55 protein-coding genes (1 of these 55 running past the window's edge) are annotated in these 56,537 nt (G+C 66.6%); 37 read left to right on the forward strand and 18 right to left on the reverse strand.

Annotated elements, in window-relative coordinates; genetic code table 11:
* A partial coding sequence (locus tag VFG17_RS08805; RefSeq protein WP_325029099.1) for an acyl-CoA dehydrogenase family protein occupies positions 1–214 on the forward strand: 214 nt, incomplete at its 5' end.
* 133 nt (positions 215–347) lie between these two features.
* Here the strand turns inward: VFG17_RS08805 and VFG17_RS08810 are convergent.
* Together VFG17_RS08810 and VFG17_RS08815 are read right to left on the reverse strand one after the other, a co-directional pair.
* Positions 348–659: an alkylphosphonate utilization protein gene (locus VFG17_RS08810; RefSeq protein WP_325029100.1), complete on the reverse strand. Its 312-nt coding sequence runs from the start codon at positions 657–659 to the stop codon at positions 348–350.
* Between the two features lie 4 nt (positions 660–663).
* Positions 664–1,413, reverse strand: coding sequence for a methyltransferase (locus VFG17_RS08815; RefSeq protein ID WP_325029101.1), 750 nt, complete (start codon positions 1,411–1,413; stop codon positions 664–666).
* A 123-nt stretch (positions 1,414–1,536) separates the two neighbouring features.
* Here VFG17_RS08815 and VFG17_RS08820 point away from each other — a divergent pair, with 123 nt between their 5' ends.
* A complete protein-coding gene (locus VFG17_RS08820; protein WP_325029102.1) occupies positions 1,537–3,276 on the forward strand; it encodes a D-aminoacylase in 1,740 nt (579 codons plus the stop codon).
* 16 nt (positions 3,277–3,292) lie between these two features.
* On the opposite strand, the gene VFG17_RS08825 is transcribed toward VFG17_RS08820, so the two are convergent.
* Both VFG17_RS08825 and nhaA read right to left on the reverse strand, forming a co-directional pair.
* Positions 3,293–4,645 carry a hypothetical protein gene (locus tag VFG17_RS08825; RefSeq protein WP_325029103.1) on the reverse strand — a complete coding sequence of 451 codons (1,353 nt, stop codon included), beginning with the start codon at positions 4,643–4,645 and terminating at the stop codon, positions 3,293–3,295.
* A 10-nt stretch (positions 4,646–4,655) separates the two neighbouring features.
* The gene (gene nhaA / locus VFG17_RS08830; protein ID WP_325029104.1) at positions 4,656–5,930 is read right to left on the reverse strand and encodes a Na+/H+ antiporter NhaA; all 1,275 of its coding nucleotides are present in this window, start codon (positions 5,928–5,930) and stop codon (positions 4,656–4,658) included.
* Positions 5,931–6,067: 137 nt separating this feature from the next.
* Here nhaA and VFG17_RS08835 point away from each other — a divergent pair, with 137 nt between their 5' ends.
* From VFG17_RS08835 to VFG17_RS08855, 5 genes are all read left to right on the forward strand, one after another.
* Positions 6,068–7,492, forward strand: coding sequence for a glycosyl transferase family protein (locus VFG17_RS08835; RefSeq protein ID WP_325029105.1), 1,425 nt, complete (start codon positions 6,068–6,070; stop codon positions 7,490–7,492).
* Positions 7,489–8,628, forward strand: a complete 1,140-nt coding sequence (locus VFG17_RS08840; protein WP_325029106.1) for a hypothetical protein — start codon at positions 7,489–7,491, stop codon at positions 8,626–8,628. The genes VFG17_RS08835 and VFG17_RS08840 overlap by 4 nt, the downstream gene beginning before the upstream one ends.
* A gap of 106 nt (positions 8,629–8,734) precedes the next feature.
* Positions 8,735–9,643, forward strand: a complete 909-nt coding sequence (locus VFG17_RS08845; RefSeq protein ID WP_325029107.1) for a sulfite exporter TauE/SafE family protein — start codon at positions 8,735–8,737, stop codon at positions 9,641–9,643.
* A complete protein-coding gene (locus VFG17_RS08850; protein WP_325029108.1) occupies positions 9,640–10,413 on the forward strand; it encodes a TIGR02186 family protein in 774 nt (257 codons plus the stop codon). Before VFG17_RS08845 ends, VFG17_RS08850 begins: the two co-directional genes overlap by 4 nt.
* 220 nt (positions 10,414–10,633) lie before the next feature.
* Positions 10,634–12,223, forward strand: a complete 1,590-nt coding sequence (locus VFG17_RS08855) for an ATP-binding protein (RefSeq protein WP_325029531.1) — start codon at positions 10,634–10,636, stop codon at positions 12,221–12,223.
* 57 nt (positions 12,224–12,280) lie between these two features.
* Here VFG17_RS08855 and VFG17_RS08860 read toward each other — a convergent pair whose 3' ends face one another.
* Positions 12,281–13,420 (reverse strand): cell wall hydrolase, encoded by a 1,140-nt coding sequence (locus tag VFG17_RS08860; protein ID WP_325029109.1) that lies wholly within the window; start codon positions 13,418–13,420, stop codon positions 12,281–12,283.
* A gap of 122 nt (positions 13,421–13,542) precedes the next feature.
* On the reverse strand, positions 13,543–14,304 hold the full coding sequence (locus VFG17_RS08865; protein ID WP_325029110.1) for a CPBP family intramembrane glutamic endopeptidase: 762 nt from the start codon (positions 14,302–14,304) through the stop codon (positions 13,543–13,545).
* Between the two features lie 195 nt (positions 14,305–14,499).
* Between VFG17_RS08865 and rimP the strand changes: the two genes are divergently transcribed.
* From rimP to rbfA, 6 genes are read left to right on the forward strand one after another with little or no spacing between them, the layout of a single operon-like run.
* Positions 14,500–15,045: a ribosome maturation protein RimP gene (gene rimP, locus VFG17_RS08870; protein WP_325029111.1), complete on the forward strand. Its 546-nt coding sequence runs from the start codon at positions 14,500–14,502 to the stop codon at positions 15,043–15,045.
* The gene (gene nusA, locus VFG17_RS08875) at positions 15,045–16,667 is read left to right on the forward strand and encodes a transcription termination factor NusA (RefSeq protein ID WP_325029112.1); all 1,623 of its coding nucleotides are present in this window, start codon (positions 15,045–15,047) and stop codon (positions 16,665–16,667) included. Before rimP ends, nusA begins: the two co-directional genes overlap by 1 nt.
* Positions 16,648–17,406 carry a DUF448 domain-containing protein gene (locus VFG17_RS08880; RefSeq protein WP_325029113.1) on the forward strand — a complete coding sequence of 253 codons (759 nt, stop codon included), beginning with the start codon at positions 16,648–16,650 and terminating at the stop codon, positions 17,404–17,406. The genes nusA and VFG17_RS08880 overlap by 20 nt, the downstream gene beginning before the upstream one ends.
* A 17-nt stretch (positions 17,407–17,423) precedes the next feature.
* Positions 17,424–19,976 (forward strand): translation initiation factor IF-2, encoded by a 2,553-nt coding sequence (gene infB / locus VFG17_RS08885; RefSeq protein ID WP_325029114.1) that lies wholly within the window; start codon positions 17,424–17,426, stop codon positions 19,974–19,976.
* A gap of 36 nt (positions 19,977–20,012) precedes the next feature.
* Positions 20,013–20,570 carry a DUF1697 domain-containing protein gene (locus VFG17_RS08890; RefSeq protein ID WP_325029115.1) on the forward strand — a complete coding sequence of 186 codons (558 nt, stop codon included), beginning with the start codon at positions 20,013–20,015 and terminating at the stop codon, positions 20,568–20,570.
* Positions 20,567–20,983 (forward strand): 30S ribosome-binding factor RbfA, encoded by a 417-nt coding sequence (gene rbfA, locus VFG17_RS08895; protein ID WP_325029116.1) that lies wholly within the window; start codon positions 20,567–20,569, stop codon positions 20,981–20,983. The genes VFG17_RS08890 and rbfA overlap by 4 nt, the downstream gene beginning before the upstream one ends.
* Before the next feature lie 107 nt (positions 20,984–21,090).
* Here the strand turns inward: rbfA and VFG17_RS08900 are convergent, their stop codons facing one another.
* Entirely contained in the window at positions 21,091–22,518 is a 1,428-nt protein-coding gene (locus tag VFG17_RS08900) for a wax ester/triacylglycerol synthase family O-acyltransferase (protein WP_325029117.1), read from the reverse strand.
* Positions 22,519–22,763: 245 nt separating this feature from the next.
* Here VFG17_RS08900 and VFG17_RS08905 point away from each other — a divergent pair, with 245 nt between their 5' ends.
* The 6 genes from VFG17_RS08905 to pnp all read left to right on the forward strand — a co-directional run bounded on the left by VFG17_RS08905 (position 22,764) and on the right by pnp (position 28,133).
* Positions 22,764–23,366, forward strand: a complete 603-nt coding sequence (locus tag VFG17_RS08905; protein ID WP_325029118.1) for a thymidine kinase — start codon at positions 22,764–22,766, stop codon at positions 23,364–23,366.
* Positions 23,359–23,895, forward strand: a complete 537-nt coding sequence (locus VFG17_RS08910) for a GNAT family protein (protein WP_325029119.1) — start codon at positions 23,359–23,361, stop codon at positions 23,893–23,895. The genes VFG17_RS08905 and VFG17_RS08910 overlap by 8 nt, the downstream gene beginning before the upstream one ends.
* Positions 23,896–23,955: 60 nt before the next feature.
* Positions 23,956–24,363: a DUF6491 family protein gene (locus VFG17_RS08915; RefSeq protein ID WP_325029120.1), complete on the forward strand. Its 408-nt coding sequence runs from the start codon at positions 23,956–23,958 to the stop codon at positions 24,361–24,363.
* Between the two features lie 33 nt (positions 24,364–24,396).
* Positions 24,397–25,350 carry a tRNA pseudouridine(55) synthase TruB gene (truB, locus tag VFG17_RS08920; RefSeq protein WP_325029121.1) on the forward strand — a complete coding sequence of 318 codons (954 nt, stop codon included), beginning with the start codon at positions 24,397–24,399 and terminating at the stop codon, positions 25,348–25,350.
* Positions 25,351–25,376: 26 nt separating this feature from the next.
* Positions 25,377–25,646: a 30S ribosomal protein S15 gene (gene rpsO, locus VFG17_RS08925; RefSeq protein ID WP_037554459.1), complete on the forward strand. Its 270-nt coding sequence runs from the start codon at positions 25,377–25,379 to the stop codon at positions 25,644–25,646.
* Between the two features lie 192 nt (positions 25,647–25,838).
* Positions 25,839–28,133 (forward strand): polyribonucleotide nucleotidyltransferase, encoded by a 2,295-nt coding sequence (pnp, locus tag VFG17_RS08930; RefSeq protein ID WP_325029122.1) that lies wholly within the window; start codon positions 25,839–25,841, stop codon positions 28,131–28,133.
* A gap of 218 nt (positions 28,134–28,351) precedes the next feature.
* Here pnp and VFG17_RS08935 read toward each other — a convergent pair whose 3' ends face one another.
* From VFG17_RS08935 to VFG17_RS08950, 4 genes are all read right to left on the reverse strand, one after another.
* Positions 28,352–28,816, reverse strand: coding sequence for a nucleoside deaminase (locus VFG17_RS08935; protein ID WP_325029123.1), 465 nt, complete (start codon positions 28,814–28,816; stop codon positions 28,352–28,354).
* Positions 28,817–28,905: 89 nt separating this feature from the next.
* Entirely contained in the window at positions 28,906–29,439 is a 534-nt protein-coding gene (locus VFG17_RS08940) for an SRPBCC family protein (protein WP_325029124.1), read from the reverse strand.
* On the reverse strand, positions 29,423–29,818 hold the full coding sequence (locus tag VFG17_RS08945; protein ID WP_325029125.1) for a metalloregulator ArsR/SmtB family transcription factor: 396 nt from the start codon (positions 29,816–29,818) through the stop codon (positions 29,423–29,425). Before VFG17_RS08945 ends, VFG17_RS08940 begins: the two co-directional genes overlap by 17 nt.
* A 49-nt stretch (positions 29,819–29,867) precedes the next feature.
* Positions 29,868–30,554: a hypothetical protein gene (locus VFG17_RS08950; protein ID WP_325029126.1), complete on the reverse strand. Its 687-nt coding sequence runs from the start codon at positions 30,552–30,554 to the stop codon at positions 29,868–29,870.
* Between the two features lie 131 nt (positions 30,555–30,685).
* Between VFG17_RS08950 and VFG17_RS08955 the strand changes: the two genes are divergently transcribed.
* From VFG17_RS08955 to VFG17_RS09010, 12 genes are all read left to right on the forward strand, one after another.
* Entirely contained in the window at positions 30,686–32,740 is a 2,055-nt protein-coding gene (locus VFG17_RS08955) for a TonB-dependent receptor domain-containing protein (RefSeq protein WP_325029127.1), read from the forward strand.
* The gene (locus VFG17_RS08960; protein ID WP_325029128.1) at positions 32,740–33,867 is read left to right on the forward strand and encodes a PepSY-associated TM helix domain-containing protein; all 1,128 of its coding nucleotides are present in this window, start codon (positions 32,740–32,742) and stop codon (positions 33,865–33,867) included. The genes VFG17_RS08955 and VFG17_RS08960 overlap by 1 nt, the downstream gene beginning before the upstream one ends.
* A gap of 31 nt (positions 33,868–33,898) precedes the next feature.
* Positions 33,899–34,603, forward strand: coding sequence for a peptidylprolyl isomerase (locus VFG17_RS08965; RefSeq protein WP_325029129.1), 705 nt, complete (start codon positions 33,899–33,901; stop codon positions 34,601–34,603).
* A 61-nt stretch (positions 34,604–34,664) separates the two neighbouring features.
* Positions 34,665–35,459: an outer membrane protein assembly factor BamD gene (locus tag VFG17_RS08970; RefSeq protein WP_325029130.1), complete on the forward strand. Its 795-nt coding sequence runs from the start codon at positions 34,665–34,667 to the stop codon at positions 35,457–35,459.
* 47 nt (positions 35,460–35,506) lie between these two features.
* Positions 35,507–37,177, forward strand: coding sequence for a DNA repair protein RecN (recN, locus tag VFG17_RS08975; RefSeq protein WP_325029131.1), 1,671 nt, complete (start codon positions 35,507–35,509; stop codon positions 37,175–37,177).
* Positions 37,174–37,857, forward strand: coding sequence for a GNAT family N-acetyltransferase (locus VFG17_RS08980; RefSeq protein WP_325029132.1), 684 nt, complete (start codon positions 37,174–37,176; stop codon positions 37,855–37,857). The genes recN and VFG17_RS08980 overlap by 4 nt, the downstream gene beginning before the upstream one ends.
* Complete coding sequence (locus VFG17_RS08985) at positions 37,854–38,249, forward strand: putative quinol monooxygenase (RefSeq protein WP_325029133.1); 396 nt, start codon at positions 37,854–37,856, stop codon at positions 38,247–38,249. The genes VFG17_RS08980 and VFG17_RS08985 overlap by 4 nt, the downstream gene beginning before the upstream one ends.
* Entirely contained in the window at positions 38,246–40,390 is a 2,145-nt protein-coding gene (gene ligA / locus VFG17_RS08990; RefSeq protein ID WP_325029134.1) for an NAD-dependent DNA ligase LigA, read from the forward strand. Before VFG17_RS08985 ends, ligA begins: the two co-directional genes overlap by 4 nt.
* A 62-nt stretch (positions 40,391–40,452) precedes the next feature.
* Complete coding sequence (locus tag VFG17_RS08995) at positions 40,453–41,622, forward strand: sterol desaturase family protein (protein WP_325029135.1); 1,170 nt, start codon at positions 40,453–40,455, stop codon at positions 41,620–41,622.
* Between the two features lie 65 nt (positions 41,623–41,687).
* A complete protein-coding gene (locus VFG17_RS09000; RefSeq protein ID WP_325029136.1) occupies positions 41,688–42,080 on the forward strand; it encodes a DUF2946 family protein in 393 nt (130 codons plus the stop codon).
* Between the two features lie 67 nt (positions 42,081–42,147).
* Positions 42,148–44,148 carry a TonB-dependent receptor family protein gene (locus tag VFG17_RS09005; protein ID WP_325029137.1) on the forward strand — a complete coding sequence of 667 codons (2,001 nt, stop codon included), beginning with the start codon at positions 42,148–42,150 and terminating at the stop codon, positions 44,146–44,148.
* Between the two features lie 10 nt (positions 44,149–44,158).
* Entirely contained in the window at positions 44,159–45,505 is a 1,347-nt protein-coding gene (locus VFG17_RS09010; protein WP_325029138.1) for a PepSY domain-containing protein, read from the forward strand.
* Here VFG17_RS09010 and VFG17_RS09015 read toward each other — a convergent pair.
* A complete protein-coding gene (locus VFG17_RS09015; RefSeq protein WP_325029139.1) occupies positions 45,502–46,374 on the reverse strand; it encodes a sterol desaturase family protein in 873 nt (290 codons plus the stop codon). The genes VFG17_RS09010 and VFG17_RS09015 overlap by 4 nt on opposite strands.
* A gap of 101 nt (positions 46,375–46,475) precedes the next feature.
* On the opposite strand from VFG17_RS09015, the gene VFG17_RS09020 reads away from it, so the two are divergent.
* Genes VFG17_RS09020 through phhA form a run of 5 tightly spaced genes read left to right on the forward strand, consistent with a single transcriptional unit; the run spans position 46,476 to position 50,106 of the window.
* Positions 46,476–47,102, forward strand: a complete 627-nt coding sequence (locus VFG17_RS09020; RefSeq protein ID WP_325029140.1) for a Crp/Fnr family transcriptional regulator — start codon at positions 46,476–46,478, stop codon at positions 47,100–47,102.
* A 19-nt stretch (positions 47,103–47,121) separates the two neighbouring features.
* Positions 47,122–47,889, forward strand: coding sequence for a molybdate ABC transporter substrate-binding protein (gene modA / locus VFG17_RS09025; protein WP_325029141.1), 768 nt, complete (start codon positions 47,122–47,124; stop codon positions 47,887–47,889).
* On the forward strand, positions 47,889–48,584 hold the full coding sequence (gene modB, locus VFG17_RS09030; protein ID WP_325029142.1) for a molybdate ABC transporter permease subunit: 696 nt from the start codon (positions 47,889–47,891) through the stop codon (positions 48,582–48,584). The genes modA and modB overlap by 1 nt, the downstream gene beginning before the upstream one ends.
* Positions 48,574–49,194 carry a molybdenum ABC transporter ATP-binding protein gene (locus VFG17_RS09035; protein ID WP_325029143.1) on the forward strand — a complete coding sequence of 207 codons (621 nt, stop codon included), beginning with the start codon at positions 48,574–48,576 and terminating at the stop codon, positions 49,192–49,194. Before modB ends, VFG17_RS09035 begins: the two co-directional genes overlap by 11 nt.
* A 39-nt stretch (positions 49,195–49,233) precedes the next feature.
* Positions 49,234–50,106, forward strand: a complete 873-nt coding sequence (gene phhA / locus VFG17_RS09040; RefSeq protein WP_325029144.1) for a phenylalanine 4-monooxygenase — start codon at positions 49,234–49,236, stop codon at positions 50,104–50,106.
* 3 nt (positions 50,107–50,109) lie between these two features.
* Here phhA and VFG17_RS09045 read toward each other — a convergent pair whose 3' ends face one another.
* From VFG17_RS09045 to VFG17_RS09070, 6 genes are all read right to left on the reverse strand, one after another.
* The gene (locus VFG17_RS09045; protein WP_325029145.1) at positions 50,110–50,922 is read right to left on the reverse strand and encodes a hypothetical protein; all 813 of its coding nucleotides are present in this window, start codon (positions 50,920–50,922) and stop codon (positions 50,110–50,112) included.
* Between the two features lie 7 nt (positions 50,923–50,929).
* On the reverse strand, positions 50,930–51,814 hold the full coding sequence (locus tag VFG17_RS09050; RefSeq protein WP_325029146.1) for a hypothetical protein: 885 nt from the start codon (positions 51,812–51,814) through the stop codon (positions 50,930–50,932).
* Between the two features lie 62 nt (positions 51,815–51,876).
* Positions 51,877–52,848, reverse strand: a complete 972-nt coding sequence (locus tag VFG17_RS09055) for a 50S ribosomal protein L11 methyltransferase (RefSeq protein ID WP_325029147.1) — start codon at positions 52,846–52,848, stop codon at positions 51,877–51,879.
* Complete coding sequence (locus VFG17_RS09060) at positions 52,849–53,541, reverse strand: SDR family NAD(P)-dependent oxidoreductase (protein ID WP_325029148.1); 693 nt, start codon at positions 53,539–53,541, stop codon at positions 52,849–52,851.
* Positions 53,542–53,593: 52 nt separating this feature from the next.
* Positions 53,594–54,946, reverse strand: coding sequence for a methyl-accepting chemotaxis protein (locus VFG17_RS09065; protein WP_325029149.1), 1,353 nt, complete (start codon positions 54,944–54,946; stop codon positions 53,594–53,596).
* A 103-nt stretch (positions 54,947–55,049) separates the two neighbouring features.
* The gene (locus VFG17_RS09070) at positions 55,050–55,517 is read right to left on the reverse strand and encodes an Lrp/AsnC family transcriptional regulator (protein ID WP_325029150.1); all 468 of its coding nucleotides are present in this window, start codon (positions 55,515–55,517) and stop codon (positions 55,050–55,052) included.
* Positions 55,518–55,675: 158 nt separating this feature from the next.
* Here VFG17_RS09070 and ald point away from each other — a divergent pair, with 158 nt between their 5' ends.
* Positions 55,676–56,537, forward strand: the 5' portion of a protein-coding gene (gene ald / locus VFG17_RS09075; RefSeq protein ID WP_325029151.1) for an alanine dehydrogenase. Its footprint extends 254 nt past the window's final position; only the first 862 of its 1,116 coding nucleotides appear in the window; the start codon lies at positions 55,676–55,678; its stop codon lies off the right edge, out of view.

Consider the following 56,537-nt stretch of genomic DNA (forward strand, 5'->3'; position numbering starts at 1 on the left):
CAACTACTGGGCGAACCGCCTCGTCTGCGAAGCCGCCGACCGCGCGATGCAGGTCCATGGCGGCATCGGCTACTCGCGCCATAAACCCTTCGAACATATCTACCGACACCACCGCCGCTATCGCATCACCGAAGGCGCCGAAGAAATACAAATGCGCAAAGTCGCAGCCTTCCTCTTCGGATATATCGGGCCAAGGAAGGGAACATTGGGATAGGTTCAAATCCTCCCTGGGGCGTAGCCGTGGAGAGAGGGGTCGCCCGAAGGGTAGTGGGGCGCAACTCGCGTTATCGCCACTTCGTCAGCGGTTACGCCGCTGCCGCCTCCCCATCGCTCCGCAACAGGGAGGATTACCGTTTCCGCACGAACTCGGCGCGCAGCACCAGCCCCCTGATCCCCTCGTGCCGGCAGTCGATTTCCTGATCGTCACCGGTCAGGCGGATCGACTTGATGACGGTGCCGACCTTCAGCGTCTGCCCCGCGCCCTTCACCATCAGGTCCTTGACCAGCACGACCGAGTCGCCGTCGGCCAGCCGGTTTCCGACCGCATCGCGCACTTCAGGGCCCGCCGCCGCGGCGGCGGCGCGGTCGCGCGCATCGCTCGCGGACAGCCATTCTCCGCTCGCTTCGTCATAGACATAATCTTCATCGTCACTGGTCATTCTTTTATCCCGGTTTGCGGAAACGCAACGCGAACTGGTCGGTCTTGCCGCGGATTTCCTTGTCGAACACATTCGCCGTACGCGGGTCGTCGGCGCGCTTGTAGAGATCGCTTTCCGCCTCGAGCTTGAAGCCGGCCTTGGTGAGCGCGGCGACCACGGCCGCCTTGTCGATGCGGTGCAGGCTGTCGGACAGCGTCGTGCCGCTGCCGTCGGCGGCGCTATGATCGACGACGACGAGCGTGCCGCCGGGTTTCAGTGCCGCGAACAGCGCGGCGCTCGCCTTGTCGCTCGTGCCTTCGGGAAAGGGTTTGAGGTAGAGGTCGTGGAAATTCTGCACCGTGATGATCGTGTCGAGCGGTGTCGTGAATGCAGGCGCCGCGAAAGGGCCCGCCACCGCGTCGACATTCGGATAGGCGGCATCGACCGCGGCCTGGTCGTCGCCATATTGCTTCTTGAAGGCGATGAACTCGGCGGGCTGGAAGGCATAGACCTTGCCCGTCGGTCCGACCGCGGCGGCGAGCAGGCGGGTGACATAACCGCCGCCCATGACGAAATCGCCAACCTTTTCGCCCGGCGCGATCTGCGCGAAGGCGAGCAGATCGGCGGGTTTGCGCGCGGCATCCCGCTCGCGGTCGGCGGCGGGGCGCGCGGGATCGGCGAGCGCGGTCTTGTAACTGGCGGCGGATGTTTCTTTGGCGGCGAGCGGGGTCGCCGAAACGGCGATCATAAGGGCGAGGGCAAGCGGACGGATCATGGCATCGACTCCCTTCATATGGTCGCGCCACCATAGCGCCTTGCCGCGAAGGCGGCGCGCTTATTTGCATCTCGCGATTTTGATGATAGGTTTTTGTGTGAAACTAAAAATCGGGAGACGGACATGCATGATCTGGTGATTCGCGGCGGCACCGTCGTCGATGGTTCGGGCGGCGCGCCCTTTATCGCGGACGTCGCGATCGACGGCGACCGGATCGTCGCGGTCGGCGAAAATCTGGGCGCGGGCGCGCAGGAAATCGACGCCAGCGGCAAGATCGTCACGCCCGGCTTCGTCGACGTCCACACCCATTATGACGGGCAGGCGACGTGGGATGCCGAAATGGCGCCGTCGAGCTGGCACGGCGTCACCACCGTCGTGATGGGCAATTGCGGCGTCGGCTTTGCCCCCGCCAAGCCCGATCGCCACGACTGGCTGATTTCGCTGATGGAAGGCGTCGAGGACATCCCCGGCACCGCGCTCGCCGAAGGCATGTCGTGGGATTGGGAGACTTTCCCCGAATATATGGACGCGCTCGAACGGCTGCCGCGCACGGTCGATGTCGCGTGCCACGTCCCGCACGGCGCGGTGCGCGCCTATGTGCTCGGCGACCGCGAAAAGCCCGGAGCGATCCCGACCGAGGCGGACATCGCCGAAATGTCGCGCATCGTCGAGGAAGGCGTGCGCGCGGGCGCGCTCGGTTTCTCGACCAGCCGCACCGTGCTCCACAAGTCGGTCGACGGCGAACTCGTCCCCGGCACCACCGCGACCGCCGAAGAGCTGATCGCGATCGGCCGCGCGATGGGCCGCGTCGGTTACGGCGTGTTCGAAATGGCGAGCGATTTGAAGCGCGAGTGGAACGAGTTTCAGTGGATGGGCGATCTCAGCCGCGAAACCGGGCTGCCGGTGACCTTCGCCGCGCTCCAGTCGATCGCAAAGGAACTGCCGCTCGAGGAACAGATCGAGGAGATGCGGCGCCAGAATGCGAGCGGCGCGAATATCGTCGCGCAGATCGCGCTGCGCGGCAACGGCGTGATCATGGCATGGCAGGGCACCGTCCATCCCTTCCGCTTCAAGCCCGCGTGGAACGAAATCATCGACCTTTCGTGGGACGAGCAGCTCGCGAAATTGAAAGATCCGGCGTTCAAGACGCGGATGATCGAAGAAGAAAATATCTGGCCCGAAAGCGACATCATCGACTTCCTCAAGGTCGTCGCGCTGGGTTGGCCGGTGCAGTTCGAAATGGACCCCGACTTCAACTACGAGCCCCGGATGGACGAAAGCATTATGGCGCGCGCCGCGGCGGCGGGTATCCCGCCGGCCGAATATGCCTATGACCTCTTGATGAAGGACGATGGCAAGGGCTTCATCTATTTCCCGATCCTCAACTACCGCGACGGCAACCTCGATTTCCTCGAGGATTTGCAGGCGTCGGACGACACGGTGAACAGCCTCTCCGACGGCGGCGCGCATTGCGGGACGATCTGCGACGCCGCCTCGCCGACCTTCATGCTCCAGCACTGGGTGCGCGACCGCAAAGGCCATCGCATCGCGCTCGAGCATGCGGTGAAGCGCCAGTGCCGCGACACGGCTTTGCTCTATGGCCTCGAAGACCGCGGCGTGCTCGCGCCGGGCTATCTCGCCGATCTCAACGTCATCGATATGGAGGCGCTGAAGCTCGGCAAACCGTGGCTCGCCTTCGACCTGCCCGCGGGCGGCAAGCGGCTGCTGCAAAAGGCCGACGGCTATGTCGCGACGGTCAAGTCGGGTGTGGTGACGTTCAAGGACGGCGAAATGCAGGGGCCCACGCCCGGCGGCGTGATCCGCGGCCCGCAACGCGTAGAAATGGCGATGGCGGCGGAGTAATCCGCCGCCGCGCGCGTCACCGCGCCAGCAGATCCGACGGCAGGGTCGGTTCGCTGACGATTTTCGCCATGCGCCGCCACATTTCGTCGCGCGAGGGCCGGCCCCGCTCGACATAAGCGCGCACCATCGTTTCGCCGAGGCCATAGTTGATCACATAACTGCGATACTGGTCGGTGAAGCCGATCGATTGTTCGGCGCGCTGGGGCGAGACGAGCAGATATTTCTGCGTGAGCGCGATCGCGGCCTTCCGGTCGATCTCGCCGTCGAGATATTGCTGCGCGATCGTCAGCCGCGCGCCCGACGCGCGCTTGATCGCTTTCAGAAGCTGCCAATAGCGGTCGTCGGACGGCACCGCGATCTCGGCGATCGGCATCAATATGTCGCGTTCGGTATCGGCCTTGCTGCTTTCGGGGAAGGCGAGGTCGATGCCGTAATTGGCGCTGCCCTCAGCGATCAAGCTCTGCGGGCTGTAGAGCGGATAGACGCTGAACTCGCTCCAGCCGCGCTCCTTCACCAGCTTTTCCTCGAGCTTCATGTTGAGGAGATGGTGCCCCGGATAACCCTCGTGGCAGCCGAGATCGAGCGCGCGCGACAGGCGGATCGGCAGGTCGGTGTTGACCTGGATCAGGCTATGGTAGCCGCCTTGGTAATAGTTGTAGCCGCTCCAGCTTTTACCGGTGACGAATTCGAGGCGGAAGCTCTCGCCCTCGGGCATCGGAATATGTGCCATGCTGCGCCCGCGGCAGCGCGCGATCGCGGCGTCGAAGGTCTTTTGCAGCCGGTCCTTGGGGATGGTGAAGGCATCGAGATAGGCCTCGACGCGAGCCCAGAGCGCGCCCTCGCCCGGCACCAGCCTTTCGATCTTCGCGAGTTCGGCGTCGTAGCTTGCGAGCGGCTTGAGGCGAGGCCGCACGCCGAACAATCGCTCGGCTTCGTCGGCGAAGGCGAAACGCGTGCCCTGCATCATCATCAGCCGCGTCTCGGCGGCGCGAAGCTGCGCGCGAAGGAAGGCGGCGCGGCGCTTGGCGAGCGGGTCGGAGATGCGCCGCGCGGCAAGGTCGACCTGCGCCATCAGCTCGCGCGTCGCCGCGAGCAGTGCGGGCTTGTCGCGCGGCGCCGCTTCGGCCGACTTTTTGAGCTCGGACGGGCCGTAATAGGCGTCGATATAGCCCGGCTCGTGCGTTCCGATTTCGAGGCTCAGCCGCAGATAGGCGGCGGCGATTTCGTCGAGCGCCTTGGTCGAGGCGGCGGTGCGGCGCACGTCGAGTGCCGCCACGCCGGGCTCGGGGGCTGCGCTTTTCGGCCCGGTGGAAGCGCAGCCCGCGAGGGTCGCGGCGGCGATCAGCGACAATGAAATCAGCTTGGTCATGTCCGGCTGCTTAGCCGTGGGCTTCGGAGGTGTCACGCACATCGCCGTCGGTGGTGATTTCGCCGTTCGAGGCCTGCTCTACGGCCTCATGCTGCGGGTGCGGCGGGGCGAAGCGCAGCACGGCAAAGCCGGCGAGCGCCGCGGCAAGCGAGCCCATCAAGATGCCGATCTTCGCTTCCTCGACGAGCAGGGCATCGCCAGGGAAGGCGAGCCCGCCGATGAACAGGCTCATCGTGAAGCCGATCCCGCACAGCATCGCGACGCCATAGACCTGGAGCCAGGTCGCGCCGCGCAGCCGGCCCGCGATACCGAGTTTGACGGCGAGCCAGACGCTGCCGAAAATGCCGATCTGCTTGCCGAGGAACAGCCCGGCGGCGATCCCGAGCGGCAGCGGCGCGAAAATCTGGTCGATCCCGAGGCCGCGGACATCGACGCCGGCGTTGGCGAAACCGAACAGCGGCACGATCGCGAAGGCGACCCAGGGATGCAGCGCATGTTCGAGCCGGTGCAGCGGCGAGGTCTGGCTGTCGGGTGCGCCGGGTGTACGCTCGAACGGGATCGTCATTGCGGCGAGGACGCCGGCGATCGTCGCGTGGACCCCCGAAAGCAGCATCGCATACCAGAGCAGGAGGAACATCAGCAGGTAGAGGAGGAGGCTTTTAACCCCCGCGCGGTTCATCACGAACATGAGGGCGAGGATCGCGGCGGCCGCACCGAGCGCCATGACATTGATCTTGGCGGTGTAGAAGAGCGCGATGATCGCCACCGCGCCCATGTCGTCGACGATCGCGACGGTGACGAGGAACAGCTTGAGCGACGTCGGCGCGCGCTTGCCGAGCAGCGCGAGAACGCCCATCGCAAAGGCGATATCGGTCGCCGCCGGGATCGCCCAGCCCTGTGCGAGCCCCGGTTCTTTCCCGGCGAAGACCATATAGAGCGCCGCCGGCACCGCCATACCCGCCGCCGCGGCGATGAAGGGCAGCCGCCGCCGGTCCCAGCTCGCGAGCCGGCCATCGACGAACTCGCGTTTGATCTCGAGCCCGACGAGCAGGAAGAATATCGCCATCAGCCCGTCGTTGATCCACAGATGGACGGTCATCGGACCGAGCTTGTCGGTGAGAACGGGGCCGGTCACCGCGTGAATCGCGTGCTCATAGGTCTCGGCGAAGGCCGAATTGGCGACAATCATTGCCAAAATGGCTGCAAAAATGAGCAGCATGCCGCCGGCGCTCTCGCTTTCAAGAAAATCGCGCAAGGCGGATCGAGGCGGAAAACTGCGGGCCATGGATTAGTAATTTCCTTAGTTTGTCAGCAAATTTGACGATTGGGCCGCTATTTGGGCCAGACTTTACAAATCGGACCTGTTCACTAGCACTTAGATGGAGGTGACATTAGGTCATCGAGGGGCGCGGGGCTAGCATATTGGGGCTGTCGACCGCATGGCTGGAATGGCTGGTGCTGGGAGCCGGTCATGAACTGATGCTGTTCGCATCGGTTGGAATATTGCTGATCGGGCTCGACGATCTGCTGTTCGACGCCTTGTGGCTGGCGACGCGCGGCCGCGATCCGGCGCCGGTTCCGGATACGCCGCCGATCGAGGGGCGCTTCGCGGTGTTCGTGCCCGCTTGGGACGAAGCCGAAGTGCTTCCGGCGATGCTGCGCCGGACGCTCGCGGCGTGGCAGGGGGAGGATTTCCGGCTTTATGTCGGCTGCTACCCGAACGACGCCGCGACGCTGTTCGCCGTGTCGCCGCTGGTCGCGCGCGACCGGCGGCTGCGGCTGGTGATTGGGGGCCATGAAGGACCGACCACCAAGGGCGACAATCTCAACCGGCTGTGGGCGGCGCTGGGCGAGGATGAGCGCGCCGAAGGCATGCGTTTTGCCGCGATCGTTCTTCACGATGCGGAGGATCACGTCCACCGCGAGGAGCTCGCGCTTTATCGCCGCCATCTCGGCGACGATGCGATGGTGCAAATTCCCGTCGTGCCGCTGATCAAGCGCGAGGAGCGATGGGTTGGCGGGCACTATGGCGACGAATTTGCCGAGGCGCACGGCAAGGAACTGGTCGTGCGCTCGCGCCTTGGCCTGCCGTTGCCCTCGGCGGGTGTCGGTTGCGCGCTGACGCGGAGCACCCTCGCGCTGCTGGCGATCGAGCGCGGCGGCGAGCCCTTTTGCTGCGACAGCCTGACCGAAGATTATGAGATCGGGATGCTGATCGGCGCCTATGGCCTTGGCACGCGCTTCATCGACACGGTCGGGCCCGCCGGCGACCGGATCGTGTCGCGCGGCGCTTTTCCCGGCGAGGTTGAAAAGGCGGTGCGGCAAAAATCGCGCTGGATCGCGGGAATCTCGCTTGCGGGATGGGATCATCTGGGCTGGCCGGGTTCGCGGCAGGGCGACGCGGGTGTCTCGGCGAACCGCGCCTGGCTCGCGCGCTGGATGCTGTGGCGCGATCGCCGTGCGCCGCTCGCCGCCCTCATCCTCCTCGCCGCCTATGCCGGGGCGATCCTGACCGGACTGGGCCTGGCGGGGGAGTTGCTTCTCGGCTGGAATGCGGTCGTTCTTGGCGAGGGCATGCGGCTGCTCCTCGCCGTCAATCTGTTGCTGCTCTGCTGGCGAATGGGGATGCGCGGCCATTTCACGGCGCGCTGGTATGGTCTTGGCGAGGCGCTGGTTTCGGTGCCGCGCGCCTTCGTCGCGAACATCATCGCGATCCTCGCGGCGCGCCGCGCGGTCACCCTTTACTGGCGAATGCTGCGATCGGGCGAAGTGGTGTGGGACAAGACCGACCATTGCCAAAGCGAGCCGGTCCATCAGGATGCCTTTGTCCGGAGGATCGCGCGATGATGGCGCGGCGCATCGGCGCGCGCCGCGATGCCCCGGCGCTGCGCTTCCTGTTGCTGTGCATCGGCGGCTGGATCGCACTGCGCATCATGATGACGTGGAATCCCGCCATGTCGGTGCCGCCCGATGTCCCGGCGATGCCGTGGGCGCCGCCGTCATCCTTTGTGACCGAAAGCGGCCTTGCGGACAGCCGGTCCTTTGCTCATCGCGTACCGGCGAAGGCCATATCGGTGCAAGGCGCAGGCCCGCTTCGCGTTTTGGCGGCGCCGCGGCCGGACCTCTCATATGCGTCTCCCCCCATCGAGGCTCATGCGCATTCCGGCGGCTTTGGCGCCGACCGCCACAGCCTTCGTCTTGCCATGATGGCGCGGCTGTTACCGTCGCGGCCGGGAGAGGCGGCGCGCTCGGCAGTGGGCGGGAGCGGGCCGTTATGGTTTCCACCGGCCGCGAAGGCCGCGCCGGGACAGGGCGCCCCCTTCTGGATCCGGCGCCAGCTTTCGAGCTGGTCGCTCGGAAGCTGGGTCTATCTGCGCCAAGGGTCGGGGGATGCGCCCGAAACCATCGGCGGTGCCGGCCAGCTCGGCGGCAGCCAGGCGGGCCTTCGGCTCGCTTATGGTTTCGGAGACACCGGCCGCGTGCGCGCTTATGGCCGCGCGACGATCGCGCTGCAGCGGCCGCGCCAGCGCGAACTGGCCTTCGGTCTCGCCTTCGCTCCGATGGCGCAATTGCCGGTCGATCTCGCGATCGAACAGCGCGTTGCCGCGGGCCCCGAAGGCCGCACCGCGCTCGCCGTCATGGCCAGCGGTGGTGTCTCGGACGTCGCGCTGCCCGCCGGCTTCCGGCTCGATGCCTATGCGCAGGCCGGCATCGTCGGTGCGCGGCGGCGCGACGGTTTCGCCGACGGGGCGGTGGTCGTCGACCGCCGTCTCGGCGCCCGCGAGACGTCGCTGCGGCTCGGCGCGCTCGCGGCGGGGGCGGTGCAGCCCGGCGCGGCGCGCGTCGATGTCGGGCCGCGGCTGACGCTGCGCCTTCCCGAGGTGGGCGAAGGCAGCCGGATCGCGCTCGACTGGCGCCAGCGCGTCGCGGGCGACGCGCGCCCCGAAAGCGGCTTGGCGCTGACCCTCGCCGCGGACTTCTGATCGCGGGAAAAAATAGCCGCCGCAGCCGATTCCCCGCTCGGGAAAAATCCTCTAGGGTCGCGGGACTCGGCGCAGTTTCGCGCGCCGGCGAGCATCAACGGGACCCATGGATCTCTACCTTCCAGTCGCCAATCTGTCGGTCAATGCGCTGGTCATCATCCTGCTCGGCGGCGGGGTGGGCTTTCTGTCGGGCATGTTCGGCGTCGGCGGCGGCTTTCTCACCACCCCGCTGCTGATCTTCTATGGCATCCCGCCGACGGTCGCGGCCGCTTCGGCGGCGACGCAGGTCACGGGCGCCAGCGTGTCGGGCGCGCTCGCGCATCTCGAGCGCGGCGGGGTCGACCTGCGCATGGGGACGGTGCTCGTCGCCGGCGGCCTCGTCGGCTCGCTGATCGGCGCCGGGCTGTTCGAACTGCTCACCGCCTGGGGCCAGATCGATACGGTAATCAACATCCTCTATGTCGTCCTGCTCGGCTCGGTCGGCGGGATCATGGCGCGCGAGGCGCTGGGCGCGCTGCGCAACATGCGCGCCGGGCTTCCCGCGCCGGCGCGCAAGCGGCGCCACCACCCGATGGTCGCCAACCTGCCGCTGCGCTGGCGTTTCTATCGCTCGGGCCTCTATATCTCGCCGCTCGCGCCGCTGATTCTCGGCATGGCGGTCGGCATATTGACGATGCTGCTCGGCGTCGGCGGGGGCTTCATCATGGTGCCCGCGATGATCTTCCTGCTCGGCATGGGCACGCAGGTGGTCGTCGGGACCTCGCTGTTCCAGATCTTGTTCGTGACGATCGCGACGACGATGGTCCACGCGATGACGACGGGTGCGGTCGACATCGTGCTCGCCGGGCTGCTGCTGCTCGGCAGCGTCACCGGGGCGCAGATCGGCGCGCGCTTCGCCCAGCGGGTGAAGCCCGAATATCTGCGCATGGCGCTCGCGGTCATCGTGCTGCTCGTCGCGGCGCGCATGGCGGTCGACCTCTTCATCCGCCCCGACGAAATCTACACGGTGCAATGACCAAGCTGCGCGCCTTGATCCTCGCGGCCGCGCTGGCGCTGCTTCCCGCGACCGCGGCGCACGCCGCCGACCCGCGGCTGGTTCCCGACGTGTCGAGCCGCGCGATCGACATCCAGTACAGCTTCACCGGCGAGGAACTGCTGCTGTTCGGCGCGATCCTCTATCCCGGCCAGCGCCTGCCCGACGACCGCGCCGACATCGTCGTCGTGTTGAAGGGGCCGGTGCGGCCGATCGTGCTGCGCGAAAAACGCCGCGTCGCGGGGATATGGGTCAATGCTAACAGCATCCGGCTGCGCACCTCGCCCGGCTTCTATGCGATCGGATCGTCGCGCCCGATCGATAAGCTGGTCGACGAACGGACCGCGGCGATCTTCGAGCTCGGCCTTGCCAATCTGTCGATGTCGCCGACCGGATTTCCGGAAGCGAAGACGCTCGAACGGTTCGAAGCTGGGCTCATCGACCTCTATCGCCGCGCCGGGCTCTTCGTCGAAAATCCCGCTTCGGTCGAGATTACGGAGGGCGTGCTCTATCGCGCCCGCATTCCCGTGCCGGCGCGCGTTCCGGTGGGAACCTATCGCGCCGAAACCTATCTGATCAGCCGCGGCCGCGTGCTCGCGGTCGCATCGCGCGACGTCCAGATCCGCAAGGCGGGATTTGAACGGTTCGTCGCGCTCGCGGCGGAGCGCCACGGCTTCCTCTATGGCCTCTCCGCGGTCCTCCTGTCGCTCGTGCTCGGCTATGGCGCGTCGGCGATTTTCCGCCGCCGCTAGAGCCTGCCCGAACACAAGCTTCTAGTCCTAAGTTCACCGCCTATTTACCCTCGTCTGCGATAGCTGGGGCCGGGACCACAATAGGCGGGGCGGATATATGGACATGCAGGGTGGCGGATTCGGCGCCGGGGATTTGACGGCGGCACAACATGTGCGCCTGACCGGCGGCGGCGTGGCGGCGCCGGTCGTACCGGTAGCGAGCCATCATCGCGACGATCTGATGATCGGTGAAGTCGTCGATATTTCGGGTTCGGCCTCGCGCATCCTGCTCGATTCCGCGGTCATTGGAAAATTGGCGTCGTCGAGCGATGCGGCGGTGGCGATGGCGGGACAGGTCGGGGCGCAGGTAAAGGTCCGCGTCGGCACTGTCTGGCTGATCGCGAGTATCCGCGACCAGCAACTGCACGAACGCGGCGAAGGGCTGATTATCGCGACGATCGATTTCCTCGGCGAAGGCGAAGAGGAAAAGATCACCGGCCGCATCCATAATTTCCGCCGCGGCGTCACGCGCTACCCGATCCCGGGCAGCCAGGTGTTCGCGGCGACCAGCGCCGACCTCAAGCAGATTTACGCCGCCGACGAGCGCGCGCATGTCGAGATCGGCACCGTCTATCCCACCAAGGATATTCGCGGCTCGCTTTATGTCGATGCGATGCTCGGCAAGCATTTCGCGCTCCTCGGCTCGACCGGTACGGGCAAGTCGACGAGCGCCGCGCTGATCCTCCACAAGATTTGCGAGCTCGCGCCGCAGGGCCATATCGTGATGATCGATCCGCACGGCGAATATTCGGCGGCCTTCAAGGGCACCGGCGCGCTGTTCGACGTCGACAATCTCGCGATGCCCTATTGGCTGATGAATTTCGAGGAACATTGTGAGGTCTTCGTCACCGCCGAAGGGCGCGACCGTCAGGCCGACTGCGACGTGCTCGCGCGCTGCCTGCTGCAGGCGCGGACCAAGAACCGGCTGGCCGAGGGCATGACCAAGATCACGGTCGACTCGCCGATCCCCTACCTCCTCTCCGACCTTCTCAGCATCCTCACGAACGAGATGGGTAAGCTCGACAAGGCGACTTCGTCGGCGCCCTTCATGCGCATCAAGGGCAAGATCGAGGAAATGCGCGCCGACCCGCGCTATAATTTCATGTTCTCGGGCATGCTCGTCGCCGACACGATGGCCAATTTCCTCGGCAAGATCTTCCGCCTGCCGTCGGACGGGCGGCCGATTTCGATCATCGACGTGTCGGGCGTGCCGTCGGACATCACCGGGGTGGTCGTCGCGGTGCTGTCGCGGCTGACCTTCGACTATGCGATCTGGTCGCGCGGCGAGCCGCAGCGCCCGATCCTGCTCGTCTGCGAGGAAGCGCACCGCTATATCCCGGCGAAGGACGTCGGGACCGGGCAGGCGGTGCGCAAGATCCTCGAACGCATCGCCAAGGAAGGCCGTAAATATGGCGTATCGCTGGGCCTGATCACCCAGCGCCCCTCCGACCTTGCCGAAGGCGTGCTGTCGCAGTGCGGCACGATCATCTCGATGCGCCTCAACAACGAACGCGACCAGCATTTCGTGAAGGCGGCGATGCCCGAAGGCGCGCGCGGCTTCATCGATTCGATCCCGGCGCTGCGCAACCGCGAATGCATCATCTGCGGCGAAGGCGTCTCGATCCCGATCCGCGTCCACCTCGACACGCTCGAAGAGGAAAAGCGGCCGGCGTCGAGCGATCCGCTCTTCTCGAAACTGTGGCGCGAAACCGGCGGCGAGGCGGAAATCCTCGAACGCGTCGTCAAGCGGTGGCGCAGCCAGGGGCGGTAAGTTTCTTCATCCGCCCTGCGAAACGCCGGGCGCTGCGTTCAGTCCGAGCCGAAAGCCTCAGCCTTTCCACTCCCCGCTCTTGCGGAATTCCTCGCGGATCTGGCCCGACTGGTTGAGCCGCGGATCGGTATAGGTCGGCGCCGCGGCGGGCGGCGGTGCGGTCGTTGCCGGCGGCGTCATCGCGCCGGGCAGCGGCGCCGGCGCGACCTCGGGCAGCGGCGCGGCGGGACCTGCGAGCATCGGTGCGGGACCGGCGCCGGGAGCGACGCCCTGACCCTTCAGGATCGCCAGCTGCTGCGCGAGCGGCAGATAGGGACCGGGCACCGGCTCGCGGCCGAGATAAGGCGCGCGAAACGCATCGGGCATTCCCCAGCGGCCGCGCCAGCGGTGAAAGATATGCGCGCCGACGATGTTGGTCATGACCAGGCTCTTGCCCCAGCGCGGCCAGATCGCTTGCGTATGATAATGCGTCGCGAGTCCGACCTTGGGGAAGACATATCCGCCGAGCGCGGCCGACGCGATACGGCTCGCGCGCAGCCAGTTCCGCCGTTCGGGCGCGCGCGCCATCGCGCCGTCGCAGCTGAAGGTGAACTGGCACACGCCCGCGCGCTGCGATCCCTGGAAGACGACGCCGCACACGGTGTTGGGAAAGCTCGGGTGGCGGACGCGGTTGATCACCGTCTGCGCGACCCCGCGCATTCCGTCGTCCGTCTCGGACGCCGCCTCGTAATAGAGCGCGGCGGTCAGGCAATAATGCGCGCGCTCGCGGTCGAGCGCGGTGACCCCGCGAAAGACATAGGGTTTGGCGGCCGGCCCGACGAACGCTTCCTCGCGCAGCAGCGCGGGATCGGCGGGGGGCAGCGCGGTCGCATCGCTGTAACCCACGCTCGCCGGATCGGGCAATGTCGGGTCGATCTTCAGCGCCGCCTGATAATCCTCGGCATTCATGATCGCCCAGCGTTCGGGGTCATAGGGTTTGAAGTCGATCGGCACCGACACGTTATACGGTCCGAAGACCGCGGGTGCGCGCATCTGACCGCTCGACAGCAGGAAGGCGAGGCAGGCGACCGCAACCACTCCGATGATCGCCGCCCAAAAGACACGCCCCGGCCCGGCCGGTTTTTCCGGCATCGGGTCGCGCCACGTCGAGCGGGCGGTCAGGGACAGTTCGGGCTTCATGCGCGTTTCAAATTCCATTGCGCCGGTCACGCGATTCGCATGAACGGGGCCAGTCGGCACTTATACCCTGAAACGCCAATAAAATGTTTCACTGTCGATTCATACGACAGGGTAACGATTACCGCAGCGCAGGCGCGGTCCTATCTGACGCGACCGTGAAGGAAGATGATGGTCGCGCTAAACGGCACTATGGCGCCTGCCATGCGCATCAGGTCTGGGTTGCCGACCTCGAACAATCCCCACGCCGGCCCGAGGAATTGCTGCGTGCTCATAAAGGCGAGGTGAAAGCCGATCGCCGCCGGCACGGCGTTGGCGCTGCGCAATATGCCGAGAACGAAGCCGAAGAAGAAGAGAAAGCTTGCGTCCAGCCATGTCGGCGCGACGCCGATCGTCCAGGCAAAGAGGGTGAAGAGCAACGCCTGGAGGATGATGGCGGGCCAGCTAGGCATTTGGGCGCGTAGCAGGGATTGGATTGCGCCGCGAAAGATCAATTCCTCGGGGAAGGCTTCGGCAAGGAAGACGAGGGCGACGGCCGCGGCGCCGTTGAGCAGGATAGTCGAAAGTGCCGCATCGGTGCGGAGCGACACCATCCCCGACGCGAGCCCCGCACCGAGCGCGAGCGCGAAAGGAATGGCGAAGCAGAGGGCGCCGAAGGCGAAGGAGCGAAAAGAGCCCGTGCGCCGCGCACCGGCCGGGCCGTTTGCAATGCGATGAACCAGCGCGACGAGCAGCGGCGCCGACACCGCGACGATGACCGCAAAAGCCCATCGCTCCGAACGCGGAAATCGATCGACCGCATAGGGAGAGAGGGTGAGCGCGGCGGACCAGATTCCGAGCGCGCCGAGCAAGAGCAGCACGACGCCGAACGAAGATTGCAACGAGCGGACCATGGCAGCGGCCATGCCGGCACGATGGCGATTTCGCAAGCGGCGCGTCCCGATCGGGAGTTTGGCGCCCATTCCCCCTTGCCGACTCACCCCCACGCGCCTATATGCGGCCTACTTCTTGACATGGTTAGCCAGTTGGGACGTCGGGGCCGCGGGCCGCGGCGGCCATAGCTGCATGGCTTTCCGGTCATCCGAATTGGAAAGACGGACTTGGTCGATTTCGACGCCCTCAATGCGATCATCGCGCCCGAAGCCGAGGCGATGGGCCTTGCGCTCGTGCGCGTCGCCTTTTTCGGCGGCGACAGCGACCCGACCTTGCAGGTGATGGCCGAGCGGCCCGAGACGCGCCAACTGACGATCGACGATTGCGCCGACCTGTCGCGCCGCATCTCGGACCGGCTCGACGCGCTCGAGGAAGCGGGCAAGGACCCGATCGACGCCGCCTACCGGCTCGAGGTCTCGTCGCCCGGCATCGACCGGCCGCTGACCCGCCGCGCCGACTTCGCCGACTGGGCGGGGCACGAGGCGAAGATCGCGCTGAAGGAAAAGCGCGACGGGCGTCAGCGCTTCAACGGCGAACTCGCCGGGATCGAGGGCGACACCGTCACGATTTTCGACAAGGAAGGGGTGGAGCACAAGCTGCCGTTCGACGCGATCGACACGGCGAAGCTCGTCCTCACCGACAAACTGATTGCCGCAACCGTTCCGCTCTCGATCGAGGGCGCCGACGAAATGGAAGAAGAAGGACAGGACTGATGGCCACTGCCATTTCCGCCAACAAGGCCGAGCTGCTCGCGATTGCCAACAGCGTCGCCAGCGAGAAGATGATCGACAAGGGCATCGTCATCGAGGCGATCGAGGAAGCGATCCAGCGCGCCGCGCGCGCACGCTATGGCGCCGAGAACGACATCCGCGCCAAGCTCGACGCGCAGACCGGCGATCTGCGCCTGTGGCGCGTCGTCGAGGTCGTCGAGCAGGTCGAGGATTATTTCAAGCAGGTCGATCTGGCGGCCGGCCAGAAGCTGCAGAAGGACGCCAAGATCGGCGACTTCATCGTCGATCCGCTGCCCGCGGTCGATCTCGGCCGCATCGACGCGCAGTCGGCGAAGCAGGTGATCTTCCAGAAGGTCCGCGAAGCCGACCGCGAGCGCCAGTATGAAGAATTCAAGGACCGCGCGAGCGAGATCATCACCGGCGTCGTGAAATCGGTTGAATTCGGCCACATCGTCGTCAACCTCGGCCGCGCCGAAGGCGTGATCCGCCGCGACCAGCAGATCCCGCGCGAATTGATGCGCGTCGGCGACCGCGTCCGCGCGCTCATCCTGTCGGTGCGCCGCGAAAATCGCGGTCCGCAGATTTTCCTGTCGCGCGCGCACCCCGACTTCATGAAGAAGCTGTTCGCGCAGGAAGTCCCCGAAATCTACGACGGCATCATCGAGATCAAGGCCGCCGCGCGCGACCCGGGTTCGCGCGCGAAGATCGGCGTTATCAGCTATGACGGCAGCATCGACCCGGTCGGCGCCTGCGTCGGCATGAAGGGCAGCCGCGTCCAGGCGGTCGTCCAGGAAATGCAGGGCGAAAAGATCGACATCATCCCCTGGTCCGAAGACACCGCGACCTTCGTCGTCAACGCGCTCCAGCCCGCGACGGTGCAGCGCGTCGTCATCGACGAGGATGACAGCCGCATCGAAGTCGTCGTTCCCGACGACCAGCTCAGCCTCGCCATCGGCCGCCGCGGCCAGAACGTCCGTCTCGCCAGCCAGCTCACCGGCAGCCAGATCGACATCATGACCGAGGCCGATGCGAGCGAGAAGCGCCAGCGCGAATTCGTCGAGCGTTCGACGATGTTCCAGGAAGAACTCGACGTCGATGAAACGCTCGCGCAGCTTCTCGTCGCCGAGGGCTTCGGCGAGCTCGAAGAAGTCGCCTATGTTCCGCTCGACGAACTGGCGAGCATCGAAGGCTTCGACGAAGAACTGGCGCAGGAACTGCAGAGCCGCGCCGCCGAAGGGCTCGAGCGCCGCGAGGAAGCCTCGCGCGCCGAACGCCGCGAACTCGGCGTCGAGGACGATCTGGCCGATATTCCGCACCTGACCGAAGCGATGCTCGTCGTGCTCGGCAAGGCCGGGATCAAGACGCTCGACGACCTCGCCGACCTCGCGACCGACGAACTCATTGCCAAGAAGCGCACCGACAACCGCCGCGGCCCGCCGCGTAGCGAGCGCGCCGAGGACAAGGGCGGCGTGCTGGGCGAATATGGCCTGAGCGAAGAGCAGGGCAACGAGATCATCATGGCGGCGCGTGCGCACTGGTTCGACGACGAAGAGTCGAGCGAGCCGGCAACCGGGGAGGCCGCCGATGCGGACCCCGCGCAATGATCAGCTGACCGAAACCGACCGCGCAAAGGGGCGCGGCCAGCATGTGCCCGAGCGGCGCTGCGTCGTAACCGGTGAGGTTTCGCCGGCGGAGCAGCTCGTGCGCCTGGCGCTCGGCCCCGACGGCAGCATCGCCCCCGACGTTCATGGCAAGGCGCCGGGGCGCGGCGCGTGGATCGGCGTCGATCGCATGACGCTCGAAGCGAGCCAGGCCAAGGGCAAGCTCAAGGGCGGGCTCGCGCGCGCGCTGCACGAAGGCAATATCGCGGTCCCTGACGATCTCGGCGCGCGGATCGAGGCGCAGCTTGCGCGCGCGACGCTCGACCGGCTCGGCCTCGAATCGCGCGCGGGCACGCTGATCAGCGGCAACGACAAGATCGAGCAGGCGGCGCGCCGCGGGCAGGTTCGCCTGCTCCTCCACACGAGCGACGCGGGCGAGGACGGCCGTAAGAAACTGGCGCAGGCGTGGCGCGTCGGCGAGGACGACGAAGGCTCGGGCCGCGAAGGTCTGGTCTTGCCGGTGGACCGCGGCACCCTATCTATGGCATTGGGGCGCGAGAATGCGGTGCATCTGGCGATTGTCGACGCCCGCGCCGCCGACCGGGTGCTGGCGCATTTGAGCCGCTGGCAGTTTTTCACCGGATGGAGTAGGGACGCGGCCGATCGCGTTTCGAATAGGGATTCCCGCATGCCGGGAACAGGGGATACGTCCGCGGCTTCCGCCGTTTCGGACGCGTTTTGAAGGAATGATGGTTTTCGATGAGTGACGAACAGGACAAGCCGACCCTTAGCCGCAAGCCGCTCGGGCTGAAGCGGACGGTCGAGGCCGGACAGGTGCAGCAGCAATTCAGCCACGGCCGCCGCAATACGGTGGTGGTCGAGGTGAAGCGCCGCCGCGTGCTTGGCCGTCCGGGCGAAGCCGCCCCGGCACCCGAGGCCGAAGAGGTTCAGGCCGCTCCGGCGCCTGCGCCCGCCCCCGCCCCCGCGCCTGCGCCGGCTCCCAAGCCCGCCGCGCCGAAGCCCGCGCCCGACAGCCTGATGACGCGTCAGGAGCGTCAGGCGCAGCTGCTGCGTGAGGCCGAGGAAGCGCGCATGAATGCGCTCGAGGAAAATCGCCGCCGCGACGAAGCCGCGCGCGCGCGCGCCGCCGAGGAAGAAAAGGCCCGCGCCGAGGCGCGCCAGGAACAGGCGGCCGCGAAGGCCGCCGAGCCCGCCCCGGCCCCGGCCGCGTCCGAACCCGCCGCCGAAGCGCCCGCTGCGACCGCCGCGCCCGAAGGCGAGGCCGCAGTAACGCCGCGCCCGGCTACGACGGCGAGCGCCGCCCCCGCGCCGCGCCGCTTCACTCCGGTCGAGGCGCCGAAGCGCCCCGAACCCAAGCGCCCCGAGCCCAAGGCGAATCGCGGCGCCGACAATCGCCGCCAGTCGGGCAAGCTGACCGTCACGCGCGCGCTCAACGAGGATGAGGGCGCCCGCGCGCGCAGCCTCGCCGCGCTGAAGCGCGCCCGCGAAAAGGAAAAGCGTTCGCACACCGCCTCGTCGGGGCCGCGTGAGAAGCAGGTCCGCGAAGTCGTCGTGCCCGACAGCATCACGGTGCAGGAACTCGCCAACCGCATGGCCGAAAAGGGCGCCGATCTGGTCAAGGCGCTGTTCAAGATGGGCATGCCGGTCACCGTCAACCAGACGATCGACCAGGACACCGCCGAGCTGCTCGTCACCGAATTCGGGCACGAGATCAAGCGCGTGAGCGACGCCGATATCGACATCCGCCACGATGAGGATGTCGACGACACCGCGGCATTGAAGCCGCGCGCGCCGGTCGTGACGATCATGGGCCATGTCGACCACGGCAAGACCAGCCTGCTCGACGCGCTGCGCGGCGCCAATGTGGTGTCGGGCGAAGCCGGCGGCATCACTCAGCATATCGGCGCCTATCAGGTGAAAACCCCCGACGGGAGCGAAGTCACCTTCCTCGATACGCCGGGTCACGAAGCCTTTACCGAGATGCGCCAGCGCGGGGCGAACGTCACCGACATCGTCATCCTGGTGGTGGCGGCCGACGACGGCCTCAAGCCGCAGTCGATCGAGGCGATCCAGCATGCAAAGGCGGCGGGCGTGCCGATCATCGTCGCGATCAACAAGGTCGACAAGGATGGCGCCAATCCGCAGCGCGTCCGCGAACGCCTGCTCGAACATGAGCTGGTGGTCGAGGAAATGGGCGGCGACGTCCAGAATGTCGAAGTGTCGGCGCTCAAGAAAACCGGCCTCGACAAGCTGCTCGACGCGATCGCGGTGCAGGCCGAGATCATGGAGCTCAAGGCCAATCCCGACCGCGCCGCCGAAGGCACGGTGATCGAGGCGAAACTCGACAAGGGTCGCGGCCCCGTCGCGACGATCCTCGTGCGCCGCGGCACGCTGAAGGTCGGCGACATCTTCGTCTGCGGCGCCGAAAGCGGCCGTGTCCGCGCGCTCATCGACGATCATGGCAAGCAGATCAAGACCGCCGGACCGTCGATGCCGGTCGAAGTGCTCGGCCTCGGCGGGGTGCCGATGGCGGGCGACACGCTGACGGTGGTCGAGAATGAGGCCCGGGCCCGCGAGGTCGCTGCCTATCGCCAGGAACAGGCGCTTCGCAAGCGGACGGCGCAGGCGCCCGTCAGCCTCGAAGGCATGTTCGAGGCGCTCGCCGACAAGGCCAACGTCATCCAGTTCCCCGTGGTCATCAAGGGCGATGTTCAGGGCAGCGTCGAGGCGATCGTCAACGCGCTCAACAAGATATCGACCGACGAGATCAAGGTCCGCGTGCTCCAGTCGGGCGCCGGGGCGATCACCGAAAGCGACGTGACGCTGGCGGCGGCGAGCAATGCGCCGATCATCGGCTTCAACGTCCGCCCGAATGCCAAGGCGCGCGAGATCGCGAAGCGCGAAAAAGTGCGCTTCATGTATCATGACGTCATCTATCACCTGACCGACGAAGTCAGGAAGGAAATGGCGGGCGAGCTGGGTCCGGAACGCGTCGAAACCGTCGTCGGCCGCGCCGAGGTCAAGGAAGTCTTCCCGGCAGGCAAGCGCGACAAGGCCGCGGGTCTGCTCGTGCTCGAAGGTTCGATCCGCAAGGGGCTTCACGCGCGTCTCACGCGCGAGGACGTCATCGTCTCGGCGACGACGATCTCTTCGCTCCGCCGTTTCAAGGACGACGTCGCCGAAGTGCGCGCCGGCCTCGAATGCGGTGTCGTGCTGGCCGATACCAACGACATCAAGCCGGGCGACCATCTCGAAGTCTTCGAGGTCGAACTGCGCGAACGGACGCTGTAACAGGCGTCCGCTCCGCGCGGATCAGGAGGTGCCGGCATGGCTCGCTATGTGGCCCTATTCGGCAGCATCAACGTCGGTGGCAACCGGCTGAAGATGGTCGATCTGCGTTCGGCGTTCGAGGCAGAGGGCTTCAGCGACGTCGAAACCGTCGTCGCCAGCGGCAATGTCATCTTCTCGCACCCCGCGCGGCCGACGCGCGGGCTCGAGGAGAAATTGACGCTGATGGTCGACGACCGCTTCGATATGAGGAGCGCCGCGCTCGTGCGGAGCCGCGACGAGCTTGCGGCGGCGATTGCCGACAATCCGTTCGCGGGCACGAACGAGGACAAGTTCGTCCACACCATGTTCCTTGACGGGCAGCCGACCGCCGCGCAGTTCGACGCGCTGGCGGGCGACAAATGGATCAAGCCGAACGAGCGTCTCGCGCTCGGCGACCGCGCGCTCTATATCGATTATGGCGACGGCGTGGCCGACAGCAAATTGACCGGGCGTCTGATCGAGCGCCGGTTGGAACATAAGGGCACGGCGCGCAACATGCGCTCGATCGCCCGGATCGTCGACAAGCTCGACCAGTTGGAGAAAGCACGCCCATGAAACCCGACAAGGACCGGAAAAGGGATAGTGGGCCCTCCGTCCGCGTGCTGCGCGTCGGCGAACAGGTGCGCCACCTCCTCTCCGAAATCCTCGCGCGCGGCGATGTCCATGACGATGTGCTCGCGACGCACCCGGTGAGCATCACCGAAGTCCGCATGTCGCCCGACCTCCGCCACGCAACCGTCTTCGTGAAATCCTTGCTCGGCAAGGATGAAGAAGCGGTTCTGAAGGCGCTCCGCACCAACACGGCCTGGCTGCAAAAGAGCGTCGCCGAGAAAATGAGCATGAAATATGCCGCGAAGCTCAAATTCCTGTCGGACGAAAGCTTCGATGAGGCGAGCCATATCGATAAATTGCTGCGCGATCCGAAGGTGATGCGGGATTTGGAGGGCGGGGAAGCGGAACAGAGCTGATTCCCCAGTCCGTTCGTCCTGAGCTTGTCGAAGGACCGTCCTTCTTCAAGGTCAAAAGAAAGAGCGGCGCTTCGACAAGCTCAGCGCGAACGGGGTATGGGGTATGTCTATTTCGCTTTCGGTGTTTTGATCCCCGCCGCCGCTTCGAGCTCGACCAGCGCTTCCTCCAGATAGTCGATCATCCGCTGCGCGTGCGGCACGCTGCGGCGGCACGCGGTGATGCCGAAATCGATATTCCTGAAATTCGACACCTGCGTGATGTTCATCGCCATGCCGTCGACTGGAATGCTTGCGGGATACATGCCGTCGAGGCGCGCGCCGTTCCAGTACATCTGCTCGCGCGGGCCTGGGACGTTCGAGATCGTCACCGAATAGGCCGGAAATTTGTCTGCGGTGCGCGTCAGCGCGGTCAGCATCATCGGGAAGCTGGTGATCGCGGTATAGAGCTGGATCTGCGCCGCGGTCATCGCGCGCAGCTGCGCCTTCGCCGAATTCATCGATTCCTGGATCATCGCCATGCGCGTCGCCGGATCGTCGATATGCGTCGCGAGATTGGCGGTCACCGACGCGACCGAATTGCCCGAATCGACATCGTCCTTCGGCCGGATCGACACCGGCGCCATGGCTTTCAGCGGTTTGTCGGGGAGCTCGTTCAGCGACTGGAGATATTTGCGCATCGCGCCCGCACACATGCCGAGCACGGCGTCGTTGATCGTGCCGTCATAGGCCTTGCCCATCGCGCGCACGCGGTCGAGCGACCAGCTTTGCGCGACGAAGCGCCGCGCGCCGGTGATGTTGCGGTTGAAACTGGTGCGCGGCACCCCGGCAAAGGGCGTCGCGAGGCCGTCGCCGCCGATGCCGAACATCGCCGCGAGATACTGGTTCATCGCCTTGGTGACGCCGACGCTGTTGCCCCATTGCTCCTTCAGGAAATCGCCGATCGCCTTGATGTCGGTCAGGTTCGGGCGCGCCGGTTTCTTCGGCGGCGGGAACTGGCGCTTATAGGCTTCATAGGCCTCGACCGAGAGCGGCGAGGCGGCGCGGCGCTCCTCGGGGTCGGCCGACAGCATCGAATTATAGAAATGGATGCTCGCCGCGCCGTCCATCAATGCGTGATGCACCTTCTTGAAGGTCGCGATCTGCCGGTTCGGCAGGCCCGAGATCAGCGTGATTTCCCACAAGGGCCGCGTGCGGTCGAGCAGCCCCGAATGGAGGCGCGAGGCGAGTTCGAACATCTCGCGATAGCGCCCCGGCTTCGGCAGCGCGGCGGCGCGAACATGGTAATGCATGTCGATGTCGCGGTCGGGAGTGAGGCGGATCGGGCCATATTGGCCAAAGGGGGTCAGTTTCAGCACTTCGCTGAACGGCCGCCTCAGGCCCTCCGACTGGCGGAGCAGCGTAAGCTGGTCGTTCAGCCACTCGGTTTCGTCGACCCCGTCGGGCAGCGTGTAGAGGTTGATGCCGCCGATGTGCATCGGCATCTCGCGGCTCTCCCCCCACAGGAACATCGCGTCGGTCACCGGCATCAACCGCATCGGCAGCTCTCCCCACTATTCATGCTGCATATTTTGAGGCGCAGCATGACAGGGGCGGGAGGGGAGTCAAGCGAACCCCAATCCTCCCTGCCGCGTAGCGGTGGGGAGGGGGACCATGCGAAGCATGATGGAGGGGCCGCGACGGTGCGTCATTGCCCCTCCGTCAGCGCTTCGCGCTGCCACCTCCCCATGGCTTCGCCACAGGGAGGATTGGCGACGACCGGTGAACGCGGTATCGCCGCGCCATGGCCAAGCTCTATTTCTATTATGCCAGCATGAACGCGGGCAAATCGACGACGCTGCTGCAGGCGGATTTCAACTATCGCGAGCGCGGCATGGAAACGATGCTGTGGACCGCAGCGCTCGACGACCGTTACGGCGCCGGGCAGATCACCAGCCGCATCGGCCTGCTCGCCGAGGCGCATAAATTCGATCCCGACAGCGACATGTTGGCGGCGGTGGACGGCGAGAACCGGCAGCGCCCGCTCGCCTGCGTGCTCGTCGACGAGGCGCAATTCCTGTCGCGCGAACAGGTCTTGCAATTGGCGCGGCTCGCCGACGAAGCGAATATTCCGGTGCTCTGTTATGGCCTCCGCACCGATTTCGCCGCGAACCTGTTTCCCGGATCGGCGGCGCTGCTTGGGCTCGCCGACGCGCTCGTCGAGCTGAAGGCGGTGTGCGAATGCGGGCGCAAAGCGACGATGAACCTGCGCGTCGATGAACAGGGCCGCGCGGTGGTCGAGGGGGCGCAGACCGAGATCGGCGGCAACGACCGCTATGTCGCGATGTGCCGGCGCCATTTCATGGCGAAGCGGCGCGAAACCGCGGAGGAGCTTGCCGATGCTTGACCGTCTCTATTCCGAACTCGCCGACGGCGACCTCCGGCTCGTCAAACTGGCCGAGCCGCACCGCGAAGCGCTCCGCGCCGCCTGCGCCGCCGATGCCGATGTCTGGCCGATCTATTCGTCGAGCTTCGATCCGGAGCATTTCGACCGGAGCTTCGACACGCTGATCGGCGGCAAGTTCCGCATGCCCTATGCGATCTTCGACGGCGACACGCTCGTCGGCATGACCGCCTGGCTGCGTCCCGACATGTCGGCGCAGACGGTCGAGATCGGCAACTCCTATATCCACCCCGACGCGCGCGGCACGGGCCTGAACGGGCGGCTCAAGCGACTGATGATCGACCACGCCTTTGCGGTCGGAATCCGCCGCATCGAGTTCCGCATCGATGAGCGGAACAAGCGCAGTCAGGCGGCGGTCGCCAAGCTCGGCTGTACCAAGGAAGGCGTGCTGAGGTCCGAGCGCATCACCTGGACCGGATATGTGCGCGACACCGGGCTCTGGTCGTTGCTCGCGGGCGAATGGGGGCGCTGAACCCGACATGACGCCGGGGTCAGCACGGGTTCAGACTCGATCTGCTATGCGCCCGTCATTATGAAACGGAAACTCGCACTCTCCCTGGCCGTCCTGCTGCTTCCCCTTTCTGCGGCGGCGGCCATCGAGCCCGCCGAAGAACCGCGCGCGCTGGGCGTCGAGGCCAGCATCGTCTTTCCCAGCGACAGCTCGATCCGCAACTGGAAGGCCGACCGCGACCGCGGCATCTGGATTCAGGACCGCCAGCGCAACTGGTATTATGGCACGTTCATTGGCATCTGCCGCGACGTCGATTTCGCGCAGGCGATTGGTGTCGAAACGCGCGGCGCCGGGCGGCTCGACAAATTCGCGTCGATCATCGTGCGCGGCGAACGCTGCCCGCTGACCTCTTTCGTCACCTCGGCCCCGCCACCGTCGAAGCGCGACAAGTCGAAGGACATCATGAGCGAAAAGCCCGCGGCAAATTGACAATTGCCGCCCGGCGCGCCTAGCGGCGCTGCGATGAACGGCTGGATCATTCTCGACAAACCCGTGGGGCTCGGTTCGACGCAGGCGGTCGGCGCGGTCAAGCGCGTGTGCCGCGAGGCGGGGCTGGGCAAGGTCAAGGTCGGCCATGGCGGGACGCTCGACCCGCTCGCGTCGGGGGTGCTGCCGATCGCGCTCGGCGAGGCCACCAAGCTTTGCGGGCGGATGCTCGACGCGAGCAAGATTTACGACTTTACGATTGCCTTCGGGACCGAGACCGCCGGGCTCGATGCCGAGGGCGAGATTGTCGCTTCGAGCGACGTGCGTCCGACGCTTGCGGAGATCGAGGCGGTGCTGCCGCGCTTCACCGGGCCGATCGAGCAGGTGCCGCCGGCCTATTCGGCGATCAAGATCGACGGCCAGCGCGCGTATGACCTCGCCCGCAAGGGTGAGGCGGTGGAAATGAAGGCGCGCAGCGTGACGATCCACTCTCTTCGTCATGCCGGATTTGATCCGGCATCCATTCCGGCGGGCGACGATTCGACCCCGGATCAAGTCCGGGGTGACGAGGGCGAGGGGCAACTTACCGCCATCACCCTCACCGCGCATGTCTCGAAGGGCACCTATATTCGCAGCCTCGCACGCGACATCGCCCACGCCGTCGGCACCGTCGGCCATGTCACGATGCTGCGCCGCACCAAGGCCGGGCCGTTCGACCTGTCACAGGCGATTTCGCTGGACAAATTGAACGCATTCGGCCAAGGGGCCGCGCAATCAGAAATAATTCTGCCGCTCGAGGCGGGGCTGGTCGACATCCCGGCTCTGAACCTTTCCCCGGAAGCGGCAGGGGCGATCCGTCAGGGTCGTGTCTGGACCGGGGGGTGCACCGAAGACGGGCTCTATTGGGGAAGGGACAGCGACATGCGTCCCGTCGCCCTGATCGAGGCTTTGGCGGGAACGCTGAAAGTCGTCCGGGGCTTCAATCTGTAAGCAAGGATGTTCGAGGAAAAATATTTATGTCGATTACCGCCGAGCGCAAAGCCGAAGTCATCAAGGACAATGCCCGCGAAAAGGGCGACACCGGTTCGCCGGAAGTCCAGGTTGCGATCCTCACCGACCGCATCAACACGCTGACCGAGCATTTCAAGGCGCACCACAAGGACAACCACAGCCGCCGCGGCCTCCTCATGATGGTCAACAAGCGTCGCAGCCTCCTCGACTATCTCAAGAAGAAGGACGAGGCTCGCTATTCGGCGCTGATCGCGAAGCTGGGTCTCCGCAAATAAGAATTTCTGGCGGCCCCGGATTTCCGGGGCCGCTGTCATATTGGTCCCGTGCGATCGTGCCGGGCCGCAGGGCCGATCCCGCATCCGGCGGGACCGCCATAGGGCAGACAGACGCCCTGAACCGTCCCGGGCCGGACTGCCCGGAATCAGAGGCCCCGCCCGGCATAGGGCCCGGCGGGCGAAGGAAACCACATGTTTGACGTGAAAAAAGTATCGATCGAGTGGGGCGGTGAAACGCTGACCCTCGAAACGGGCAAGGTTGCCCGCCAGGCCGACGGCGCCGTGATGGCGACGCTGGGCGAAACGGTCGTCCTGTGCGCCGTGACCGCCGCCAAGTCGGTGAAGGACGGGCAGGATTTCTTCCCGCTCACCGTCCATTATCAGGAAAAATATTCGGCCGCCGGCCGCATTCCGGGCGGCTTCTTCAAGCGCGAGCGCGGCGCGACCGAAAAGGAAACTTTGGTCAGCCGCCTGATCGACCGTCCGATCCGCCCGCTGTTCCCCGAAGGTTTCTACAACGAGATCAACGCCATCGCTCAGGTGCTGAGCTATGACGGCCACAACGAGCCCGACATCCTCGCGATGGTCGCCGCGTCGGCCGCGCTCACCATTTCGGGCGTGCCCTTCATGGGCCCGATCGGCGCCGCGCGCGTCGGTTATGTCGACGGCGAATATATCCTGAACCCGACCGACGCGCAGGTTGCCGAGGGCGACCTCGATCTCGTCGTCGCCGCCACTTACGACGCGGTGATGATGGTCGAATCCGAAGCCAACGAGCTCTCGGAAGAAGTCATGCTCGGCGCCGTCCTCTTCGCGCACGACGCGTGCAAGGAAGTCGTCAAGGCGATCGTCAAGCTCGCCGAACAGGCGGCCAAGGATCCCTGGGACATGGCCGCGTCGGACGACAATGCCGGCATCAAGGACAAGCTCAAGAAGCTCGTCGGCAAGGACATTACCGCCGCCTACAAGCTGACCGACAAGTCGGCCCGCTCGAACGCGCTCAACGAAGCGCGCGCGAAGGCGAAGGAAAGCTTTGCCGCCGACGGCCTCAGCCCGCAGGAAGTCATGGCCGGCATCAAGCTCGTCAAAAAGCTCGAAGCCGAAATCGTCCGCGGCGCGATCCTGAAGGACGGCAAGCGCATCGACGGCCGCACGACGACCCAGATTCGCCCGATCGTCGCCGAAACGCACTTCCTGCCGCGCGCGCACGGCTCGGCGCTGTTCACCCGCGGCGAGACGCAGACGATCGCGACCTGTACCCTTGGCACCAAGGATGCGGAGCAGATGATCGACGGCCTCAATGGCCTGTCGTACCAGAACTTCATGCTGCACTATAACTTCCCGCCCTATTCGGTCGGCGAAGTCGGCCGCTTCGGCGCCCCGGGCCGCCGCGAAGTCGGTCATGGCAAGCTCGCATGGCGCGCGCTGCACCCCGTGCTGCCGACCAAGGACGAGTTCCCCTACACGATCCGCCTCACCAGCGACATCACCGAGTCGAACGGCTCGTCGTCGATGGCGTCGGTCTGTGGCGGTAGCCTTGCGATGATGGACGCCGGCGTGCCGATCAAGCGCCCCGTCTCGGGCATCGCGATGGGCCTGATCCTCGAAGGCAAGGATTACGCGATCCTGTCGGATATCCTTGGCGACGAGGATCACCTCGGCGACATGGACTTCAAGGTCGCGGGCACCGCCGACGGCATCACCACGATGCAGATGGACATCAAGATCGCGGGCATCACGCGCGAGATCTTCGAAGCCGCGCTGAACCAGGCGAAGGAAGGCCGCGCGCACATCCTCGGCGAAATGGCGAAGGCGCTGGGCGAAGCCCGCACCGAGCTGTCGGCGCACGCGCCGCGCATCGAGACGATGCAGATCGACAAGTCGAAGATTCGCGACGTCATCGGCACCGGCGGCAAGGTGATCCGCGAGATCGTCGCGACCACCGGCGCCAAGGTCGACATCGACGACGAGGGTCTGATCAAGATCTCGTCGAGCGATCTCGACCAGATCGAAGCCGCCCGCAAGTGGATCAGCGGAATCGTCGAGGAAGCCGAAGTCGGCAAGATCTATGACGGTAAGGTCGTCAACCTCGTCGATTTCGGCGCGTTCGTGAATTTCATGGGCGGCAAGGACGGTCTCGTCCATGTGTCCGAAATCGCCAACGAACGCGTCGAGAAGGTCGCCGACGTCCTCAGCGAAGGTCAGGAAGTCAAGGTCAAGGTCCTCGAGATCGACCCGCGCGGCAAGGTTCGCCTGTCGATGCGCGTCGTGAACCAGGAAACCGGCGAGGAACTCGAAGACACCCGCCCGCCGCGCGAACCCCGCGGTGATCGCGGCCCGCGCCGTGATGGTGGCGACCGTGGCCGCGGCGGCCGCGACCGTGGTCCGCGCCGTGACGGCGGTGACCGCGGCGACCGCGGTCCGCGTCGCGAGCGCAGCGAAGGTCCGGAAGATCAGGGCCATGTGCCCGACTTCCTGAAGGACTAAGGCCTTCCGCTACCGGAAACGAGAAGGGGCTGCCGAAAGGCGGCCCCTTTTTTGCGGCTTTGGGTAGGGAGCGGACATACCCGATTCCGTCATCCCGGCGAAGGCCGGGATCTCCCCGGTGCGTAAAACCGTTAGGGTGAGATCCCGGCTTTCGCCGGGATGACGACGGAATATGGGTCTGCAACCGGCCGAAAGCCGACATCCCCCGGAACCCGGGATCAACCCTGCCGCTGCCGCCAGTCGGCGTAGAGGCTGGACTTCCCGTCGAGGCGAACCGGCAGATGGCGGATATTCATCGTCTGCTCGGCAAAGGGCTTGGCGAGATCGTCGTAGATCGGCGCGGTCGACAGCCCGTAGGGCTCGCCATCCTCGTTCGAATAGGCATAGGTCACCGCTGCGATCCCCGCGAGGCGCATCGCCGCCATGCACATCGGGCAGGGATGGCCGCTCGCGAAGACCGCGCAGCCGGCCAGATCGGGCGATCCGAGCACGCTGCTCGCGGCCCGGATCGCGTTGAGCTCGGCATGCGACGTAGGATCGCCGCTCGCCAATATCTCGTTCACCCCCCTGGCGATGATCCGTCCGTCGCGGACGATCACCGCGCCGAACGGGCGGCCGCCCTTTTCGGCGTTGGCATAGGCGAGTGCGATCGCCTCGCGCAGATATGTTTCGCTGTCGTCCATGATCGTGGCATTCCGTTTCGGCCGAGTGTGCCATCAGGATGCCACGATCGCCGGCCGGCTGTCCATGCGGGCAGCCGCATCGGGAAAAGTCAGCCGAACAGCCGCTCGGCATATTCGCTGCGCAGCCGGGTCCAATTGTCCCAGTACGGTTCCGCCTGTGTCCCGCGCAGGCGCGCTTCGAGCACGTCGAGATGCGCGTGCCAGCCGGAGCTGACATTGAGCAGCACGGCGGGATCCTCGACGCGCTTGTGGACGATCGTCAGCAGCACCTCGTCGCCCTTCTCCTCGAGCGTGAAGGTCACGCCGCCGGTGCTGCCCCAGCTGATCGACAAGAGGCGCGGTGGGTCGATCGCGACGATTTCGCACGCCATCCGGTGCTCGTCGCCAAAGCCTTCGGGGCGCGTGCCCGGCGGATCGGTGAGTTCGTCGTTGCGCCAGATGAGGTCGACCGGCGCGCCGGCCTTTTCTTCCATCGCGCCCGCGGCGAGCCATTGGCGGCGCATGTCGCCGTCGGTGAGATAGGCCCAGAGGCGCTCGACCGGGCCGGGGAGCAGGCGGGTGATCGTCAGCGTCGCGGGTTCGGTGAGCAGGCCGTAGCGGCCTTCGTCAAGCATCGTCGTCATCGTGTTTCTCCTTCTTTCCCGGGGAGGGGTTTCTTGGGGGAGGGGGCGCGGCATCGTCGGCGCGGAGGATTTTCTCCAGCACGTCGAGGCGATCGGTCCAGAAGCGGCGGTAGATGCCGATCCACTGGTCCGCACGCATCAGCGGCACGGGATCGAGGCTACAGACATGCGTGCGGCCGCGGATGTCGCGGCGGACCAGTCCGGCGGCTTCGAGCACCTTGATATGCTTCGACGCCGCGGCGAGCGACATGGCGAAAGGCTCGGCAAGTTCGCCGACCGTGCGTTCGCCGGCGGCAAGCTCGCCCAGCATCGCGCGGCGCGTCGTGTCGCCGAGCGCGTGGAAGATCGTGTCGAGGGTATGCGAATCATGTTCAACCATGTGGTTGAATATGAGCAGCCCGGATTTGATTGTCAACCGATTGGTTGAATTATTTCGCTTCGATTCCCGCGATCCGGTTTCCCGCGTCCTCGCGATAGAGCGACCAGTCGGCGGGGCATTTGTTCACGGCCTTGGGCAATCCCTGCATGCCTTCGGTGACCCAGCAATCGTTGAAGATCGAGCAATAGCAGGCGCGGACCTTCAGCTTCCACCGCTCCCTGTTGAACGTCTGCCACACCGCCTCGGTCGCGGGGGTGCGCGGCAGGCTGACGAACTCGATCGTTTCGCCGGGCCGCACGGCGATTCCGGTCGAAGGCGAAGTGGAAAAGCGCAAGGCGCGTGCCCCGGCTTTCGTGCAGCACGCATTGAGCAAGTCGAGCGGGGTCGTGATCGGCTTGCCCTCATAACGGATTTCGATGGGGCCGAGAATCGCGGGGCCGACGCCATTGTTCGTCAGCGACAGCGTTATATCCTGATTGCCATCCTCGTCCCCGTTGCTCGTCCCGAAGGTGACGAAGGGCATTGCGCCGCCGGTCTGCATCTTCTGCGTCGCGTCGGCCTGAACGAACGCGAAATAGGCGAGCGCGAGCGACGCGATCAGCGCGGGCAGGCCGATGAGAAAATGCGCGATGGTGATAAGGGGGAGGTAGCGCAGCAAACGCGATCCGAGATCGGCGGCGACATTCGCCGGCGCCCCGGCATCGGGGGCGGCTTCGCGGTTCGGCGTCTCGGTCATCGGGTCAACTCCTGCTCGTCCCCGGCGGTGCCTAGCGCGGCTCGCGGCCCAATTTCAATCACAGCGCTTGTTGACTTTAGTTCGCAATAGCGATTAGGGCGCGCACGCATCTTAACCGCTGGGGGCTTTTCATGAAATTTCGTACCGCGATCCTGTCGAGCTGCGCCGCGGCGTTCACGCTGACGAGCCACGCCGCGTTCGCCGAAGAAGGCGATACGGACTCGGCAGGCGACATCGTCGTCGTCGGCGCGCTCACCGACGTCGAGATCGACCGCGAGGAGATCGAGGTCCTGCAGGCGAACGACCTTGCCGACCTGTTCCGCAATGTTCCGTCGGTTTCGGTCGGCGGCGGCGTCGGGCTCGCCCAGAAAATCTATGTCCGCGGGCTCGAGGATTCGCTGCTCAACGTCACGATCGACGGCGCGCCGCAGCGCGGCACCCTGTTCCATCATATCGGCCGCGTGACGATCGAGCCCGAAATCCTCGAAACCGTCGACGTGCAGGCGGGCCCGGGCGAAGCGACCGCGGGCTTTGGCGCGGTCGGCGGCGCGATCCGCTTCCGCACCCGCAACGCCGTCGACATGCTGCAGGACGGCCGCGACATCGGCGGCATCGCCAAGGCGGGCTGGTTCAGCAACGACGGCTACAAGCTCAGCGGCACGCTCTATGGCCGCATCGCGGGCGACATCGGCATTCTCGCTTCCTACGTCCATGTGAACCGCGATCCGTACAAGGATGGCGACGGCGTGCGCCAGCTCGCGACGGGTGCCGAGCAGAATCTCGGCTTTGTCAAAGTGGGCGGCGAGCTTGGCGGCGGCCACCGCATCACGGCGAGCTATGAGCAGCGCCGCGAGAGCGGACGCTTCGGCCAGCGTCCGAACTGGCCCGTGCTCGCAGGCGACCGGCTGTTCGAAGCGAAGGGCAAACGCCAGACCGCCATCCTCAACTATGGTTTCGAAGGCGACAGCGGCGTCGGCGTCGAGGCGACGGGTTACTGGACACGCACCAATTTCTCGCAGGACCGTTTCGACCGCTGGGGCCTGTATGGCGCCGAGATCGAGACTTATGGCTTCGACGTGCGCGCGAAACTTGCCATCGCGAACCACGACATCACGATCGGCGCCGAGCATCGCCGCGACCGCGTGACCAGCGAATATCTGGCCGACCCGGCGATGTGGCAGCCGTGGGCATGGGATCCGAACATCGGCCGTTTCACCGAAAAGGGGTCGCTGATGGGTGTCTATGTCCAGGACCATTGGCGCGTCGCCGACCCGCTGCTGATCAGCTTCGGTGCGCGGTACGACGCCTATGATCTCGACCAGAAAACCTATCGCACCGGCACACAGAGCGACGGGCTCAGCTTCAACGTCGGCGCGGAGTTCGAGATCGTGCCGGGCCTCAGCCTGAACGCCGGTTTTGCCGAAGCCTTCCGCGGCAAGGAAATCGGCGACGCCTTCACGCTCGAAAAGCGCCCCGGCCGCCTGTCGCTGTCGCCGACGCTGCGCCCCGAGCGCGTCGACAATCTCGAGGGCGGCGTCAAATACGACCTCGGCGGCTTCACTGCGTCGGCGGTCTATTATGAAATGACGATCAGGAACGTCATTCTCGATCAGCTCGGCCGCGACACCGCGCGGCCGATCCAGGACGCGGTCTATTACGAGAATGTCGGCAAGTTCAAATCGAAGGGGGTCGAACTGCGCGCGGGTTACCGCACCGGTCCGTTCAGCATCGATGGTTATTACAACCATTATGATTCGCGCCTCAATGGCAACCGGATCGAAGGCTATGAGCATATTGCGCTCGGCAATTCGATGGGCCACAATTGGGCGGTGACCGCGGGATTCCAGCCGAGCGACACTTTCAACTTCCGCGCCAGCCTGACACGCGTCGAGGATCTGAACGATATCGAGGTGCTGTTCCGGGAAAGCCAGCTCGGTTTCATCGACGGCACGCGTTTCATCAACAAGCCCGGCTATACGACGGTCGACCTGTTCGGCAGCTGGCGCCCGTTCGGGACCGACCGGCTCGAACTGCAGGCGGCCGTCTATAACCTGTTCGACAAGCGCTATATCGCGCACGCCAGCGTCGCCGACTACGGCCAGCTCGGCCTGCCCGACTATGCGATCGTGTCGGGCCTGCCCGAGCCGGGCCGCAACGTCCGCCTGACCGCCTCCGTCCGCTTCTGATGGCGGGCGCGGCTGTCCGGCGGCGGCCGCGCCACGCGCTGAAGCTGTGGCATCGCTGGTTCGGCCTTCTTGCCGGGTTGTGGCTCGCGCTGCTCGCCGCGACGGGGATCGCCGTTACCTTCTACGACGAGCTCGACAGCGCGCTCAACGCCGACTGGCGGACCGTGCCGGCGCCCGCCCGCGCCGCGCCGGTCGGCGATGCGGTCGCGGCGGCCGGGCGCGCGCTTCCCGGCTTCGCGCCCGACATGATCGAAATCCCCGGGCACGAGGGCGATACGCTCTGGATGATGGGCCGGGCGCCGGTGGGCGGCGTGCCGACGCGCGTGCAGCTGTTTTCGGACCCGCGCGACGGATCGGTGCTCGGTTGGCGCGAGACCGGCGCGATCGTCTTCGACCGGCGGCACGCGATGGACATAATCTACGGCCTGCATATCGACCTGCTCGCGGGACCGTGGATGACCTGGTTCTTCGGGCTCGTCTCGCTGCTCTGGGTGATCGACCATGCGATCGCCGCGGCGCTGACCTTTCCGAAGGGTATGCACTGGCTGCGCGCGTTCCGGATCGAGGGGCGGCGCGGCAGCCTCAAGCGGCTGTTCGATTCGCACCGCGCGTGGGGGCTCTGGCTGCTGCCCGTCACGCTCGTCCTCGCGGTCACCGGCGTGACGCTGAGCTGGCCCGACGACAGCCGCGAGGCGGTGGGCTTCGTATCGCCGGTCACCGGCCGCCTGCATGAAAGCATGGCCGACGTGCCCGAATCGGCGCCCGCCGTCGATGTCGACACGGCGATCGCGCGCGTCGTCGGCGAAGCCGGCGAACGCGTCCACAGCGTCCGCCTCTTCCCCGATCATGGCGTCTATGCCGTGCGCACCTTCGACGCGCGCGACCGCGACGATCAGGGGCGGCTCTGGCATTATGTCGCGATGGACGACGGCCGGGTGGTCGGCACGCGCCACGACAATGGCACGACGGCGGGCGACGAATTCTTCGCCTGGCAATATCCGCTCCATTCGGGGAAAGCCTTCGGGCTCATCGGGCGGCTGCTGGTGCTGCTCGGCGGTGTCGTGACGCTGTGGCTCTGCCTTAGCGGGATCAAGCTCTGGTGGCGCCGCCGGCGGCAACGCATCTGAAACCGCTCGCATCGGCGGCGCGATTGCGTTTATGATCGGTCCCATGCTGACCCTGTTCGCCGCGCTCGCGCTCGTCGCCCAATCGCCGTCCGTCCCTCCGCAGGCAACCCAGATGCCGCCGCCCGTGCCGCCGGTGCCAGCGCCGGTTACGCCGGCGATCGAAGCCGACACGCGGCCCTATGTCGCGCTTGTCACCGATCTCGGCACGATCATAGTGCGGATCGAGGACAAGCGCGCGCCGGTCACCGCCGCCAATTTTCTTCGCTACGTCGACGCGAAACGGCTCGACGGCTTCAAATTCTATCGCTCGACCAAGAGTTGGGGCCCGGCCAACCAGCTGATCCAGGCGGGCAATCGCGGCGACGCGCGCCGGAATTTCCCGCCCATCGCGCACGAGCCGACGACGACGACCGGCCTCACCAACTGCAAGGGCGCGCTGTCGATGGCGCGGCTCAATCCGGGCGATGCGACGAGCGATTTCTTCCTGCTGCTCTCCGATATCAAGGGCTTCGATGCCGATGCGGTGGGCGGCGACGGTGCGGGTTTCGCGGTGTTCGGCGAAATCGTCGGCGGCGCCGAGGTCGCCGAGGCGATCTTCAACGCCCCGATCTCGCCCACCGCGGGCGAAGGCGTGATGGTCGGCCAGATGCTCGAACCGCAGGTGACGATCAAGACCGCGCGCCGCGTGCCGGCCCCCGCGAACGTGCCGGCGGGCTGCGTGGTCAAGGCGCCGTAAAGCTGCGCCGAACCCCCATCATTTATTTTGCGTTCATGCGCGCTGTGGCTATACCGCGCGCATGACTCGATTTGCCCCCTCGCGCGCGACTATGCGCTTGCTCGCCGCCGCACTTGTGATCACCCCGATGCTGGCGGCTTGCGCCGGCGGCGGCGGGGTCAAGAAGGACACGCGTTACGTCGCGCGCGACGTCAATACGCTGTACCGCGCGGCGCAGGACCGGCTCGACCGCAAACAATATGGGCTGGCCGCGGCGCTGTTCGACGAGGTCGAGCGTCAGCACCCCTATTCGCCCTGGGCGCGCCGCGCGCAGCTGATGAGTTCGTTCAGCTATTATATGGACCGCGAATATACGCCGGCGATCGAAGCCGCGCAGCGCTTCCTCGCGATCCATCCGGGCAACAAGGACGCGCCCTACGCCTATTATCTGATCGGCATTTCCTATTATGAGCAGATCAGCGACGTCACCCGCGACCAGAAAATCACCCAGCAGGCGCGCGCCGCGCTCGGCGAGGTGATCCGCCGCTATCCCGACACCCGCTATGCCGCCGACGCGCGGCTGAAGGTCGATCTGGTGCAGGATCATCTCGCGGGCAAGGAAATGGAAATCGGCCGTTTCTACCAGCGCAGCTCGAACTGGCTCGCGGCGTCGATCCGCTTCCGCGAGGTCGTCGACAAATATCAGACGACCAGCCACGCCGCCGAGGCGCTCTACCGCCTGACCGAATGCTATCTCGCACTCGGCATCCCGGCTGAGGCGAAGAAGTCGGCGGCGGTGCTCGGCGCCAACTATCCGGGCAATGAATGGTACGAACGCGCCTACAAGCTGATGCAGAGGCACGCCCCGAGCGCGTGATCGCGCCGGGAATAGATTCTGCCTTTGTTCTGCGGTAAGGGCAGGGCATGCTGACGGCGCTTTCCATCGCCAATATCGTTCTCATCGAACGGCTCGACCTTGATTTCGAGGCGGGACTCGGCGTGCTCACCGGCGAAACGGGGGCGGGCAAGTCGATCCTGCTTGACGCGCTCGGCCTCGCGCTCGGCGCGCGCGCCGACAGCGCGCTGGTGCGGCAGGGTAGCGACAAGGCGCAGGTGACCGCCAGCTTCACCCCGCCCGCGGCGGATACGCCGCTCGCGGCGCTGCTCGCCGAGAACGAGGTTGCGCTGGAGCCGGGCGAACCGCTGCTGATCCGCCGCAGCTTGAAAGCCGACGGCGGCAGCCGCGCCTTCCTGAACGATCAGCCCTGCTCGGCGGCGCTGCTGCGCGAAGTCGGCGGTCATCTGGTCGAGATCCACGGCCAGCACGACGATCGCGGCCTGCTCGCGCCCGCCGGGCACCGCGCCTTGCTCGACGCCTATGCGCGCGCCGATACCGGCGCCGTCGCGGCGACGCATGCGGCGTGGCGGGCCGCCGAGGAAAAACTCGCCACCGCGCGCGCTGCCATCTCCGAAGCCGAACGCGACCGCGAATGGCTCGAACATTGCGTCGCCGAATTGCAGATCCTCGCGCCCCAGCCGGGCGAGGAAGCCGAACTCGCCGAAGCGCGCGCCGCGATGCAAAAGGGCGAACGGATCGCGGGCGATCTCGGCGCGATCCTCGAGGCCTTCGACGGCAGCGCGGGCGGCCCGGCGCTGCTGCGCGGCGCCGCGCGGCGGCTCGACCGGCTCGCGGGCGATCACCCGCTGCTCGCCGAGGCGCTCGCGGGGCTCGACCGCGCGATCATCGAGGCCGACGAGGCCGAGACGAGGCTGCACGACGCCGCGCGCGCGATGGAATATGATCCCGAACGGCTCGAGGCGACCGAGACGCGCCTGTTCGAACTGCGCGCGATGGCGCGCAAACATAACGTCCAGCCCGACGAACTCGCCGAGCTGACGGGCGAAATGGCGGCGCGGCTCGACGCGATCGAGGGCGGCAGCGCGGGGCTCGCCAAGCTCGAGTCCGCGGTCGCCGAAAGTGCGTCGGCCTATACCCATGCCGCCACCGCTTTGTCCGACCAGCGCGCCAAGGCCGCCAAGCGGCTCGACGGCGCGGTCGCGGGCGAACTCGTCCCGCTCAAGCTCGACGCCGCGCGGTTCCAGACCGCAATCGAACGCCTGCCCGCCGAACGCTGGGGCGCCGAGGGGATCGACCGCGTCGAATTTCTCATCTCGACCAACCCCGGCGCGCCCTTCGCGCCGCTCGCCAAGATCGCGTCGGGCGGCGAACTCTCGCGCTTCATCCTCGCATTGAAGGTCGCGCTCGCCGAAGAGGGCGGCGCCGACACGATCATCTTCGACGAAATCGACCGTGGCGTCGGCGGCGCGGTCGCGAGCGCGATCGGCGACCGGCTGGCGCGGCTTTCGGGTGCGGGCAAGCAGTTGCTCGCCGTCACCCATAGCCCGCAGGTCGCGGCGAAAGGCGCCTTCCATTTCATCATCGCCAAATCGAGCGAGGGCACGGTCACCCGCACCAGCGTCCACGCGCTCGACGACGCCGGCCGCCGCGAGGAAATCGCGCGCATGCTGTCGGGCGCCGAAGTCACCGAAGAGGCGCGCGCGCAGGCCGAGCGGCTGCTGGACGTCGCGGCGTGACGGCGCACCCGCTCGATCGCCCGATCTGGTCGATGCTGACCGGACGGCAGGCGCATCTTGCCGAAGGGGACGCGCGGGCGCTGCGGATCGATCGCGGCTATGGCGTGTTCGGGGTGGCCGCCGATATCGGCGCTGCGGCGCAAGCGGCGCTCGCCGCGCTCGTGCCCGAAGATGGCGAGCTCTGGATCGTCGAGGGCGAACCCTGGCCGGTGCCCGCCGGCACGCGCGAGGTGAAGCGCGCGGTGCTCGCGCAGATGGTCGCCGAAGGCGCGCCGCCCGCCCGGCGCGACGGCGAACCCGCGATCCTCGCGCTCGGTGACGGGGACGCGGCCGAAATGGCGGCGCTCGCCGAGCATGCCAGGCCCGGTCCCTGGGGGCCGACGACGCATCTTTACGGTCCCTTTTTCGGAGTCCGCGAGGATGGCAGGCTGCTCGCGATGGCGGGGCAGCGCATCCTCGTCTCCGGCATGGCCGAGGTCAGCGGCGTCGCGACATGGGCCGATTGCCGCGGTCGCGGGCTCGCGCGCGCGCTGATCGGCCACGTCATGCGCGAAATGGTGGCGCGGGACGAGACGCCCTTCCTGCACAGCTATGCCGACAATGCGGGGGCGATCGGCCTCTATGAATCTCTCGGTTTCCGCATCCGCCGCGAGGTGCATGTGCTGGTGCTCGCGAAATGAACCGGCGCGAGCATATCGCGGCGATGCTCGCGATGGCCGCGGCGCTGCTCCCCGCGGCGAAACTCCGTGCTCTGGAGGCGAAGATGGAAGAAGCCGACCCGCAATATGGCCTGCTCGGCCAGATGATGGCCGCGCCCGGCAAGCGCGCCGAACTGGCCGCGATCCTTGCCGAGGGGACGGGGCAGATGCCCGGTAATATCGCCTATCTGATCGGCGAGGACAGCGCGAACCCCGACGCGATCTGGATCGTCGAACTGTGGGACAGCAAGGAGGCGCACGCCGCTTCGCTGAAGCTTCCCGCCGTGCAGGCGGCGATCAAAAAGGGCCGCCCGCTGATCGCCGGATTTGGCACTCGCGCCGAATTCAAGCCGGTGGCAAAGGCCGGTGCATGACCGAAATCGAATCGCTGTCCGAGGCCGCGGCCGCCAATGAACTGATGCGGCTCGCGAAGCAGATCGCTTATCACAGCAAGCGTTATCATGCCGAGGATGCGCCCGAGATTTCGGACGCCGACTATGACGCGCTCGTTCGCCGTAACAACGAGATCGAGAACGCCTTTCCGCAGCTGATCCGCGCCGACAGCCCGAACAATCAGGTCGGCGCCGCGGTCGAGGGATCGCCGCTCGCGAAGGTCGCGCACCGGCAGCGCATGATGAGCCTCGACAATGCCTTCGCTGCCGAGGATGTCGAGGAGTTCGCTGCGCGCGTCCGCCGCTTCCTCAACCTCGGCGCCGATGCCGCGGTCGCGCTGACCGCCGAGGACAAGATCGATGGCCTTTCCTGCTCGCTGCGCTATGAAAAGGGCAAGCTCGTGCAGGCCGCGACGCGCGGCGACGGCAGCGTCGGCGAGGATGTCACCGCCAATGTCCGCCACATCGCCGACATCCCGCAGGAGCTGAAGGGCGCCGCGCCCGATGTCTTCGAGATCCGCGGCGAGGTCTATATGGCCAAGGATGATTTTACCGCGCTCAACGCCCGCTTGCTCGCGGAGGCCGAAGACCCGGAGAAGGCCCGCCAGTTCGCCAACCCGCGCAACGCCGCCGCGGGCTCGCTGCGTCAGAAGGATGCGAGCGTCACCGCGTCGCGCCCGCTGCGCTTCCTCGCGCACGGCTGGGGCGAGGTGAGCGCGCTGCCTGCCGACACGCAATATGGCGTGATGAAGGCGATCGAGGGCTGGGGCGTCCCGGTGTCGCCGCTGCTCAAACGCTATGAAGGCGTCGCGGACGTCCTCGGGCATTATGCCGAAATCGAGCGCCGCCGCGCCGAGATGGATTATGACATCGACGGCGTCGTCTACAAGGTCGACCGGCTCGACTGGCAGCAGCGGCTGGGCTTCGTCGCCAAGGCGCCGCGCTGGGCGATCGCGCATAAATTCCCCGCCGAACGTGCGCAGACGACCTTGGAAGCCATCGACATCCAGGTCGGCCGCACCGGCAAGCTCACCCCCGTCGGGCGGCTCACTCCCGTCACCGTCGGCGGCGTGGTGGTGTCGAACGTCACGCTCCACAATCGCGACGAGATCGGCCGTCTCGGCGTGCGCCCCGGCGACCGCGTCGTCATCCAGCGCGCCGGCGACGTCATCCCGCAGGTGGTCGAAAATCTCACCCGCGACGAGCAGCGCGCGGCCTTCACCTTCCCCGACCATTGCCCCGTCTGCGACAGCGAAGCGGTCGCCGAAGAGGGCGAGGTCGACGTGCGCTGCACCGGCGGCCTCATCTGCAACGCGCAGAAGTTCGAGCGGCTGCGTCACTTCGTCAGCCGCGGTGCGCTCGACATCGAGGGGCTGGGCGAAAAAAGCATCGCGGAGTTTCTGGAACTCGGCTGGCTCGACAAGGGGCCCGCCGACATCTTCCGCCTCAAGGCGCATCGCACCGAGCTGCTCAGTCGCGAGGGGTGGAAAGAAAAGTCGGTCGACAATCTCTTCGCGGCGATCGAATCGAAGCGCCAACCCGACGCCGCGCGGCTGCTCTTCGGGCTCGGCATCCGCCATGTCGGCGCGGTGACCGCGCGCGACCTGCTCAAGGGTTTGGCCGACATTCGGCGGCTCCCCGAAAAGGCCGCCGAAATCCATGCTTATCTCGAAGCCAACCCGCAGGGCGAGGGTGAGTCCGACGGCAAATATACGGCGCGCCGCGTCGAGGCGTTCAAGGCGATCCTCGAAGTGCGCGCCGACGGCATCGGCATCGCGGTCGGCGAGGCGCTCGCCGATTTCTTCCACGAACCGCACAATCGCGCGTTGTGGGATGACCTCCTCTCCGAAGTCGCGCCGCCGCTTTACGTCGTCGAGACGCGTGCGAGCGAGGTGTCGGGGATGACCGTCGTCTTCACCGGCAAGCTCGAGACGATGAGCCGCGACGAAGCGAAGGCGCAGGCCGAAGCACTCGGCGCCAAGGCCGCGGGGAGCGTCAGCGCCAAGACCGATCTCGTCGTCGCGGGCCCCGGCGCGGGATCGAAGCTCAAGCAGGCAGCCGCGCTCGGCATCCGTGTGATCGACGAGGCCGGATGGGCAGAGATTGTCGCCGCGGCAGGTTAGCGCGATAGTAAACCGTGCGCGTCATCACAGACGGCGCGGCGGAAATGCTGTGAAGGGCCCCCATGGCAAAGCGTGACTATCTTCAGAATCTGATGCGCGATCTCGAATCGCACACCGAGGTGCGGCGGTTCGGCAGCGGCTGGCTGTCGGGCTTTTTCGGGCTGCTTTTCGCGATCGCCGGCTTCTTCATGGTGATCGCGCTGCGTTTCCCCGACTGGTTCGCGACCCCCGAGCTCGAGATCGTCAAGAATTGGGGCGGTTTTCGCGGGTTCGTCCACGCGACATTATTGATCAGCTACGGTCTCTCGCTCCTCAGCCTGCTGCTTCGCCCCCGGAAAGTGCTCGGCCTCACCGCGTTGATGATCGGGCTCGCCGCGATCCTCGTCGGCGGCGCGAACGTCCAGCCGCAGGAAACGCGCGACTGGGGCATTTTCTTCGGGCTCGACTTCTTCGTCGTGAACCTGCTCGTCACCGGCTTCATGTTCGCGCCGCTCGAACGCGCCTTTCCGCACCGGCGCAGCCAAAGATTGTTCCGCACCGAATGGCGCGAGGATCTTTTCTATTATCTCGTCAGCACGATGTTCGTGCAGGTGCTCGGCTTCCTCGCGCTCGCGCCCTCGACGATCATCAACGCGAATACGTCGAGCTGGGAGGCGTTCCGCGCCGGTGTTGCTTCGCTGCCGTGGATCGTCCAGTTCGTCATCGTGCTCGTCGCCTCGGACGTGGCGCAATATTTCTTCCACCGCAGCTTCCACCGCTACCCCTTCCTCTGGGGTTTCCACGCGGTGCACCACAGCGCGAAATCGATGGACTGGCTCGCGGGATCGCGGATGCATTTCGTCGAGATCATCCTCTTGCGCTCGATCACCTCGCTGCCGCTCTTCACGCTCGGTTTCGCGCCGTCGGTGATGCAGGCCTATATCGGCTTCGTCTATGTCTGGTCGTCGCTGCTCCACGCCAATGTCGGCGGCAATTTCAACCGGCTCGGCCACTGGATCGCGACCCCGCGTTTCCACCACTGGCACCATGGGCTCGAGCGCGAGGCGTTCGACGTCAATTTCGCGATCCATTTCCCGTGGATCGACAAGCTCTTCGGAACCTTCCATCTGCCCAAGGACCGCTGGCCGCAAAATTACGGCATCCCCGAGGACGTCCCGAAACATTATTGGGGCCAGTTTCTCTACCCTTGGACGCGCACGGGCAAGAAGACCGACGAGACGCCCGCCGAATAGCGGGGGCCGAAGTAGGGCAATCTGTCCGCTTGCCAGCATCGCGCGCGCGCCATAAGGCGCGCAGCGTGGGCCTGCTCGCCGCCTTCCGCCGTTCCGGCATCCTGCTGCTCCTGCCGCTGCTCCTTGCGCTCGCCGCGCGGGTGCTCGTCGCGCCGGGCTGGATGATCGAGAGCGATGCCGGCGGGTCGATCACCGTGCGCATCTGTTCGGACCCCGCCAACCCCGGCGGCACGATGACGATCCCGCTTGAGAAGGCGGGCAGCCACGACGCGGGCGAAGCGCAGCAGCATTGCCCGTGGGGCGCGCTCGCCAATGCGCCGATCGTTCCCGATCTGGCGGTCCTCGCCGCCGCACCGCTGGCTATCGAGCCCGTCCCGGTCGCGGTGCGCTCGCTCGGCTATGCGCCGGGCATCGCCTCGCCGCTTCCGCCGAGTACCGGACCACCCTCCTTCGCCTGATCCAGCCTGAATTGCCGCCCGCGCCAAGCGCGGCGGCGCCATGCCTGTTTCCGGGGAAGAAATTCCAATGACAAAATATGCTTGCCAAGCGGCGCCCTTGCTGGCGCTCGCAACCTGTATTGCCGCCACTCCTGCCCATGCCGAAGAGGCCGATTCGACGATCATCGTCACCGCGCCGCAACTCACCAACGAAGCCGAAGAGCGCGCGGCGAAGACCGCCGGCGGCACCGACGTCGTCGGCCATAAGGATTATGCCGACAAGTCGATCATGTCCTTGCGCGATACGCTCGCCTTTTCACCCGGCGTCTATCTCCAGCCGCGCTACGGGCAGGAGGTGCGCATCTCGATCCGCGGCTCGGGCCTGTCGCGCGGCTATCATATGCGCGGGCTGACGCTGTTGCAGGACGGCGTGCCGATCAATCTCGCCGACGATAACGGCGATTTCCAGGAACTCGAACCGATCTTCTTCGACCATCTCGAGGTCTATCGCGGCGCCAATGCGCTGCGCTTCGGTTCGGGCACGCTGGGCGGCGCGATCAACGGCGTGACCCCGACGGGGCGTACCGCCGAGGGCCTTTATCTGCGCGCCGACGCCGGCAGCTTCGATAGCCTGCGCGGGCTCGTCTCGGCGGGCGTCGCGAGCGGCGCGGTCGACGCATGGGGCGCGATCAGCGCCGACACGTCGGACGGCGACCGCGATCATGCGACGCGCCGCAGTTTCCGCTTCAACGGCAATGTCGGCATGCGGTTGAGCGAAATCGTGTCGAACCGCCTCTATGTCAGCGTCAACAGCATCGAACAGCAGATCCCGAGCGCGCTGACGATGGAACAGGCGCTGACCACGCCGCGCCTCGCGACCGCGGGAACGCTCGCGGGCGACCATGGCCGCGACATCGATTCGATCCGCATCCAGAGCCGCACGCGCTTCGACTGGGGCGGGGTGAAGCTCGACGTCGGCGCCTTCGTCAACGCCAAGTCGCTCTACCACCCGATCTTCGAGCTGGTCGATCAGGAGGGGCTCGACCGCGGCGGCTATTTCCGCCTCGGCTATGCGAGCGACTGGGTCGAGGCGACGCTGGGGGGCGAACTGCGCGTCGGCGACATCCGGGCAAAGCGTTTCGTCAATCGGGGCGGCAAGCGCGGCGCGCTACGCGTGAATGCCGACCAGCATGCGCGCGCGGCATCGCTCTATGGCGAGGTCCGCGTGCGTCCGGCGCCGATGCTCACGCTGATCGCGGGCGGTATCTATGCCGATGGAAAGCGGCGGCAGGTGATGAATTTCAACGCCTCCGATCCGACACAGAACGGCACGGTCGGCCGCGCCGATTTCGATGCCTTCTCGCCCAAGATCGGCCTGCTGTTCGAACCCATGGCGGGGGCGCAGATTTACGCCAACTACAGCCGGTCGGTCGAATTTCCGGGCTTCATCGAATTGGGGCAGGTCGCCGCTTTTGTGCCGCTCGACGCGCAGCGTGCATGGACGGCCGAGATCGGGACGCGCGGCAAGAGGGGGGTGCTGAACTGGGACATCACCTATTACAGGTCGACGATCAAAGGCGAATTGCTGCAATTCGACATCGGTCCCGACATACCGGCGTCGACCTTCAACGCCGGCCGCACGCTGCACGAAGGCGTCGAAGCGGCGCTCGAGGTGCAGGCGGCCGAGTGGCTGAAGCTGCGCCAAGTCTACACCTACAGCAACTTCCGTTTCCGCGATGACGCCCAATTCGGCGACAACCGCCTGCCGGTCGTGCCCAGGCATGTCTACCGCGCCGAGCTGCGGATCGGCAGCGACGCGCTGCACATCGCGCCGAACCTCGAATGGGTGCCCGACGGTCCCTTCGCCGATTACCGCAACCGCGTGTCGACCCCGGGCTATGCGCTGATCGGCGTGACCGGCGGCGCGACGATCGCCGAGGGCATCGACGCCTTCGTCGATGTCCGCAACATCACCGGCAAAAAGGCGATCGGCGACATCAGCACGGCGATCGCGGTGACGCCCACGTCGGCGATCTATTATCCCGTCGAACGCCGCGCGGTCTCCGCCGGCATCCGCGCGCGCTTCTGAGGGGCAGGGGATGACCGACAGAAACCGGGTTCCGCTCTATCGCACGATCTGGCGCTGGCATTTTTATGCCGGGCTGTTCGTCATCCCCTTCATCCTCATTCTATCGGCGACGGGCGCCGCCTATCTGTTCAAGCCCGATCTCGACCGGTGGGAGGAGCGCGCATGGCGCGGGCTGCCGACCGCGGCCGCGGTCGACGCCGACGCGCAGGTCGCCGCCGCGCTCGCCGATTTTCCGGGCGCGAGCTTTCATTATTATCGCATAGCCGAAGTCCCCGGCGACGCCGCGGTCGTCCACCTCGGCCTGTCGAACGGCACGATGCGCGACGTTGCGGTTTCGCCGCAGGGACGCGTGATCGGCTCGGCCGATCCCGAGCAGCGCATTTCGGCGTGGCTGTCGGCGATCCACGGCAGCCTGCTGATCGGCCGCGCGGGCAACCTGCTGGTCGAACTCGCGGCGAGCTGGGCGATCGTGATGATCCTGACCGGCCTCTATCTCTGGTGGCCGCGCGGGCGCGGGTTCGCGGGGGTGGTCTGGCCGCGTCTGTCGCTGGGTGCACGCACCGCGCTTCGCGATCTCCACGCCGTCACCGGCTTCTGGGTGTCGGGCCTTGCGCTCGTCCTGCTTTTCACCGCGCTGCCATGGACCGACGTCTGGGCGAGCGGCTTTCGCGCCGTTCGCGCCGAAATGGGCTGGGTGTCGGGGGTGCAGGACTGGAAGGGCGGCGCAGACCCGCACGCCGCGCACGACCATCAAGCGATGGCGATGGCCGATCATGCGGCGCACGCGGTGCCCACAGTGCCGCTCGCGCGGATTGTCGAACGCGCGCGCGCCGAGCATATGCCCGCCCCCGCGATCGTCCAGCCGCCGGGCGCGCCCAATTTCTTCGGTCCGCCGAACGGCGCCACATGGACGCTGACGACGCAGACGCAGAACCGGCCGCAGGTGCGCAAGATCAGCTATGATCCCATGACCGGCGCCGAGGTCGCGCGCAGCGGCTTCGCCGACAAGCATGTCATCGACCGCGCCGTGAACATCGGCATCGCCTGGCACGAAGGCCAGCTGTTCGGCCGCATCAACCAGCTGATCGGCGTTCTGACCGCGCTCGCGCTGTTCACGCTCGCGGTCTCGGGCTTCCTGATGTGGCGCCGCCGCAAGCCCGAGGGCGCGCTCGGCGCGCCGCCGGCGGTGCGCGATCCGGCGCGGCTCCGCGGCGTCGCCGCGATCATATTGATCCTCGCCGCGCTCCTGCCGCTGCTCGCCGCCTCGCTGATCCTGCTCTGGATCGCCGAGCGGCTGCTGCTGCCGCGCCTGCCGCGCGCCGCGCGCTGGCTCGGCGCGGCGCGCGGGGCGGGCTAGGTCAGTGGGACCGCCTTGGGCGCCGCCGGCGCGGCGCCGGCGATGTGGGCGTCCATATCCCTGTTCTCGGGAAAGATCGGCCACAGCAATTGCTGCCCCAGCGTCGCGGGCGGCAGGTTTTCGACGCCATAGCTTTGCGGATAATGCCGCGTGATCTTCGCGGTGCCGAACAAGACGTCCCAGAAGAAGAGCAGGTTTCCGAAATTGCCCTTGTAATTCACCGCCGGATCGTCGGCGTGGCGGCCGTGATGCGCGTGGTGCGTCGCCGGCGTGCTGATCGTGCGTTCGACCACCCACATGATCGGCGACAGCGCCTTGATCCGGTAGAGCGGGGCATCCCACGCGACATCGCTGTGCGCGCCGATGATCACCAGCATCTTCACCACCAGATAACCCGCATAGAACCAGCCGAGCCCGAGATAGACGAGCACGCCCGCGAACCAGATGCTCGGCATCATCGCATAATAGATGATGTTGTTCCGGTAGACGAGGCGCACGCTCATATAGCGCGCGTTGTGATGCGCGCGGTGGAGATTGTAGAGCCAGGCGAAGCTGTGCGACGCGCGGTGCCACCAATATTGCATCATATCCTCAAAGACGAGGAACAGCGCGAGCGCGGCGATGAAGGGGATGCCCGCGAGCGCGCCTTCATAATCGGGGAAGAAGCGGTGGCCGAGCGTGCCGACCGCGAACAGGATCAGCGGCTGCGTCGCGATCAGCAGGGTGAAGGTGCTGACGATTTCGATGATGCCGTCGTTGCGCGTCTGCTCGCCCTTCGCGAACAGCCGGGTACGGGCGAGTTCGAGCAGGCAGAAGCCGAGGTAGATGCTCGCGACGAGCAGGCTCGATTGCGCGGTGGTCAGATACATATGCCGTCTCCCAGCCAATTGAGCGGTCGTTCGCCGCTTGCCTTTGCCGGCGTGATGCCACAGCGTCGCGAATCGAAATGCAAAGAAGTTATCAATTCGCCATGGCCGAGCGGTCGCGGCTGTCGGCGCGCGAGCTCGATGAGCTCGCGGCGCAGAAACGGCCGCAGTCCTTCGCCGACGGCCAGTTCGTCCAGCATCGGGGCGACCCCGGCGATGCTTTCTGGGCCGTCGTCGACGGGCATGTCGCGGTCGGACGCTATGCCGAAGACGGCGGCTTCACGCTGTTCGCGGTGCTCGCAGCGGGCGACCTGTTCGGCGAACTCGCCTTTTTCACCGGGGTGCCGCGGCAGGTCGACGCCATCGCCAGCGGCGATGCGCGGCTCATCGCGATCGACCGGCCGCTGCTCCGCCGGATGATGGCCGCCGATGTCGGCTGGGCCGAGCTGTTGCTGCGCAGCCTCTCGCGCCAGCTGGCGGGCGCACTCGACCTGATCGATGCCGAACGGCGGCTGAGCACGGTCGACCGGCTGGCGCAGCTGCTCGGCGTGATGGCACAGGACAGCGCGACCGGCGATATCGTCCGCGCGACGCAGCAACAGCTCGCCGACCTGATGGGGGTATCGCGCGTCACCTTGGGCGCCGCGCTCGGTGAGCTGGCGCGGCGGGGCTTGGTCGAGCGCGGCTATCGCCACATTCGTCTTTGCGGGTCGCTTTCGCCGCGCGGCTGACCGGGTTATAGCGGGTCGCATGATCGCGATCCTCCGCCGTATCGGCTTCCTCCTGACGCTCCTCCTGTTCGCTCCGCCTGCCATCGCGCAGGAGCGCGGGCCGGTGGTGCTCGCGGCGGCGAGCCTGCAGGAATCGCTCAGCGAAGCGGCGAACGCCTGGGCGGCGAAGGGGCACGCCAAACCGGTGCTGTCCTTCGCCGCCTCCTCGGCGCTCGCGCGGCAGGTGATCGCGGGCGCCCCCGCTGACCTCTTCCTGTCGGCGGACGAACCGTGGATGGATGCGGTGGCGAAAGCGGACATGCTGCGCGCGGGCACGCGCGCGACATTGCTCGGCAACCGCCTCGTGCTGATCGCGCCCGCGGGAAGCCGCGCGAGACTGACGATCGCGCGCGGCTTCCCGCTCGCAAGAGCGCTCGGCGCCGGCCGCCTCGCGCTCGCCGATCCCGACGCCGTCCCCGCGGGAAAATATGCGAAGGCCGCGCTCACGCGTCTCGGCGTCTGGTCCGGCGTCGCGGACAGGCTCGCGCCCGCCGAGAATGTCCGCGCCGCGATGGCGCTCGTCGAGCGCGGCGCCGCGCCGCTCGGCATCGTTTACGCGACTGACGCACGCGCGTCGAAAGCGGTACGCGTCGTCGGTGTTTTTCCCGCGTCGAGCCATCCGCCGATCCGCTACCCGGTCGCGCTGCTCAAGGCATCGCGGCACAAGGATGCGGCCGCCTTCCGCGCCTTCCTCTTCTCGAAACAGGGCCGCGCCATCTTCGCCCGCCACGGCTTCTCGGCCTCTTGATGCTGTCGCCCGAAGAGTGGGGGATCGTCGCGCTGTCGCTGAAGGTCGGCGGCGTCGCGGTGCTCGCGACGCTTCCTGTCGCCTTCGGTCTCGCGTGGCTGCTCGCGCGCTATCGTTTCCCGGGGCGGGTGATCCTCGACGGGCTCGTCCATTTGCCGCTCGTCCTGCCACCCGTCGTCACCGGCTGGCTGCTGCTCATCGCCTTCGGCCCGCTCGGCCCCGCCGGCCGCTGGCTCGAAAGCTGGTTCGGTATGACCCTGATGTTCCGCTGGACCGGCGCCGCGCTCGCCGCGGCGATCATGGCGCTGCCGCTGATGGTGCGCGCGATGCGGCTGTCGATCGAGGGCATCGACCGGCGGCTCGAGGGCGCGGCGCGCACATTGGGCGCGGGGCGCTGGCACGCCTTCCGCACGATCAGCCTGCCGCTCGCGCTCCCCGGCATCCTCGCCGCGCTCGTGCTCGGCTTCGCGCGCTCGATCGGTGAATTCGGCGCGACGATCACCTTCGTCTCGAACATCCCGGGCGAGACGCGCACCTTGCCGCTCGCCATCTATTCGGCGCTGCAGGTGCCGGGCGGCGAGGCGATGGTGACGCGGCTCGCGCTGCTCTCGGTTGTGCTCTCGCTCGGCGCGCTGATCCTCTCCGAATGGCTCGTCCGCCGCACCCATGGCGAAAGGCAGCGCCGTGGCGATTGATATCGACGTATCGCGCCGCCTCGGCGACCGGGTCATCGCCGCGCGTTTCACCGCCGGACCGGGGCTGACCGCGCTGTTCGGCCCGTCGGGCGCCGGCAAGACGAGCGTCCTCAACATGGTCGCGGGGCTGCTGAAGCCCGATCGCGGGCATATCCGCATCGGCGACCGCACCCTGTTCGACGGTGCGACCGACCTGCCGCCCGAGGCGCGCCGCGTCGGCTATGTCTTTCAGGACGGCCGGCTCTTCCCGCATCGCCGCGTCCGCGCGAACCTCGTCTATGGTCTCGACCTCTCGCCGCCCGCGAACCGCTGGATGAGCCTCGACGAAGCCGCACGCTTTCTCGGCATCGGGCATCTGCTGGGGCGTTGGCCGGAAAGCCTGTCGGGCGGCGAGGCGCAACGCGTTGCGATCGGCCGCGCGCTGCTCGCGGGTCCCGAAATCCTGCTGATGGACGAACCCTTGTCCTCGCTCGACGCGGCGCGGCGCGGCGATATCATGGCGGTGATCGAGCGGATTCGCGACGAACTTGAACTGCCGATCCTCTACGTTAGCCACGACCGCGCCGAGGTCGATCGCCTCGCGACGCAGATCGTCGAGATCGGAGAATAAAGTTTCACTTGAAACCATTTTGATGATAGAAGCTGTCATATGGAAAGCCAGTTTACCCACGTCCATGACACGCCGCCGCCGGGTGCCGCGGCCGACTGGACGATTTCGCAAGATTGGGACGCCTTCACCGCCGACGAACATGCGATGTGGGATCGCCTCTTCGCGCGCCAGTCGGAGATGCTGCCCGGCCGCGCGTCCGAGGCCTTTCTGCGCGGCATCGACGTGCTGCGTCTCGAAAAGCCCGGCATTCCCGATTATCGCGAGCTCAACGCGCGGCTGACGGCGGCAACGGGGTGGCAGGTCGTCGCGGTGCCCGGGCTCGTCCCCGACGAGGTATTTTTCGACCATCTCGCGAACCGGCGCTTCCCCGCGGGCAATTTCATCCGCACGCCCGAGCAGCTCGATTACCTTGAGGAACCCGACGTCTTTCACGACGTCTTCGGCCATGTCCCGATGCTCGCCGACCCGGTCTTCGCCGATTATATGGTCGCCTATGGCGAAGGCGGCCTGCGCAGCCTGAAGTTCGACGCGCTGAAACAGCTCGCGCGGCTTTACTGGTATACGGTCGAATTCGGACTGATCCGCGAGGCGGGAGCCCTGCGCATCTATGGCGCGGGTATCGTCTCATCCTTTGCCGAAAGCGTCTTCGCACTCGATTCGGACAGCCCGAACCGCATCGGCTTCGACCTCGCGCGGGTGATGCGCACCGATTACCGGATCGACGATTTCCAGCAGAATTATTTCGTTATCGACAGCCTCGATCAGCTGCTGAGCACGACGGTCAATACGGACTTTGCGCCGCTCTATGCGGCGAACGCCGCGCTGCCGCCGATCCCGATCGCCGATATCCTGCCCGGCGACGCGGTGATCACCCGCGGCACGCAGGACTATGCCTTGGCCAAGAGCGGCTGACCGTCAATCCTCGCCCCGGCGAACGGCCCCCACCAACCGGTTTCGGTGTTGGTAGGCTTCTCGGTCGGGCGGCAGGCTGTATATGCCGCGTAGCAGCGCCATATCCTTGCCCGACAGATCGCGATGTTCCGGCTCGTCGCCGAACAGCCCCATGATCGAGTCCTTGGGCGGCGGCGGATCGCCGTTGAGTTCGGCGAGCGCGACCATCGCCGTATAGGACGCGACCGAATCGAGCAACGTGCCGTCCGCCTGCTCGGCATCGACGATCACCGTCGCCGAGCGCAGCGCGCGCACCACCTGCGTGCTGACGATGCTGCTATTATATTGCTTGAGCACGCCGCTGTTGGTCGGCATGCCGTCGCGACTTTCTTCGCGCGTGCCGTACCACCAGCGGATCGGCCCGTCGCCCTGCACCAGCCGTTCGCGCTCGGTCGGCGACAGGGCGGCGACCTGTCGCGGCGATTTGTCGAAGATCGCGCGGGTCAGGCCATTGCCATCGTCGGTGAAGATCACCGCGATATTCGGCGTGCATGGCTGCGGCGCAATCGGCGCTCCCGCCGCTTCCGCGACGTCGCGAATCCGCTCGTCGACGATCCCGGCAATCTTGGCATCGACGCCGATCGTGCGGGGACAGACGGGTGCGATCCAGCGCGCGACGGGGTTCAGCGTGGCGACGCCTGTGCGGCGGACGAATTCGGCGGCGCGCTTTTTTTCTTCGCGCTTGGCTTCGGGGGTGCCGGTCACGATGATCGAATTGGGGTCGTCGCCGGCGGCGGGTGCGGCGGCGAGCAGGGCGATGGCGGCAAACAGGCTCATGACCGGATCAATCCTCGTCCAGGGGTTTCGCGATCGCCGTAACCAGCTGGCGGCGATGCTGATGCGCTTCGCGATCGGGCGGCAGGCGATAAATGGCTTGCAGCAGCGCCGCGTCTTCCTCGGACAGCATGCGTCGATCCTCCTCGCCGTCGAACAGCGCAAGAATGGAGTTTTCGGGCGGCGGCGGGTCGCTGTCCATTTCGGCCATAGCCACCATCGCCGCAAAGGCGGCGACCGCGTCGAGCGGATAGCCGTTCGCCTTTTCCACGTCGATAATGACGGTCGCGGCCCTCAGCGCGCGCACGGCCTGCGTTCCGATCAGGGTCGATCCGTTATGCGACAGCATCGGCGCCCCGGTGCTGCGCACCGGCGAGCCCCCACCCTCGCTATAGCCGCCGATCCACGGCATCGGCGCGGTGGTCGCCGACACGGCGTCGCGGCTTTGCAGCCGGGTGCTGTACCACCAGCGGATCGCATCGTCGCCGTCCACCGTCCGCTCGCGCGCTGCGGGCGACAGTTCGGCAAAACGCTGCGGCGATTTCTTGAGCATCGTGTCGGCCAGGCCGCTGCCGTCGGCGGTAAACACAATCGCGATATTGGTCGAACAGCCAGGCGCCGCGACGCGCGCGCCCGCTGCCGCAGCGACCTCGCGGACCCGCTCCTCGACGATCTCCGCCACCGCATCGTCGACTTCCATCGCACGGGGACAGACGGGGTCGATCCAGCGCGCGATCGGCCGCAATTCGGCCACCCCGGCGCGGCGCACGAATTCGGCGGCGCGTTTTCGCTTTTCGCGTTCGGCGTCGGGGGTGCCGGTCACGATGATCGAATTGGGGTCCTCGCCGGCGGCGGGTGCGGCGGCGAACAGGGCGAGGGCGGCAAACAGGCTCATGACCGATTCTCCCGACTACGTGCCAAAAGCTAGCAAATCATCGGTAAAACTCAACTATTTGGCTACCAGCTCCCGAAACTGGCGTCTGACGGGCTGGCGCGGTGCAGCGCGCGTTCCCTGCGCCGCCAGCCGTAACGGCGACGCTTGACGAGCAGCAGGCACGGCCATTCGGCGCTGCCGCCGCGCGCGGCGAGGCGAAAGCCCTGCGCGCGCCAGGCGGCGAGCACTGGATCCATCTGGCGCGCGATCAGTCCCGCGAGGATCGCATGGCCGCCGGGCGCGGTCGCGGCGGCGATATCGGGGGCGAGGGTGATCAGCGGCCCGGCGAGGATATTGGCGATGACGAGATCATAGGGCGCGCGGTGGCGGATCGCGGGATGATCGGTCCCCGGCGCCACCGCGAGCGCCAGCCGGCCGCCACCGCGGCCCAATGGCACGCCGTTGATCCCAGCATTGTCGCGGGTCACGAAGATGCTCGCGGGGTCGATGTCCGACGCGATGACCTTCGCGCGCGGCCACAAGGCCATCGCCGCGAACGCGAGCAGCCCGGTCCCGGTGCCGATGTCGGCGATGTTGCGCGGGCTCGCGCCTTGCCGCGCCAGCCGGTCGAGCATGGCAAGACAGCCCGCCGTCGTATCGTGTCCGCCGGTGCCGAACGCCTGGCTCGCGTCGATCAGGAAGGATGTCGTTCCCGGCGGAACGCGGTCGGCGTAGCTGCTCGTGTGGACGAAAAAGCGTCCCGCCCGCACCGGCTCGAGCCCCTGCTGCGACAGCGTGACCCAATCCTCTTCGGGCAGTTCCGCGACGACCGGCCGCTGACCCTTCGCGCTTGGCACGAACGACTGCAGCAGTTTCAACAGCGCCCCGCCGGGTTTGCTGTCCATATAGGCGTCGAGCTGCCACAGCCCCGCATCCTCGTCGATTTCGCGCGTCACGACGACGGGCGCCTCCGGCATCGCGTCGAGTTCGGGAATCTCGCCCGACAGCGCCTCGGCTTCGGCGCGCGTGCAGGGGAGGGAGACGATCCAGCTCATCTAGCGCACATAGCTCGCGCCGTTCACGTCGAGCACCGCGCCGGTCATCGAGGCGGGCGCATCGATCGCGCACCAGCGCGCCATCTCGGCGACCTCGTCGGGCATCGCGACACGCCCCAGCGGAATGTCGGCGAGCAACTTGTCGCCGCCGCGGCTCGCGAGATAATCCTCCGCCATGCCCGTCATCGTGAAGCCGGGGCAGATCGCAAAGGCGAGGATGCCGTCCTTCGCATAGGCGCGCGCGATCGTCTTGGTCATCGCGACCATGCCCGATTTCGACGCCGCATAATGCCAATGCGCGGGGCTGTCGCCGCGATAGGCGGCGCGGCTCGCGATATTGACGATGCGGCCGGGAGCGCCGCGTTCGTGCCAGTGCAGCACCGCATGGCGGCACAATTGCGCAGCTGCGGTCAGATTGACCTGCATCGTGCGGTTCCAGTTCGCGAGCCAGTCGGCGTTGGCGCCGCCCAGCGGATTGCCCTCGAACACGCCGGCATTGTTGACGAGCACATCGATGCGGCCGTCGAGTTTGTCGAGGCTCGCCTGCCACAGCCGGTCGGGCACTGCGGGGTCGGACAGGTCGCCGTCGGCGCTCGACAGCGCGACGACCTTAGTCGCGTCCGTGGTGAGGGCGTCGGCGATCGCGGCACCGATGCCGCGGCTCGCGCCGGTGATCAGGATATGCGTGCTCATGCCCCGCCTTAGGCAGCGGGGCAGGGCTTGCCAAGAAAAGAGGAGCGCGTGTTTACGCCACCCGGCGGCTGAATTCGCTCGCGGCCTGTTCGAGCTGCTGCAGCCGCCCGCCCATCCTGGCGAATTCCTCGCTCAGCACGCTGATCTCGTTCGCGACCATGCCCGAATCGTTGCGGATGCTCGCGATCGTCGACGACATCGAATCGGCGGCGAGCGCGGTTTCGTCGACCGCGGCGGTGATCGAGGTCACCGTCTGCGCCTGCGCGTCCATCGCGTCGCGGATGCGCTGCGCCGAGGTCTGCACCTCGACGATCGTCTGCTGGATCGACTGGTTCGCGCTCACCGATCCGCGCGTCGCCTGCTGGATCGCGGTGATCTTGCCCGCGATGTCGTCGGTCGCGCGGGCGGTTTCGTTGGCGAGGCTCTTCACCTCCTGCGCCACGACGGCAAAGCCGCGGCCCGATTCGCCCGCGCGCGCCGCCTCGATCGTGGCGTTGAGCGCGAGAAGATTGGTCTGCCCCGCGATTTCGCGGATCAGGCCCAAAATGGACTCGATCGATTCGGCGTGGTGCGACAGCGTTTCGGACATGGCGACGGCTTCGCCCGCCTGTTCGGACGCGCGCGTCGCGACGCTCGCCGACGCTTCGACTTCGCTGCGTGCATCCTCGATCGCGCGGATCAGCCCGGCGGCGGTCGACGCGGCCTCGCGCATCGCCATCGCCGACTGTTCGGACGCGGCGGCGACTTCGCTCGTCTTCGCGATCATGCCCTTCGCCGCCTGGTCGGCCGAGGCCGCCTGCCGCGCGAGCTGTTCGCGCACCCCGTCGGTATCCTGCACCAGCGAGGCGATCGAACGGTCGAAATCGCCCGCGAGCGTCTGCCGCTCGCTAGAAAACACCGCGCGGTCAAGCTTCGCCGCGTAACGCTGCATGATGTCGAATTCGAGCAGCGCGAGCCGGTTGATCGCGCTCGTCAACCGCGCCAGCCGCTCGGAATCGCCGACGCACGCCTCGACGACATATTCGATCGTCAGGCGATGGCTCTCGGCGATGCACGACATGACCGAGGCGAGCGGCAGCTTGACGCGACGCGCCATATGCGTGTTCTGGCACGCGATCGTCGCGACCTCCTGGCCCGCGGCGTCGGCATATTTGACCGTCGTGTGGCGCGCGCTGCCGCGGATATAGCTCTCGTAAAGTTCGCCCTCGACCGTGCGATCGACGCTCGGCAGCTTGTTGAACGCGTCCCAATAGGCGCGCGCGACCGCGTCCTCGCGGCCGGCGATGATCGTGTGGATTTCTGCCCCGCACGCGGCGAGCTGACCGTCGAGATCGTAAAAGGGAAAACGTTCCGACATCAAAATCGGATCGATCTGCTGCTTATGAATCGGATTTTCCTTCACCATGATCTTGGCTTCCTGATCGATCCCGAACGCGCGAGTCTGCCGCTCGCAACGCATCCCGCGAAACTGGTGAACAGGATATGCGATAGAAGTGGTAAAGGCGGTGTTAACCGGCTGCGGGGATCGGATAGCCCTCGAACGCCTTGATCGTGCGCAGCGCAAAGGCGCTGTGCATCGCCGCGACGCCGGGCAGGCGCGACAGGCAATGGCGGTGCAGCCGGTCGAAATCGGTCACGCTCCGCGCCGCGACGCGCAGCCGGTAATCCGACGCGCCCGAAAGCAGCTGGCACTCCAATATCTCGTCGAAGCTTTTGACAGCGCTCTCGAACGCGGTCAGCGCCTCCTCGCTCTGCGACGTCAGGCTGATATCGACGAAGACGTCGAGGCCCAGCCCGATGCTCTCGGGGTCGAGCCTTGCGGTATAGCCGGTGATGATACCCGCCGCCTCGAGCGCGCGAATGCGGCGGTGGCACGCCGAGGCCGAAAGTCCGACGATGTCACCGAGCTCGGCCGCCGGACGCGGGCCGGTGCGTTGCAGCAAGTCGAGCAGCTTTGCGTCGATCCGGTCGATCATTGTGCGTCCTCAGGCCATTTCACGCATAATCTGTGCGCACTCCTCGCGAATCCGGCCAGCATATGCAAGCACCTCGCGGCCCTTTTCTGTTAAAAGCGCCGACAAGTTTTCGGCGGCGCAGAACGATCGCCGATGACATCTTTATTCGGAGAGCGACCATGATCATCGGCACCCCCAAGGAAATCAAGAATCACGAATATCGCGTCGGGCTGACCCCCGAAAGCGCGCGCGAACTCGTCGTCCATGGCCACCGCGTCCTCGTCCAGACCGGCGCGGGCGAAGGCATCGGCGCGCACGACCGCTTCTACGAACAGGCGGGGGCGGAGATCGTCCAGACCGCCGAAGAAATCTTCGCGACCTGCGAAATGGTCGTGAAGGTCAAGGAACCCCAGCTGGTCGAACGCGCGATGCTGCGTGAAGGCCAGATCCTCTACACCTATCTCCACCTCGCGCCCGATCCCGACCAGACCCGCGACCTGATGAAGTCTGGCGCGGTCTGTATCGCCTATGAAACCGTCACCAGCCCGCACGGCGGCCTGCCGCTCCTGAAGCCGATGAGCCAGGTCGCGGGCCGCATGTCGATCCAGGCGGGCGCGACCGCGCTCGAAAAGGCGCATGGCGGCCGCGGCGTGCTCCTCGGCGGCGTGCCGGGCGTCGCGCCGGGCAAGATCTGCGTGATCGGCGGCGGCGTCGTCGGCTTCAACGCGGCGCAGATGGCGGCGGGGCTCGGCGCCGACGTCACGATCCTCGACCGCGATCCCGAAGTGCTTGAGCGCGTCGGCACCTTCTTCGAAGCGCGCGCCAAGACGCGCTTCTCGAACCGCGCCAACCTCGCCGAATGCGTCGCCGAGGCCGACCTTGTGATCGGCGCGGTGCTGATCCCGGGTGCCGAGGCGCCCAAGCTCGTCACGCGCGAGATGCTCGGCACGATGCGCCCCGGTTCGGTGCTCGTCGACGTCGCGATCGACCAGGGCGGCTGCTTCGAGACGAGCCATGCGACGACGCATGCCGAGCCGACCT

The sequence above is a fragment of the Sphingopyxis sp. genome (genome assembly GCF_035686825.1).
Lineage (GTDB): Bacteria > Pseudomonadota > Alphaproteobacteria > Sphingomonadales > Sphingomonadaceae > Sphingopyxis.

Coding starts and splice junctions, on each gene's coding strand:
- VFG17_RS08810 (WP_325029100.1), bottom strand. CDS start 659: ATGACCAGTGACGATGAAGATTATGTCTATGACGAAGCGAGCGGAGAA.
- VFG17_RS08815 (WP_325029101.1), bottom strand. CDS start 1,413: ATGATCCGTCCGCTTGCCCTCGCCCTTATGATCGCCGTTTCGGCGACC.
- VFG17_RS08820 (WP_325029102.1), top strand. CDS start 1,537: ATGCATGATCTGGTGATTCGCGGCGGCACCGTCGTCGATGGTTCGGGC.
- VFG17_RS08825 (WP_325029103.1), bottom strand. CDS start 4,645: ATGACCAAGCTGATTTCATTGTCGCTGATCGCCGCCGCGACCCTCGCG.
- nhaA (WP_325029104.1), bottom strand. CDS start 5,930: ATGGCCCGCAGTTTTCCGCCTCGATCCGCCTTGCGCGATTTTCTTGAA.
- VFG17_RS08840 (WP_325029106.1), top strand. CDS start 7,489: ATGATGGCGCGGCGCATCGGCGCGCGCCGCGATGCCCCGGCGCTGCGC.
- VFG17_RS08845 (WP_325029107.1), top strand. CDS start 8,735: ATGGATCTCTACCTTCCAGTCGCCAATCTGTCGGTCAATGCGCTGGTC.
- VFG17_RS08850 (WP_325029108.1), top strand. CDS start 9,640: ATGACCAAGCTGCGCGCCTTGATCCTCGCGGCCGCGCTGGCGCTGCTT.
- VFG17_RS08855 (WP_325029531.1), top strand. CDS start 10,634: ATGATCGGTGAAGTCGTCGATATTTCGGGTTCGGCCTCGCGCATCCTG.
- VFG17_RS08860 (WP_325029109.1), bottom strand. CDS start 13,420: ATGGAATTTGAAACGCGCATGAAGCCCGAACTGTCCCTGACCGCCCGC.
- VFG17_RS08865 (WP_325029110.1), bottom strand. CDS start 14,304: ATGGCCGCTGCCATGGTCCGCTCGTTGCAATCTTCGTTCGGCGTCGTG.
- nusA (WP_325029112.1), top strand. CDS start 15,045: ATGGCCACTGCCATTTCCGCCAACAAGGCCGAGCTGCTCGCGATTGCC.
- VFG17_RS08880 (WP_325029113.1), top strand. CDS start 16,648: ATGCGGACCCCGCGCAATGATCAGCTGACCGAAACCGACCGCGCAAAG.
- infB (WP_325029114.1), top strand. CDS start 17,424: ATGAGTGACGAACAGGACAAGCCGACCCTTAGCCGCAAGCCGCTCGGG.
- VFG17_RS08890 (WP_325029115.1), top strand. CDS start 20,013: ATGGCTCGCTATGTGGCCCTATTCGGCAGCATCAACGTCGGTGGCAAC.
- rbfA (WP_325029116.1), top strand. CDS start 20,567: ATGAAACCCGACAAGGACCGGAAAAGGGATAGTGGGCCCTCCGTCCGC.
- VFG17_RS08900 (WP_325029117.1), bottom strand. CDS start 22,518: ATGCGGTTGATGCCGGTGACCGACGCGATGTTCCTGTGGGGGGAGAGC.
- VFG17_RS08905 (WP_325029118.1), top strand. CDS start 22,764: ATGGCCAAGCTCTATTTCTATTATGCCAGCATGAACGCGGGCAAATCG.
- VFG17_RS08910 (WP_325029119.1), top strand. CDS start 23,359: ATGCTTGACCGTCTCTATTCCGAACTCGCCGACGGCGACCTCCGGCTC.
- VFG17_RS08915 (WP_325029120.1), top strand. CDS start 23,956: ATGAAACGGAAACTCGCACTCTCCCTGGCCGTCCTGCTGCTTCCCCTT.
- truB (WP_325029121.1), top strand. CDS start 24,397: ATGAACGGCTGGATCATTCTCGACAAACCCGTGGGGCTCGGTTCGACG.
- rpsO (WP_037554459.1), top strand. CDS start 25,377: ATGTCGATTACCGCCGAGCGCAAAGCCGAAGTCATCAAGGACAATGCC.
- pnp (WP_325029122.1), top strand. CDS start 25,839: ATGTTTGACGTGAAAAAAGTATCGATCGAGTGGGGCGGTGAAACGCTG.
- VFG17_RS08935 (WP_325029123.1), bottom strand. CDS start 28,816: ATGGACGACAGCGAAACATATCTGCGCGAGGCGATCGCACTCGCCTAT.
- VFG17_RS08940 (WP_325029124.1), bottom strand. CDS start 29,439: ATGACGACGATGCTTGACGAAGGCCGCTACGGCCTGCTCACCGAACCC.
- VFG17_RS08945 (WP_325029125.1), bottom strand. CDS start 29,818: ATGGTTGAACATGATTCGCATACCCTCGACACGATCTTCCACGCGCTC.
- VFG17_RS08950 (WP_325029126.1), bottom strand. CDS start 30,554: ATGACCGAGACGCCGAACCGCGAAGCCGCCCCCGATGCCGGGGCGCCG.
- VFG17_RS08955 (WP_325029127.1), top strand. CDS start 30,686: ATGAAATTTCGTACCGCGATCCTGTCGAGCTGCGCCGCGGCGTTCACG.
- VFG17_RS08960 (WP_325029128.1), top strand. CDS start 32,740: ATGGCGGGCGCGGCTGTCCGGCGGCGGCCGCGCCACGCGCTGAAGCTG.
- VFG17_RS08965 (WP_325029129.1), top strand. CDS start 33,899: ATGATCGGTCCCATGCTGACCCTGTTCGCCGCGCTCGCGCTCGTCGCC.
- VFG17_RS08970 (WP_325029130.1), top strand. CDS start 34,665: ATGACTCGATTTGCCCCCTCGCGCGCGACTATGCGCTTGCTCGCCGCC.
- recN (WP_325029131.1), top strand. CDS start 35,507: ATGCTGACGGCGCTTTCCATCGCCAATATCGTTCTCATCGAACGGCTC.
- VFG17_RS08985 (WP_325029133.1), top strand. CDS start 37,854: ATGAACCGGCGCGAGCATATCGCGGCGATGCTCGCGATGGCCGCGGCG.
- ligA (WP_325029134.1), top strand. CDS start 38,246: ATGACCGAAATCGAATCGCTGTCCGAGGCCGCGGCCGCCAATGAACTG.
- VFG17_RS08995 (WP_325029135.1), top strand. CDS start 40,453: ATGGCAAAGCGTGACTATCTTCAGAATCTGATGCGCGATCTCGAATCG.
- VFG17_RS09005 (WP_325029137.1), top strand. CDS start 42,148: ATGACAAAATATGCTTGCCAAGCGGCGCCCTTGCTGGCGCTCGCAACC.
- VFG17_RS09010 (WP_325029138.1), top strand. CDS start 44,159: ATGACCGACAGAAACCGGGTTCCGCTCTATCGCACGATCTGGCGCTGG.
- VFG17_RS09015 (WP_325029139.1), bottom strand. CDS start 46,374: ATGTATCTGACCACCGCGCAATCGAGCCTGCTCGTCGCGAGCATCTAC.
- VFG17_RS09020 (WP_325029140.1), top strand. CDS start 46,476: ATGGCCGAGCGGTCGCGGCTGTCGGCGCGCGAGCTCGATGAGCTCGCG.
- modA (WP_325029141.1), top strand. CDS start 47,122: ATGATCGCGATCCTCCGCCGTATCGGCTTCCTCCTGACGCTCCTCCTG.
- modB (WP_325029142.1), top strand. CDS start 47,889: ATGCTGTCGCCCGAAGAGTGGGGGATCGTCGCGCTGTCGCTGAAGGTC.
- phhA (WP_325029144.1), top strand. CDS start 49,234: ATGGAAAGCCAGTTTACCCACGTCCATGACACGCCGCCGCCGGGTGCC.
- VFG17_RS09045 (WP_325029145.1), bottom strand. CDS start 50,922: ATGAGCCTGTTTGCCGCCATCGCCCTGCTCGCCGCCGCACCCGCCGCC.
- VFG17_RS09050 (WP_325029146.1), bottom strand. CDS start 51,814: ATGAGCCTGTTTGCCGCCCTCGCCCTGTTCGCCGCCGCACCCGCCGCC.
- VFG17_RS09055 (WP_325029147.1), bottom strand. CDS start 52,848: ATGAGCTGGATCGTCTCCCTCCCCTGCACGCGCGCCGAAGCCGAGGCG.
- VFG17_RS09060 (WP_325029148.1), bottom strand. CDS start 53,541: ATGAGCACGCATATCCTGATCACCGGCGCGAGCCGCGGCATCGGTGCC.
- VFG17_RS09065 (WP_325029149.1), bottom strand. CDS start 54,946: ATGGTGAAGGAAAATCCGATTCATAAGCAGCAGATCGATCCGATTTTG.
- VFG17_RS09070 (WP_325029150.1), bottom strand. CDS start 55,517: ATGATCGACCGGATCGACGCAAAGCTGCTCGACTTGCTGCAACGCACC.